Source organism: Vibrio hepatarius (genome assembly GCF_018860525.1).
Lineage (GTDB): Bacteria > Pseudomonadota > Gammaproteobacteria > Enterobacterales > Vibrionaceae > Vibrio > Vibrio hepatarius_B.
This window is the reverse complement of the sequence record NZ_JAHKPM010000011.1, coordinates 1-57671: the sequence shown is the minus strand read 5'-3', so window position 1 is coordinate 57671 and position 57671 is coordinate 1. Positions and strand designations below refer to the sequence as shown.

Genomic DNA, 57671 nt, shown 5'->3' with positions numbered 1-57671 from the left:
ACAAACAGCCCCCACCCCAGCATAAAGGCTAAACCGCCAAACGGGGTGATAGGCCCAAGCCATTTCACTCCAGTCAATGCTATAGCGTAAAGGCTGCCACTAAAACAAAAGATGCCGATGATAAAGCAATTTGCTGCAAGGGCGAAATACTTTTGTGATTTATCAGTTAGCCGTGTAGCTAACAGGGCTCCACAAACGATAATCGCTAAAGCATGGATAAATTGATATTGAACCCCAGTTTGGAACGTATTAAGCAGTTGGGGGGATAAAACTTTTTGTAAACCGTGAGCGGCAAATGCACCTAATGCAACTCCTAAACCCGCACACGTCCCACCCAAAACAAGCGTAACTTTAGCCTTCACCATATACCTCCAAAATAAAATCCGCTAGAGTTTGAGTAGCTAAAGCAATATTATCCGCCTCTGTTTGGCCAGAACTTTTCCTAGGTTTAAAGCTATGATCGCCATCTGGTATAAATTCAACTCTCACTTTATTTGAAAGCTCAAAGTCATGACATTCTTCACGCTTACCAAACGTATCCCTCTCTCCTTGTAAAATCAGACACTCTTTCTCAAGCGTAGCTAAATGCTCCCCTTTATAATTTTCAGGCTTCCCTGGTGGATGAAACGGAAAACCAAGACAAGCTATCCCTGCAACCTTACTGTCCTGTGATAGTAGGCTCGCCATTCGCCCTCCCATCGATTTTCCACCAATAATTATCCGCTTATCAGCAAATGTTTTGATTATATCCCGATACGAATCCAATAGCTTAGGAGCACGATCTGGTGGACGACGCTTACCATCTTGAGAGCGCTTTACCATGTAAGGAAAATTAAACCGTATGACCTGAATACCCCTTTCCGCTAATCCTTTAGCAATGGTGGCCATAAAGTCATGATTCATATCAGCGCCTGCGCCATGAGCAAAAATAAACAGTGGCTTACCTTTCTCACCATCAATCAAGACATCACTCATCCAACAGTTCCTCCTGTTCACTTTGTGCCTTAGCTAACATCCAATCTCTGAAGGTTGCGATTCTCGCCATATCTGCCTGTTTTTCATGACACACCACATAAAACGCATTCTTAGAGACCAAAACCTGATCCAAAGGTGCAATTAATCTACCTGCTTCCATTTCTGGTTGTGCAAGTACATTATTTCCTAATGCAATCCCCTGACCGTGAGCTGCAGCTTGAAGCACCATAGTAGAATGACTAAAAATAGGCCCATGATTGACATTGATATCCTCGATACCATGCTCTTTGACAAACAGCTTCCAGTCTTTACGGGAAGTATCATGTAACAATGTATGCAGTTTAAGGTCACTTAACCTTGATAATGGTTTATTGCTCAACAATAAAGAGGGAGAACAAAGAGGGATAAGAAATTCTTGATACAGTTTATCGGCGCGAAGGCCAGACCAATTACCACGTCCATAATAAATCGCAACATCCACATCATCGGTCAGAGATCCTTCATCCATATCAACCGCTTTGATACGCACATCAATATCTGGTTCTTGTTGATTAAAGTCAGCCAAACGTGGCACTAACCACTGAATGGCAAAGCTAGGAGGCAAACTAATCGTTAGCGCTCCCTTCTCACTGCGTTCAAGCACTTTATCTGTTGCTTCGGCAAGCGAAGTAAAGATATCTTTGATATCTAGAAAATAACCCTGCCCTTCCTCTGTAAGTAGCAAAGAGCGATTACGTCGCCTAAATAATTTTAGGCCTAAAAACTCTTCTAATGACTTAATTTGGTGGCTTACAGCTGCCTGAGTCACAAATAACTCTTCCGCTGCTCTAGTAAAGCTCAAGTGACGAGCTGCAGCCTCAAACACTTTAAGAGAGTTTAAGGGGGGCAATCTTCTCGACATGATAGTCGTCTCCGGGTAGGATTAGTTTTTTTAATCTGAAACATTATAAAATGTCCATTGCCTCACGGCCAGAGAAATTCTATATTTCTCCGTGCAGCAAGAGCTAGAACGGCTTTATTCCTCTCTGGAATGAATTGGCATATTGTTGCGATGTTGTGTTTGCAGACTCGTATTTCGAGTTAGGTAGATTTCTACCAAGTTTCGCCTCTCTGACTAGAGTCGAAACATATACTTCCTGTATTTATTTTTGACCTGTCTGTCAAATTGTTTAACACCGCCATAAGGCGGTGTTTTTTTATCTGGTCGCCGAGAAAATAATAATCAGCCAAGAAAGTGTATGAAGGGCTAAGTAAAAGCACTAATGCGATTAACCATCAGTGCTTTGAGCAAGAAATTAAGGGCGATATACCTTAACATTGGTAAAGCCTTGCTCTTGAAGATACAGGGCTTGTAATCGACTCATAACGCCGCGATCACAGTAGAGTAAATATGTTTTGCTTTGATCCATATCTCCAAACTGAGTGCTCAGCTTATAGAATGGCAAATGCAACACCTCTACCCCTTCGATCTCCAGTGGACTATTCTCTTCTTCTTCAGGACTACGAATATCAACGACTGTAGCATGTTGCTCCACAGCCTGAACTAGCTCTACCTCAGGTGCCGCCGCTAAAGTTTCTTTCGCTATATCACGAATATCCATCTGGCGAGCATCACGTATGACTGAATTTAAAATATCAAAATCAAATTTTTCTTCTTCTGCTTCCAACTTGGCTTTTATAGCTTTAACTGTCGGTTTCTTAGAAATAACCCCACAATATTCTGGCATTGTTTTAGCAAAATCTTCAGTACCGATATTACGAGCAAGATCAATAATATCTTCTTTATCCCAATTGATCAGTGGACGCAAAATGAGGGTATCAGTCACAGTGTCTATATGACGAAGATTGGTCAGTGTTTGGCTGGATACTTGACCAAGAGCCTCACCTGTTACTAACGCTTGAATATCAAACTTTTCAGCTATCATGCTTGCAGCACGCATGAACATGCGTTTGAGGATAACCCCCATTTGCCCGTCATCAACCTTCTCTAAGATTTCAGCTACAACAGGCTCAAAATCTACAGAAATAAAACGCACCTTGGCTGAGGAGCCGTATTTATTCCATAAGTAATGTGAGACTTGCTTGACCCCAATCTCATGTGCAGGTCCGCCCAAATTAAAAAAGCAATAATGAACCTTAGAGCCACGCTTAATATGAAGATAACTCGACACGCCAGAGTCAAACCCACCAGAAATTAGGCTCAATACATCTTCTTGTGTTCCTAAAGGAAAGCCACCCAAACCTTTATAGCGAGTAATCACCTGATTCAGCTTATCTCCAGAGACCTCAACTTTTATCGTAACATCGGGGTTACGAAGTTTAACACTCGCACTTTCAACCGCCTGATTCAGCCCACCACCAACATAACGCTCTAGCTCAATCGACGTAAAATCATGCTTACCTCGACGCTTAGCACGTACCACGAAAGTTTTACCTTCAATATTTGAACGATTCATTTCTAACACCTGCTCAAAGATGTTATGCAAATCACTAAAATCAGATTGTTTAACTTCTAGAACATGGTGGATACCTGGTGTATGAGTCAAAACTTCAACAGTTTCGTTATAAAAACGATCTGACTCTGCTGTCACTTCAATATGATCACGGCGATTCAATACCGCGACAGATTCAGTGCGACTCTTAATAATATTGCGAATATTACACTCAAGGATCTTTGTGAAGCGCTTACGCACCGATTCACTTTTGACAAAAATTTCAGGATGGGGCTTGACGATAAATTTCATAGTTCACTTCACAACTCAACAGTTTCGCAAATTGGAGTGTTTTCAGGTCGCTCCATAATTTTCTACGAACTCTGCACTCCAAGGGCGCAAGATTATACATGAACTGAAGACCATAAAAAAGGCGAGCCTTTAGCTCGCCATTCCATTTTAGTTAGAGCCAGGCAGAGAAGGCACCTCATCACTGTAAACAGGCTCTCCTTGCATGATGCTTATTTCGACACGGCGATTGCGTGAACGTTGAGCTTCTGTGTCATTCGGCCCTAGTGGTTTAGTATCAGCCATACCGCGTACTTGTAGACGTTGATGAGAAAAGCCGCGTACCTTGTCCATCTCTTGAGCAACTGATACCGCCCTTTGAGCCGAGAGATCCCAATTTGAACGATAAAGTTCAGAATCTAGAGGCTGATTATCTGTATGGCCAGAAACCCGTATAATACCCGGAACATCTTTAACTAAATCGGCTATCTGACGTACCAAGGGACGAAATTTAGGTTGAAGGAAAGCAGAACCTTGAGGGAAAGCACCTTTTTCTCTAATTCGAATATCAATCTGTTGGCCAAGGTTGTCTATCTCTATCGCGCCTTCATCAATTTCACGCTCCAAAGCTTTCTTTATGCTCTCCATCAGAGTTTCCAGTTCCTGCGACATCTCGGCAGATTGTTGCTGCTGGCTTTCCGATTCAGCATTCTGGCTCTCTTGGGTAGACGTATCCGGTGATTTGCCACCCGTCTGTTTGCCCTCATCTTTCTGAGTCCCCCCAGCTCTGTCTGACTCTCCTTCTTGAAACTCTAGAGTTTGCTGGGTAATGTCTATTGTCTGCTGCATGATGACATCAATAGGAGTCGGCTCAGGACGCCCAGGACGAAACTCTTGTGCAATAATGCTGGTACCTTTAGGAATATCTTTCACTTCAAGTCGGTTTTGCACACCGAAGGCAAATTTCATCGAACCCGCTATCTGCTTAAACTTCAATACGTCCATTTCTGAAAAGGACAACAAAAGTACGAAGAAGCACATAAGTAATGACATCAAGTCTGCAAACGTTCCCATCCAAAGCGGTAATCCTGGAGGGGGGCATTTGCACTCTTCTTCTTCCATAACGACTTCCTTTACTCAGCATCTACATCAAGGACGCGCTTACCTTCATTAAGATAATTTTTCAGATAGCCATCTATAACTCGTGGATTTTGCCCATCTTGAATAGCAAGTACACCATCCATGATCAAACGACGATTTAACTTTTCTTGCTCTCGACGTAGTGATAATTTATCGGCAATAGGGAAGAACACCATGTTGGAAAGTATCGCCCCATAGAGTGTGGTAAGAAGTGCAACGGCCATCGCGGGACCTATCGATTTAGGGTCATCCATGTTTGATAGCATGGCAACCAATCCCACCAAAGTACCTATCATGCCCATTGCTGGCGCTACATCACCAAATGCACGAAATACACTGGTGCCAAACTCATGGCGCTCGTCGGTCAGTACAATATCTTTTTGCAAAGCAGCACGCACCACGTCCGCATCATGACCATCAACGAGAAGGTCTATGCCTTTTTGCATAAAGTTGTTGGTAATTTCCATTTCTTCTAGTGCCAGAAAACCACCCTTACGTGCCGCATCTGCCATTTCAACAACCTTCGCAATCAAATCTTCAGGTTCATCAACCTTAAACATGAAAGCTTTACCTGCAATTTTAGCCGCACCAAAAAACTGCCCCATAGTGTACTTCATCAGCACAACGAAGGTAGAACCACCCACAACAATCAGAACTGAGATGACATCAACAAACATCATGATGCTTCCGCCTAAAATCATCGCCATGATGACAAAAGCAAAGCCTCCAATGAGCCCTATCAGCGTTGCTAAATCCACAAAGCACTCCTCATGCTATCTTTACAAGTCCCTGGTAAATTATATCGGCAACACCTTCAGATCTTTAGTCTTTTATTGGTATTACTCTCACACAACTATAGATCTTATCGTAACATAGTAAACCAGCCTCAACCCATGATGCGATCGTTTCAGCACAATATAGTCGCCCATACTCGCTTTTTCGATCAATTTTCCTCGGTTAAATTTGACCATTTTTACCTGCTAAGGTAAGTTTCGTGCATCTTTCAAAATGTAGATAATGTTATGGCGAGCAAGAAACCCGGAAACATGTCCTTTGAAGCCACTATTGAAGAACTTGATTCGATTGTTGAGCACCTCGAAAAAGGCGATTTGGCCCTTGAAGATGCTCTTAAAAAATTTGAACGTGGAATAACGCTTGCTCGTGAAGGACAAACCAAGTTAAATGACGCTGAGCAAAGAGTCAGCATCTTGCTTAACAATGACGATAATGCTCCTCTTACAGAGTTCACAACATCACAGCCAGAATAATCACCACAAAAGAGTTGCTCTTATGCATGAGGCGTTAACCTCTCTACAAAAAAGAAACAATCAGCAGCTAGAATATTGGTTAAGCCAATTGCCGAACCCTGAACAAAATCTGATTGAAGCAATGCACTATGGTTTGCTTTTGGGTGGCAAGCGGGTTCGCCCCTTTTTAGTTTATATTACTGGGCAGATGCTTGGATGTCAGCTTGAAGAGCTCGACACTCCAGCCTGCGCTGTTGAATGTATACACGCATACTCACTTATTCATGATGATTTACCGGCAATGGACAACGATGAGTTACGACGTGGGCAACCAACCTGTCACATTAAGTTTGATGAGTCTACCGCCATTTTAACCGGAGATGCGCTGCAAACGATGGCATTTACGATTCTTTGCGACGGTAAATTGAGCTCTAACGCTGAACATAACCGCATCAAAATGGTCAAGGTACTCGCACAAGCCTCTGGAGCTAATGGCATGTGCTTAGGACAAGCTTTAGACTTAGCGGCCGAAGGTCGACATGTATCATTAGAAGAACTAGAAACCATTCATCGCAATAAGACTGGTGCATTACTAAAATGTGCAATTAGATTGGGAGCTCTCGCTGCTGGTAGCAAAGGCAATGATATTTTACCTCAGTTAGACAAGTATGCCGATGCCATTGGCCTAGCGTTTCAAGTTCAAGACGATATTTTGGACATCATCAGTGATACCCAAACTCTCGGTAAGCCTCAAGGCTCAGATCAAGCTTTAGAAAAAAGCACCTATCCTGCTTTACTCGGTTTGGACGGTGCAGTTAATAAAGCTCACACTCTTTTGACAGAAGCCCTTCAAGCATTAGAAACAATACCCTACAATACAGTATTACTCGAAGAGTTCGCCCGATATGTCATCGAGCGCAAGAACTAAACGATAAGCGCCCTATATATGACTCTTGATATTTCCAAATATCCAACACTGGCATTGGCCAATACACCGGATGAATTGCGTAGCCTTCCTAAAGAAGCGCTACCTACACTATGTGACGAATTACGCACCTATTTACTTAACTCTGTTAGCCAATCAAGCGGCCACCTTGCTTCAGGGCTTGGCACCGTAGAATTGACCGTGGCACTTCATTATGTCTATAACACCCCATTTGACCAACTTGTCTGGGATGTTGGGCACCAAGCTTACCCACATAAAATTCTTACTGGCCGCAGAGACAAAATGCCCAGCATACGTCAAAAAGACGGCTTACATCCCTTTCCATGGCGCGATGAAAGCGAGTATGACACTCTATCAGTAGGCCACTCTTCGACTTCCATCAGTGCTGCACTGGGTATGGCAATTTGCGCGGAAAAAGAACAAAAAAATCGCAAAGTAGTGAGTGTTATTGGTGATGGAGCCATCACTGCGGGTATGGCCTTTGAAGCAATGAACCACGCTGGGGATGTACACTCAGACATGCTGGTGATACTCAACGATAATGAGATGTCAATCTCAGAAAATGTCGGCGCACTCAATAACCATTTAGCCCAATTGCTATCTGGTAGCTTGTATACCTCGATCCGAGAAGGTGGGAAAAAGGTACTCTCAGGGTTACCACCAATCAAAGAGCTTGTCCGCAGAACGGAAGAGCACCTTAAAGGTATGGTTGTACCTGGCACCTTATTTGAAGAACTTGGTTTTAACTATATCGGCCCTGTCGATGGGCATGATGTCTGCGAATTAGCTAAAACGTTAACCAATATGCGAGAGCTTAAAGGGCCGCAGTTCTTACATATCATGACCAAAAAAGGCAAAGGTTACGAACAAGCAGAGAAAGATCCTATTGGCTACCATGCGGTTCCAAAGTTTGATCCTAAACATACTTCCCTACCTAAAACTAAAGGTAGCCAGCCCACTTTCTCAAACATTTTTGGCGACTTTTTATGTGACATGGCTGCGCAAGATCCCAAGCTAATGGCGATTACCCCCGCAATGCGAGAGGGTTCAGGCATGGTACGCTTTTCTAAAGAGTTCCCAGAGCAGTATTTTGATGTTGCGATCGCCGAGCAGCATGCCGTGACTCTTGCAGCCGGAATGGCGATAAGCGGCAACCATCCAATAGTCGCTATATACTCGACATTCTTACAACGTGGCTACGATCAACTCATCCATGACGTCGCTATTATGAATCTGCCGGTTATGTTTGCCATTGACAGAGCAGGCTTAGTTGGTGCTGACGGTCAAACCCATCAAGGCGCTTTTGACTTGAGCTTTATGCGCTGTATACCCAATATGGTGATCATGACACCAAGTGATGAAAATGAATGCCGTCAAATGTTATATACCGGCCATCAACATCAGGGCCCAAGTGCAGTACGCTACCCTAGAGGATCTGGTGCTGGTATAGACGTTGAAAAAGAGTTTACCGCGCAAGACATAGGCAAAGGCCGAGAAATCCGAACGGGCGAGAAAGTCGCCATTCTTAACTTTGGTTCCTTACTAGGCAACGCCCAGCAAGCAGCAGACAACCTCAATGCGACACTTGCCGATATGCGTTTCGTCAAACCTTTAGACAAAGCGCTTATCAAAAAATTGGTCAAAGAACATGATGTTATAGTGACGCTAGAAGAAAATGCTCTCGCGGGTGGCGCCGGCGCTGGTGTGGTTGAATTTATGATGCAAGAAAAGCTGATAAAACCTGTTCTGAATTTAGGTTTGCCGGATAAGTTTATTGCACAAGGAACTCAGCAAGAATTGCACACCGAGCTAGGATTAGATGCACAAGGCATTGAGCAATCGATTCAAGCTTATGTTGAAAAATAGTAAACCCAGTTACGACAAAAGCCCTCTATCGAGGGCTTATCAAGCTATTCATTGGTTGCTATAAACCAACCAAATTCATCGCATATTCTCAACCAAGTTTTGTCTAACTTTGCGCTGATCGATACCTTTTCAGTTGTGTATGGGTGGATGAACTCTATGTTCGATGCATGCAAAAGTAATCGCTGAGAGTCATAGACCTGTCTGAATAATTTGTTATGTTTACCATCACCATGAGTGGTATCACCGACTATGGGGTGACGAAGGTGGGCCATATGTCTCCTCAATTGGTGTTTGCGACCTGTTAGTGGTTTTAACTCCATTAAACAGTATCTAGTAGTAGCAAACTTACCTGTTGAAAAAGGGAGCTCGGTTTGCGCTATCGGGCGATAATCGGTAATCGCTTGTTGCGCCTCTTTTTCTTTACTCGAGTGCTTATCTGCTATTTTGTCGAGTTCTACTTTCAAGTCATAATCTAACCGGCCCGACTCTTCTATCCAGCCACGTACGATCGCATGGTAAGTTTTATTCATCTCATGATTTGCAAACATTGGCATAACCTGAGAAGCAACCTCACCAGATAAAGCAAACATCAGTACACCTGAGGTTGGTCTATCCAAGCGGTGAAGCGGAAAAACATGCTGACCAATTTGGTCACGCAAGGTTTGCATAACAAATTGAGTTTCATGCTTATCAAGCCAGCTGCGGTGCACAAGCATTCCAGCAGGTTTATTGACGGCAACAAAATACTCGTCATGAAAAATAATCTCTAACATTAGACACAAGACTCATCTATGGCATTAATTAAACGAATTAAACAATGATATCCATTATACTCTTTCCAACACTCTTCAAAGTATGGTGTTAGACAAAAGCCTTTAGGTATAGGCATTTGTCCTGCGATTAAATCGTCCATTTTAGGGATAAATATCCACTGTAACCACTCTTGAGGCTCTAAAGTATCCACAGCGAATGGCTGGGTACTTTGTAGTAAGTGCTCACCAGGCCTATTCACCTGCCATAATTGCAACGTTTTTAATAACTGAGTCAATTGCTGCAAAAGTATCGTTAATTGTTGCTTATCTGCCATAAAACCTATGTGTTAACCTTGAAATTACGCCCAAGAATACCATCTATATAGGACATTAAGTTAGGACTATTCAGCGATGGACACCATTCACACTCTCAGCCAGCTTCTCATCAATAGTGATTGCCAATATAAGGTTTATGACCTTGGCCGTCGTATAAGTCGGATCGAAAATAAAATCTTTTCTAATGTCGAGCAAGGCCTTCAGCCCTATCCTTACCCATTGCAACGCAAAGCTCATCTCGCTATTTGTTACTGGAATGAAAGCAAACAGCCTTGGATTTGGTTCTTAAAGTTTGAGCTAGATGAACGAGGACTACTAAAGCAAGCTGATGTAGGTAACTTCCTCAAATACGTGATCGAAGCTATGGGAACACGTCTTAATAATGATATTACGCCAGAACAACAACAAAAATTAGCAAGTAATCCGTATACGTTTAAACCTGCTGAAGACAAAATGGCAGTGTTCCATAGCCAGATTCGAGCCCAACTTTCTCTTCCTTGTAGCCAGTATTACGAGCATGCACAACACTACTTTTCAGGTGGGTTAGGCTGGGATAAATGGCAAACGATAGGGCTGCAAGGTGTAACTGATATCTGTGCTCGTTTGACTAAAGAGCAAAACAGTAACCATTTACGTAAAGCGATAAAGCAATTACCAAACGAACCACTTTACGCACTTTTGGGAGCACTTGAGCATACTCATTTACCTGACAAACTCGCGGATCGACTGCAAGAATTCACTTTTGAAAAAATGGCTGATGACAACCCAGATATATTCCTGATTGGTGCATTAATTAGAGCACTTTCTGGCGCAGAGCATGAGTATTCAAATCCAGTGATTGAAAGAGCTTTAGCATCGCCACGTCTAAGCCATCAAGAAATTCTAATTGGGATTGCAGGACGAAATTGGCACCTACTGACCAATCCAGATCTGGCTGAGAATTTTTTACTCCGGTTAGCACAAACTGGCAATCAGTCTCTATTTAACCAATTATTTTCAGATCTCGTCATGCTACCTGAATTGAGATTGGTTTTACTGCCACGACTCCACTCTACACCATCTCAGGAGTTAGCAAAGGCACTCACTCAGCTCCAGCAAACAACAAAAGGTTAGACTATGATCGGCAATCTTTTGGCAATTTTAGCCTTGTGCTTCATAGCACTTGTATTTTGGCAACAGAGGCGTCAAGCCGAATTGGCAAAAACTATAGCAACCAATAAGTGCAAACAGCTTGAGTTACAGCTGCTCACTGTCGCTTTGAAAGGGCATAAAACTAAAATGCCTGATGGTAGCTGGTATTGGCACTCTATTTATCAATTTGAATTTTCTTCACTTGGAGACGATTGCTACCAAGGTGAAATCATAATGCGCGGCTTTCAATTGATTAAAGTGCAGCTCCCACCTCATAGGATGTAAACATATATTGTAGGCATGCTGGATTGGGATAAACACTATCACTTAGTCGCTCAAAACCAAGTTTCTCTACAATACGAATTGACGGTATATGGTTACAATCAACAGTTGTAACCAGCTGACGTAAATTGAGATCGAGCAAGGCTTTAGGTAGAAAGGCTTTTAAAACCTCACTACCTATTCCTTGACCCCAATATGCTTTATCAAATAAGAACCCCAATTCAGGGCTCTCACCTAAACGATAAATACATACATGACCAATGTAATCGCGTGAATGGTTATCTAGCACAGCTAAGGCATATATTGTAGGATCATGAAGAATACGTTGAAAAAGCGGCTTTGCTGAAGAAACCGTATGGTAATCATCCATTTGAATCCGATTCATAGTGCAATAGCTCAACATTAAGAATTCGGACTGTAATGACTCATTATAAGGGACAAGCAAAGTACGGTGAGTTGCAATAATCATAGCTTCCCCCTTTTTGATCGCGTGCCCCCTGTATACAGGGGGCACTTTCATTTCTCAGTAGAAAAATCTGAGGTTAATACCAACTAAATTATTTATTGTTATAGTATTTTATTTTTGACGCTGTTAGCTTCAATTATGTTTAAGTTAAAATGAACCTCTAGTACTCGCGCACCTTGATATTCACATACCTAATTTTCAGCCTAGCCACTATGCAGTACTTATTACCCAGATGTAAATTATTTTTTACTTTTAAGTATCAGTACCCTAGCGGCAGTTATACTTTATCGTAAACAGTAATCTAAACAATGTTAAAAATAACCTTTATGTTGATATTGTTTTTATCATAAAAAAAATAATCTTTATAATACAGATAGATACGATAGACATAAGTTTATACTAATGACAAAACTAAATTTTATCTTACAGGGACTATAAGAGATCTCTCACACGCTAAAACAGCAACTTCTATTCGCGTTCATCTAAAAGGATCAGTATTATTAGAGCTCATCACATTAAGGAGGTTATATGCTTACTCAGGATGTCAGTAACGAGCTAGAAAGAGTCTTACAGCAGCTAAGCTTTGAGGGTAAAGAGCCGACCGTTGCACTCGTGAAATCGCGCTTAAATACAGTCGTTCCCATACCAGTATTAATCACGGTAATTAAAAGTTGGAAGCATTCTAACCTTATTCCTAAAGTTGAAGTGGCTGCTAAAAATCATAGCGATAGAGATAAAATCGCGCAACTAGAGAAGCAAGTTACAAACTTAACGCAAAGAATAGAAAAATTAGAGCAGAAGATGAGTAATGTTTAGTATGGCTTATCAGAGTATATGGCCTAAATGGACAGGTATAAATTTCAAATAAAAAAGGCTTAGCAATATGCCAAGCCTTTCCATTATTTAATAGGTAGTATTACCAGCCCGTAACTTCACGTAAGCCTTTACCTATATCGGCTAGTGATTTTACAGTCTTAACACCAGCCGCTTCTAATGCAGCAAACTTATCTTCTGCGGTACCTTTACCACCAGAGATGATTGCACCAGCATGGCCCATACGCTTGCCTGGAGGAGCAGTAACACCGGCAATATATGAAACAACAGGCTTAGTGACATTTTCTTTAATAAACGCTGCTGCTTCTTCTTCTGCTGTACCACCGATCTCACCAATCATAACAATGGCTTCAGTTTCTGGGTCTTCTTGGAATAACTTAAGGATATCAATAAAGTTTGAACCTGGAATTGGGTCACCACCAATACCAACACATGTTGACTGACCAAAGCCTTCATCTGTGGTTTGTTTAACCGCTTCGTACGTTAAAGTACCAGAACGAGAAACTATACCTACTTTACCCTTCTTATGAATGTGACCTGGCATAATACCAATCTTACACTCATCAGGAGTAATAAGACCTGGGCAGTTAGGTCCAATCATACGAACGCCTGTTTCTTCTAACTTCACTTTTACGTCAATCATATCCGTTGTAGGGATACCTTCAGTAATGGTGACAATTAGTTCAATACCAGCATCAATTGCTTCTAGAATCGCATCTTTACAGAAAGGTGCAGGAACGTAAATAACGGTTGCTGTTGCACCAGTCGCTTCTACTGCTTCACGCACTGTATTAAATACAGGAAGATCAAGGTGAGTTTGACCACCTTTACCAGGAGAAACACCGCCAACCATTTGCGTACCGTATGCGATAGCTTGCTCTGAGTGGAATGTACCTTGGCCGCCAGTGAAACCCTGACAGATTACTTTAGTGTCTTTGTTAATTAATACAGACATTATTTAGCCTCCGCAGCAGCAACAACTTTCTGAGCAGCGTCTGTGAGAGACTCAGCTGCAATGATATCAACATCAGAATTCGCAAGAACTTTACGACCTAGATCTGCGTTAGTACCTTCTAAACGAACAACAACAGGTACACTTACACCGACCTCTTTCACTGCACCGATAATACCTTCTGCAATCATGTCACAACGAACAATACCGCCGAAAATGTTAACAAGAACAGCTTTCACATTGTCATCAGACAAAATGATTTTAAATGCTTCTGCAACACGTTCTTTAGTTGCGCCACCACCAACATCTAGGAAGTTAGCTGGCTTGCCACCGTGCAGATTTACAATATCCATCGTGCCCATCGCAAGGCCTGCACCGTTAACCATACAGCCAACGTTGCCATCTAGTGCTACGTAGTTCAGTTCCCACTGAGCTGCGTGCGCTTCACGCTCATCTTCCTGTGAAGGATCATGCATTTCACGAAGCTTTGGCTGACGATACATTGCGTTTGAGTCAATGTTGATCTTGCCGTCAAGACAAAGAAGATTGCCTTCACCAGTAATGACAAGCGGGTTGATTTCTAATAGAGCTAGATCGTACTGAGAGAACATTTCACCAAGACCCATAAAAATCTTAACGAACTGTTTGATTTGATCACCAACTAGACCTAGTTTAAATGCAAGCTCACGACCTTGGTAAGCTTGTGGACCAACAAGAGGGTCGATCGCTGATTGATGAATCAACTCTGGAGTTTCTTCAGCTATCTTCTCAATGTCCACACCACCTTCAGTTGATGCCATAAATACGATTTTTCGAGTTGCGCGGTCAACAACAGCACCTAGGTAAAGTTCGTTAGCAATGTTAGATGCTTCTTCAACAAGAATTTTAGTGACTGGCTGACCATTGGCGTCTGTTTGGTAAGTCACTAGGTTTTTACCTAGCCACTTTTGAGCAAACTCTTTAACGCCTTCTTTAGTGTCATGTAACTCAACGCCGCCCGCTTTACCGCGGCCACCAGCGTGAACCTGACATTTAACGACTTTCTTTTCTGTTGAGATACGACCGGCAGCATCAAATGCTTCTTGAGGTGTATCACAGGCGAAGCCTTCTGGTACAGGCAAACCGAATTCTGCGAACAGCTGTTTGGCTTGATATTCATGCAAATTCATTTTGTTATTCCGCTTATTTTCCCTTGAGGGGTTATTATGTCCATGACGTTTTAACATGATGGATAAAACGTCTGTAGGGTCTTCTCAAGTAAATCGCTAATTATTGTAGCGCTTCAAATGAAGGCGGAACCTTGAGTATGTTCCGCCTTAAACACTATTGTCACCTGATTAGTCGACTAATCAGGTGCAAAAGTCAATTACACGTCTAGAAGTAGGCGTGTAGGATCTTCCAGTAGCTCTTTGATTGTCACCAAAAAGCCAACAGACTCACGACCATCAATCAAGCGATGATCGTAAGAAAGTGCTAGGTACATCATAGGAAGGATTTCTACTTTTCCATTCACAGCCATTGGGCGGTCTTGGATTTTGTGCATACCCAGTATCGCAGATTGAGGTGGGTTGATAATAGGTGTAGACATTAATGAACCAAACACACCACCATTGGTAATGGTAAAGTTGCCACCTATTAAATCATCAACAGTCAATTTACCATCACGACCTTTGATAGCGAGATCTTTGATGCCTTTTTCAATATCAGAAAAGCCTAATGTGTCGCAATCTTTTAGAACTGGAGTCACCAAACCACGGGGGGTAGATACTGCCATACTGATATCAAAATAGTTGTGGTAAACAATATCTTCACCATCAATTGACGCGTTAACTTCAGGATACCGCTTTAGAGCTTCAGTCACAGCTTTTACATAGAAAGACATAAAGCCAAGACGAATACCATGACGCTCTTCAAATTGGTCTTTGTATTGCTTACGAAGATCCATAATCGGCTTCATATTCACTTCGTTAAAAGTGGTCAACATAGCTGTGCTGTTTTTCGCTTCAAGCAGACGATTTGCAACCGTCTTACGCAAACGCGTCATTGGTACACGCTTTTGGCTACGAGCCGCTGCAGGTGCTTCAACTGCAGGTGTTGAACCCGATTTAGGTGCCGACTTAGCGTTAGCAATATGGGCTTCTATATCTTCACGGGTAATACGCCCGCCAACACCTGTACCTTTAACTTGACTTGCATCTAAACTATGTTCTGCAAGTAAACGACGTACTGCTGGACTAAGGGCGTCATTGCTTTCCTCAGTAAGAGAAGCTGTATGGCGTTTATCTGGGGATGATTCTGCTTCCTCAGCCTTGTCTTGTGTAGGTTCGCCAGCAACTGCACCAGGGTTAAGCTTAGCTATTAGTTGCTTAGAAAGTACTGTCGCACCTTCTTCTTCTATTATCGCTTCTAGAACACCAGCTTCAGGAGCAGGCACTTCCAAAACAACTTTGTCCGTTTCGATATCAACCAGTATCTCATCACGCTCTATCGCATCGCCTGGTTTCTTGTGCCATGTTGCTACTGTCGCATCTGCAACAGATTCAGGTAAATCTGGAACCAGAATTTCAATTGTCATATCTGTTTCTTCCTTTCACTTCTAGTTCTTAGTTCGAAGTTGTTGTATTGACGGTAAGCGCAGCTTCAACAAGCGCTTTCTGTTGTTTTAAATGCACTGACATATAACCCACTGCTGGTGAAGCAGATGCCGGTCGGCCAGCGTACTTAAGGTCTGCTCCAGCAGGGATAGCAAGACGGAAGTTATGTTGACTACTATACCAAGCGCCCTGATTTTGAGGCTCTTCCTGGCACCAAACATAATCTTCCACGTTGGTATAATGCTCAATAGCTGCCTTAACCTCTTTTATTGGGAAAGGATAAAGCTGTTCAATACGCACGATAGCAACATCTTCCTGCTCATTACTGCGACGCTGTTCGAGTAAATCGAAGTAAACCTTGCCTGAACAGAATACAACTCGCTTCACTTTATTAGGCTCTAGTTTGTCTATCTCAGCAATTGCTGGCTGGAATGTCCCTTCTGCCAACTCATCTAAAGTTGATGTACACAGTGGGTGCCTAAGTAGCGATTTTGGCGACATGACAATAAGAGGCCTGCGCATAGGCCTTACAACTTGACGCCTAATCATGTGATATACCTGAGCAGGCGTTGATGGCACAACAACTTGCATGTTTTGTTCAGCACACAATTGCAGGTAACGCTCAAGGCGAGCTGACGAATGCTCTGGACCTTGTCCTTCGTAACCATGAGGAAGCAACATGGTTAAGCCACATAAACGTGCCCACTTTTGCTCTCCCGAAGAAATGAACTGATCAATAACCACTTGAGCACCGTTTGCAAAATCACCAAACTGAGCCTCCCAAATAGTCAAACCACTTGGTTCTGCCGTGGCGTAGCCATATTCAAACGCTAGGACGGCTTCTTCAGACAATACGGAATCGTAGACTTCAAAAGGCCCTTGCTTATCATGAATATTAGCCAATGGGATAAAGGTGCTGGCATCAGTCTGGTTATGAAGCACCGAGTGGCGGTGGAAGAAAGTACCACGCCCGGAATCCTGACCAGAAATACGAATACGTTTTCCATCATCGACTAAGGTCGCATAAGCCAAGGTTTCCGCCATACCCCAGTCAAATGCTTTTTCACCACTCATCATTGCCATACGATCGTTATAAAGCTTGTTAACTCGGCTTTGAAGTCTATGGCTTTCAGGGTAGTGGCAAATCCGATGCCCTAACTCAATAAGGCGCTCTTTGCTGTAAGTATTTTCCCACGCAACATCCCAATCATGACCAATGTATGGTTCCCAGTCGACAGAATGTAACGCCATAGGGCGCCATTCTTTGACAACTACCTCACCACGATCTAACGCATCACGATATTCATTGACCAACTGTGTTGCTGTATCAATGCCAAACTCTCCACGTTCTATCAATACATCAGCATAGAGTTTACGCGGCGTAGGGTGTTTCTTGATCTTTTGATACATTAACGGCTGAGTCGCATTTGGCTCATCCGCCTCATTGTGACCGTGGCGACGGTAACATACCAAGTCAATCACAACATCGCTCTTAAACTCATTACGGTAATCCAAAGCAATGCGTGTAACGAATGCAACTGCTTCTGGATCGTCGGCATTAACATGGAAAATAGGTGCTTGGACCATTTTCGCAATATCCGTACAATACATGGTTGAACGAGTATCATTTGGATTAGATGTAGTGAAACCAACTTGGTTATTCACCACAATGCGAACTGTGCCCCCAACACGAAAACCACGCGACTGAGACATATTGAATGTTTCTGCCACCACTCCTTGACCCGCAATCGCTGAGTCCCCATGAATTGTAATCGGAAGTACCGTACTACCATCAGTATCACCAAGCCTATCCTGACGAGCACGAACAGAACCAATGACAACTGGGTTAACAATTTCAAGGTGAGAAGGGTTAAATGCTAGCACTAAGTGCACATCACTGCCTGGGGTTGAAAAATCAGCAGAGAAACCTTGGTGGTATTTAACATCACCAGTACCCCAAGTTTCGTCATGCTTACCAGCAAATTCGTCAAACAAATCTTGTGGCTTTTTACCGAGAACATTTACTAGCATATTCAACCGGCCACGGTGCGCCATACCAATAACAACCTCACGCATGCTATTTTTACCTGCATGCCTGATGAGTTCTTTCATCATTGGAATAAGAGCATCGCCACCTTCAAGGGAGAATCGCTTAGCTCCAGGGAATTTGGCGCCTAGGTAACGCTCCAAACCTTCTGCTGCCGTTAATTCTTCCAAGAATTCTTGCTTCTCTTGTTTTGAGAAAGAAGGTTGACCAACCACTGATTCAAGTCGCTGTTGAATCCAGCGCTTTTGTTCAGTGTTTGTCATGTGCATGTATTCTGCACCTACGGAGCCACAATAGATTTTATTCAGCGCCGAGTGGATATCTTTTAGCAACATGGTCTCTTGACCTATTGCGAAAGAACCGACATTGAATGACTCTTCAAAGTCATCTTCAGTAAGATTGTGATATGTAGGGTCTAGCTCCACCACCGCAGGGCGTTGCCATAAACCGAGTGGGTCAAGCTCTGCTGCTTCATGACCGCGAAAGCGGTATGCGTTGATAAGCTGAAGAACTTTTACTTGTTTTGCGTCGACATCTGGGTCACTAACTTGGACATTGTAATGCTTTGTTTCTTGAGCGAGACGCCGGAAGTAATCACGAACACGCGAGTGAGGTTGTTCTTTAACCTCTTCAGATGGCTTAGGCAAGCCATCAAATACGCGTGTCCACTCCTCACTTACCAAATCGGGATCACTTAGATACAGTTCGTAGAGATCTTCTACATAAGTTGCATTGGCGCCAGCCAAGTGTGAAGACTCGAGCCACGCCTTCATCACGCCGTTGTGCATATTTTCCCTTAACCAGTAGTTTCACGTTTGTTTCGGTCTATGCCGAGCTATAGAGAGCCAGCTACCTAGGTAACTGGCAATTTTTGTTATTAATTTAAACCGAACGATTTACCAGCATGGTCTTGATATGACCAATCGCTTTCGTTGGGTTAAGCCCCTTAGGGCAAACACTTACACAATTCATGATGCTATGACAACGGAAAACGCTAAAAGCATCGTCAAGATTTGACAAGCGTTCATCGGTTGCTGTGTCGCGGCTATCAATTAACCAACGATACGCTGCTAACAAACCAGCAGGGCCAATAAATTTATCTGGATTCCACCAAAATGATGGACACGACGTTGTACAACACGCACACATGATACATTCATACAATCCATCTAGATGAGCACGCTCATCCGGAGACTGCAGATTTTCACGCGATGGGGGTAATACATCATCATCAATCAAGAAAGGTTTTACCTTGGCATAATTGTCATAAAATTGAGTCATGTCGACAATCAAATCACGAACTACCGGTAGCCCCGGTAAAGGACGAATGACAACGGTTTTCCCTGTCAGAGCAGATAATGGCGTAATACAGGCCAAGCCATTCTTACCGTTCATGTTTAGACCATCAGAGCCACAAACCCCTTCACGGCAAGAGCGTCGAAACGCAATTGTTGGATCTTGCTCTTTAAGCAGAATTAAAGCATCCAACACCATCATGTCAGAGCCTTCATCAACTTCAAGAACGTAATCTTTCATGTAAGGCTTTTTGTCTACATCTGGATTGTAGCGATACAAAGAGAAGTTCAGTTTCATAATTCAATCCTCCCTTAGTATGTACGAACTTTTGGTGGAAATGCATCACGATGAACTGGTGTCATATTGACGTCACGTCTAGCCATTGCTTCCGTTTCAGGATTGTAGATTGAATGGCACAACCAGTTTTCATCATCGCGTTCTGGGTAATCGAACCGTGCATGGGCTCCTCGGCTCTCGGTGCGGTAGTTTGCTGCAACTGCTGTTGAGAAAGCCGTTTCCATTAAGTTATCCAGTTCAAGGCACTCAATTCTTTGAGTGTTAAACTCTGAAGACTTATCCGCAAGGTGAGCATTTTTCAGTCGTTCACGAATTACTTTTAGCTCTTCTAAACCTGCTGCCATCGCATCACCTTCACGGAATACTGAGAAGCTATTTTGCATACATGTTTGTAAGTCTTTGCGGATTTGAACAGGATCTTCACCACCAGTGCTATTTTCCCAGCGCATTGTACGAGCTAGTGAGGCTTCAATATCAGACTCAGTCGCAGGACGAGCCTCAGATTGCGCCGCCAGAGTTTCACCTAGGTGAAGCCCTGTAGCTCGACCAAAGACAACTAAATCAAGCAAGGAATTACCACCAAGACGGTTAGCACCATGAACAGAAACCGATGCAATTTCACCACAAGCATATAAGCCTTGAACTTCAATATCACGGCCATCCGAAGATTGTTTGATTGCTTGGCCAGAAACCTGTGTAGGAACACCGCCCATCATATAATGACAGGTTGGTATGACAGGAATCGGTTCCTTAACTGGATCAACGTGTGCGAATGTACGCGACAATTCACAAATGCCTGGTAAACGAGATTCAAGTACATCTTGACCAAGGTGATCGAGCTTGAGTTTAAGATGTGGTCCCCATGGACCATCACAACCACGACCCTCACGGATTTCAATCATCATTGAGCGCGCAACAACATCTCGACCTGCCAAATCTTTCGCGTTAGGAGCATATCTCTCCATAAAGCGCTCACCATCTTTGTTCAAGAGGTAACCACCTTCACCACGACAGCCTTCAGTTACCAAAACACCAGCTCCGGCAATACCGGTTGGATGGAATTGCCACATTTCCATATCTTGCATTGGAACACCAGCACGCAACGCCATGCCAACACCATCACCAGTGTTGATGTAAGCATTGGTAGTAGAGGCATAGATTCGACCAGCCCCTCCGGTTGCAAGAATCGTTGCTTTAGACTTAAAGTAGCAAATTTCCCCACTTTCCATACAGATTGCAGTACAACCCATAACGGCGCCGTCTTGGTTCTTGACCAAATCTAACGCGTACCATTCAGAGAAAATAGTGGTTTTGTATTTAACATTTTGCTGGTAAAGAGTATGCAATAAAGCATGGCCAGTACGATCCGCTGCTGCGGCCGTTCGGGCGGCTTGTTCACCACCAAACTCTTTCGATTGTCCACCAAAAGGACGCTGATAAATTGTACCGTCATCAAACCGAGAAAATGGCAAACCCATTTTTTCTAATTCAATAACTGATTCAGGTCCATTTTTACACATATATTCAATCGCATTTTGGTCACCAATATAGTCCGAACCTTTAACGGTATCGTACATGTGCCACTGCCAATCATCTTTATGTGAGTTACCAAGCGCTACTGTAATTCCGCCTTGAGCAGAAACAGTATGAGAGCGAGTAGGAAATACTTTGGATAACAAGGCACAAGTTAAGCCTTGCTCTGAAATTTGTAGTGCAGCACGCATACCTGCACCACCAGCGCCGATCACTACGGCATCAAATTCACGAACTGGAATAGACACTTACGCACCCCACAAAATAAATAGACCAGAAAAAAAGTACCCAAATAAAACAGCGATGATACCTAGCTGTAGGAAACCACGAAGTTTTGCGCACTTAATGTAGTCTGTAAGAACTTGCCAAAGCCCTATCCAAGCGTGGATAAGAATTGAGACCAACGCAAGCATTGTGAACACTTTTGTTGTCGTTCCACCAAAGAACTGTGTCCAAGAGACGTAAGAAATATCTGCGAAAGCAAAAAAGCTGACCAGATAAATAGTGTAAAGAGTCATAATGATCGCAGATGCACGGATCAGCAAGAAATCATGTACACCATTACGACCAAAAGATGATATGTGTTTTACCATACTAAAATCCCCGCCAAAACGGACAGAACGGCTGTTGCTGCAAATGCAACCTTGGCACTCATTGCACCAGATTCCAGCTCTTCAAAATGGCCTAAATCCATTAGCAAATGACGAATGCCACCTGCTATATGGTAGGACAAAGCCGTCAAAATACCCCATAAAATAAATTTTACGACGAAACCATCGACAATATCGACAGCTTGTGCATAACCTATTGGGGAAGACAGGGAAATGGATAGTAACCAAAGAAGTATCCCGATCGCGACAAACGTAATTACTCCCGAAACTCGGTGTAAAATGGATGCGATTGCTGTGATCGGAAAGTTTATAGTCTGCAAATCTAAATTAACAGGTCTTGACTTTCTTTCTTTCACGGGCTTGCTCACTCAGCTCCATTGAAGCATTTATTGTTATGAACGAAATTTTAATGCAAACCTACAAAAGTTAACATTTATTCAACAGGTAGCATGCCCAAAAAATGGGATGAAGTTGTAGTAAAGTGCTAACAACAAAGTCTGGAACATCACCTCACATCTGTTCCAAACCTACATTTATAAGGTTTCAATCAAAATTTACGGCGCCAATATACGGCTGACCATATTTTAGCACAATTGACGTAACTATTTTTGCTACATAGAACAGATTTTTAACCTTATAGTTATAAAAAATCATAACAAGTGCACAAGTCAGAGCAGAATAATTGACTTTGATAACGAACACACGTACAAAAATATTACACAAACATCCTGGACGGATTAAATAATTAACAAAGGAGATTGTTATGGCGGATAAGAAAGCGACCCTTCATATTGAAGGTCAAGCGCCTATCGAACTTCCGATTATGGAAGGTGCTCTGGGCACCCCAGTAATCGACGTTCGTACACTTGGAGCAAATGGTTATTTTACGTTTGACCCGGGTTTTCTTGCCACTGCATCCTGTGAATCTCAAATCACCTACATTGACGGTGGCAAAGGTATTCTTTTGCACCGTGGTTACCCTATTGATCAGCTTGCCAATAATGCTGATTACCTAGAGGTATGTTACATTCTTCTTTATGGTGAAGCCCCGACACGCGAACAATACGAAAACTTTAAAGTCACCGTCACACGACATACTATGGTGCATGAGCAAATTGCGAGCTTTTTCCATGGATTCCGACGCGATGCTCACCCAATGGCGGTTATGTGTGGTGTAGTAGGTGCGTTAGCAGCCTTCTACCACGATTCGATGGATATTAATAACGATACTCACCGTGAGATTACGGCTTACCGTTTGCTGTCGAAAATGCCTACGCTTGCTGCCATGTGTTACAAATACTCAATCGGTCAACCTTTCATTTATCCGCGTAATGACCTGACCTACGCTGAAAACTACCTACACATGATGTTTGCAAACCCATGTGAGGAATATGACGTAAATCCTGTCGTTGCAAGAGCTATGGATAAAATATTCACTCTGCATGCAGATCATGAACAAAATGCCTCAACCTCTACTGTACGTTTAGCTGGCTCTTCCGGTGCAAATCCATTTGCGTGTATTGCCGCAGGTATCGCATCACTTTGGGGACCTGCTCATGGTGGAGCGAATGAAGCGTGCCTCAAGATGCTTGAAGAGATAGGCAGCGTAGACAAAATCCCTGAGTATATCGATCGTGCTAAGGATAAAGATGATCCTTTCCGACTTATGGGCTTTGGGCATCGTGTTTACAAAAACTACGATCCTCGAGCCACTGTCATGCGCGAAACTTGTCATGACGTCCTTAAAGAGCTGAACATTGATGATCCATTGCTTGATGTGGCGATGGAACTTGAGCGTATTGCATTGTCTGACGAGTACTTCGTCTCTAAAAAGCTATACCCAAATGTGGATTTCTACTCTGGTATTATTCTAAAAGCCATTGGCATCCCTGTTTCTATGTTCACAGTAATTTTTGCACTATCGAGAACAATAGGTTGGATTGCACACTGGAATGAAATGCATAGCGACCCTCTCAATCGTATTGGCCGCCCAAGACAATTATACACTGGCAAAACTCAGCGTAACTTCAAGCCTTTGCATGATAGAGACTAATTGATATAATATTTTAAAAAACAAAGGGCTGGCATAAATCAGCCCTTCTTAAATTTGATTTAGGGTTTACACTGGATTATCAATATCAACAAACTCTACATCCAAACCATGCTCGCTCGCTAACCACTCACCCAAAGCTTTAATCCCGTAACGTTCAGTCGCATGATGACCTGCCGCAAAATAGTGGATATTCATCTCTCTTGCTGTATAGGTCGTTCGCTCTGAAATCTCTCCAGAAATAAAAGCATCTAGACCATGTTGAACTGCCAACTCGATAAAATCTTGACCACCGCCAGTACACCACCCTACCGTTTCAATTATCTTATTGGTATTTTCCGGTACTATGTGAAGCGGTTTTCGGTTTAGTACTTTACTAATTTTTTCTGCAAACGCAGCTCCAGTTTCAGGCTTTTTCAAACGTCCAAACATAGCAACTGACTGAGAATGTCCTTCCAAGCCGCCTTCAACTTCAATATCAAGAAGTCTTGCCAACTCAGCGTTATTGCCCAATTTTGGGTGAATATCTAACGGTAAATGGTACCCATATAAGTTAATATCATTTTTTATCAAAGTACGGATTCGATTTCCTTTCATACCACGAATAGGTTCAGGCTCTCCTTTCCAAAAGTACCCATGATGTACAAGCAGAGCGTCTGCCTTTTTTTCTATCGCCTTTTCAATCAAAGCTTGAGAAGCTGTTACTCCTGTTACTATGGTTTGAATATTGAGTTTTCCCTCAACTTGCAACCCATTAGGTGCGTAGTCTTTTATCAGGTGCGGGGACAGTTTTTCGTTTATAATTCGCTCTAATTGAATATTTTCCATTGTAACTTCCAGAACTAGGCCTTTGCACACAGTGTATGGCAACAGCATTTAGGATGCTAGTTACAAACTATTCTGGTTGCGATACCAATAAACTTTGTTTTAAGGAACTAGATGCTAGATATGAGTAAACTGATGCTTTTTTACCATTGGATAGCTAATACTCCACCATTATTTAAATTAACTCCTCCTTTTGAATCTCTGCTGTCACTTTCTTCCAAAACTCCTGTAGATATTGCCTACGACGGTAACCCTAGGTTGGGTTTTTTATACCAGCACCTGTGCAGTAAAACTTTTGAAAACAGTGACCACTACACCATAGAGCTGGAGGAACTCCAGTTGAATGACAGTAATGGCCAAACCATAGGAGCGATTGATCTTATCCTAAAAAACAGCCAAACAAATAAACGAGAACACTGGGAAGTAGCGATTAAATTTTATTTGCTTCATCAGGGTACCTGGTTTGGTCCTAATGCACATGACCAATTGGACAAAAAGTTGGATAGGATGCTTTCTCATCAGTTAAAAATGAGCAACTCCAAAGAATTTTTAGTTCAACAGCCTGAAATGAATGATTTATCTAAACATCTACTACTGCAAGGGCGACTTTACACCAATCCCTTTTCCTCGGAGTTTACTCCAACACACTGTTTAGGTTACGAAATAGATCCATCTCAAATTTCAGGATATTGGTGTTATGAACACCAATGGGAACTGATTAATGAGCCTTTATTCGAATTAGATAAACAGTACTGGGCAACCGGCCTAGAGCAGTTCGAGCAACCACTAAAAAAAACCAGTGGACGCTTTATCCACGCTCAAACCCAGCAAAAGATATTTTGGTTTGTGGTCCCTGATAGCTGGCCATATGGATAATGTAAAAAACCTAACCTATGGCAAACAGCTTCAGAAAAGTTAAAAAAGGGCGGGCCATTTTTATGCCAGCCCTTATTTGGGATATGTTGACCTTTGAGATCACAACCCTGCGTTGACAAAAACCTGATTAACAATTTCTTGAGCTTCAGACTCAATTTGCTTTAAGTGCTCAGCCCCTTTAAAACTCTCGCAGTATATTTTATAAATATCTTCCGTACCCGAAGGACGAGCAGCAAACCAACCATTTTGTGTCGTCACTTTAAGTCCACCAATCGCAGCATCATTCCCAGAAGCATGAGTTAAACGAGCTGTAATTTTATCTCCAGCAAGATCTTGGGCAGTAACCATATCTGGTGATAGCTTTGCTAGTACTTCTTTTTGAGGGCCATTTGCCATGGCTTGAAGGCGGCTATAATGAGATGTACCATGTTTGACGGTAAGGTTTTGGTAATACTCTTGAGGGTCTATACCTGTCACTGCAGTAATTTCGGCTGCGAGCAAGCAAAGAATAATACCATCTTTATCTGTTGACCATGGCGTACCATCCATACGTAAGAATGAAGCACCCGCGCTTTCTTCTCCTCCAAAACCCAATTTACCCTGGTATAAGCCATCGACAAACCATTTAAAGCCAACGGGTACTTCACATAAATCACGGCCAAGATCAGCAACGACACGATCGATCAACGCACTAGACACTAATGTTTTACCAACAGCTACTGTCTTATCCCAACCTTGACGATGACGATAAAGGTAGTCAATACATACCGCAAGGAAGTGATTTGGGTTCATTAAACCATTCGGGGTAACAATTCCGTGACGGTCATAGTCTGGGTCATTACCAAATGCTAAGTCAAAACTATCTTTATGTTCCAGCAACCCAGCCATCGCGTAAGGAGAAGAGCAGTCCATTCTGATGACGCCATCTTTATCTAAACACATAAACTGAAAAGAAGGATCAACGGCTTCATTGACCAAGGTAAGATCTAATGAGTAATCAATCGCAATTTGGCGCCAGTATTCAATACCACTGCCTCCGAGAGGATCGACACCTATTTTTAGCTTGGCTTTCTGAATCGCTTCCATGTTAATAACATTTTTCAAGTCAGAGACATAAGGCATTACTAGATCACTTTCAATAAACAACTCTGATGCCTTCGCTTTTTCGATAGAGACTCGCTTAACACCGTTTAGTTTGCCCGAAATAAAAGCGTTTGCATGTTCTTCAATAATTTGTGTCAACTCCCCCTCCGCAGGCCCCCCATGCGATGGGTTGTATTTAATACCACCATCCTGCGGTGGGTTATGAGATGGGGTAATAACTATACCATCAGCTTTAGCAGAATTATTGAGGTTATGAGTTAAAATAGCATGCGAAATACTTGGCGTTGGAACATAGCCATTATCTTGCTGCACGATTACCTTGATATTATTTGCTACCAGAACTTCAACAACACTTAAAAAAGCAGGTACAGAAAGCGCATGTGTATCCTTACCGACAAACATGGGGCCAGTGGTACCATTCTTAGCTCGAACTTCAACTATCGCTTGTACGATAGCCAAAATGTGAGTTTCATTAAAAGTACATTTACCGGCGGTACCTCGATGACCAGAAGTACCAAACTGAACTTTATGATCAGAGTTGTTTGGTTCAGGTTGAAGAAGATAGTAGTCTGAGACAAGTTCAGGAATATTATGCAAATCTTGTTGCTGGGCTTTTCGTCCAGCGCGAGGGTGCATCGTCATTGTTGACATCCTTTATTAAAAACCTTGAAATAAAAAACCTCATAATACTCAAAGCAATGAATATTATGAGGTTAAAATCTGAATGATTAGATTGAATTCGTGACTTTCTCTATTAAGTCTGTAGGAAATTGCATTCTAGCCATCAACTGATCAACCATTTGACGCTTGCGGCTCGTATTGCTGTTAGTGATCACCCAAAAAGGTGATCCAGGGATTGCTTTAGGTTTCGTCGTATTGCCACTCTCTAGTAGAGTTTGTTCATTATTTGCAAAGTAAACACGCTTACGTCCTTTAACCAGAGTTGCTTCAGAAAACCTTTGAGGCTCAATACGATTCAATGTTGAAAGTACTAGCATAAATCGATCAATCGCCTTTTTAAGACCGGCAAACTCATCTGAAATAAGTAAAGATCGCATTGCTTTGACACTATCGATTTTCTCTTCTTTTACCGCATCTCGGCTTACCACAATGCCTTTCGCCTGCACCGCAGCTTTCATCGGTGTTGGTTGCTGATTCTTAGCATCAACATCCAAAAGGCGTCGCAAGATATCTGAAGCACTTTCACCAATGTGTTGGGTTTGACCTGCAATGTAACGGTATAGATCCTCATCAACCTCAATTGTTTTCATTCGCTTTTCACAATCTCTATGTTTAAACTCTGTTGGGATTATATACCCAACTACCCTCAAGATGCGAGTTTCAGTTCTGTTATACAAAGCAGATTAATGACCTAATGAGGTACTACGTTAAATCAATCACGAATATAAAAAAATGTCACAACTGCTTAACTATAAAATCGAAGGTAAAGGTCACACCATTGTCTTATTGCATGGTCTATTTGGTAATCTCGATAACCTGGGCTTGCTCAGCAGAGAGTTACGGCAAAATTATAAGATTGTCAGTCTAGACTTGCGTAATCATGGTACCTCCTTTCAGTCTTCCGAACACAGCTACCAACTTATGGCACAAGATGTATTTATTACTCTCGAACATCTTGAATTAAAGCGTTACACCTTGATCGGGCACTCTATGGGAGGGAAGGTTGCAATGAAACTAGCAGAACTTGTCCAGCATAAAGTAGACAAGTTAATTGTACTTGATATGGCACCAGTTAGTTACCCTGAGAGACGTCACGATAATGTCTTTAACGGGCTAAAAGCCGTCATCAAGCAAAAGCCGACATCTCGCCAGCAAGCTTTGCAAGTTTTAGCACAACATATAGAATTAGAGGGTGTCAGGCAGTTTTTAGGAAAATCCCTGTATAACAGTGGTCAATATTTTCAGTGGCGCTTTAACGTATCAAGCCTGTGGGACAACTACTGGGAAATTCTAGGTTGGACCCAAATTGAAAAAATCAGCACGCCAACTTTGTTTATAAAAGGTGGAAACTCAAACTATATTTCCACTGAATACCAAGCTGACATACAGGGACAGTTTTCAAACGCTAAAGCACATATTATTGCTAATACGGGTCATTGGCTCCATGCAGAAAAGCCACAAGAAGTATTGCGTGCAATTAATAAATTTATTCATTAAGTGCAGAATGGGGGACATCGTTGCCCCATACCCGTTAACTTTATTTTTTAACAATGGTATAGTTCTGCACAAGTAATCTGGCATAAAGGGACTCCATGCTTTACGACTATATGAACATCCTAGAGTCAATTGGACTCGATTTACTTTTTGCGTCTATCTTTTTCTTAATCGGTATGGCAATAAAAGATGTTCTCAAAGCTGGGAATGTCCCCCCCTTTGGTCGTCGTATTGTTTGGCTCGTGCTCTTTCTTGGTTGTGCCGGTTTTATTGCAAAAGGCCTCATTCAATTGAGCTGGGAAGGCACAGGGCTAGGTTGAGCCCCTCTGATTAAGCCACAACAAAAATGGTAAAGGTAACGAATCTATGGCAAGTGTAGGTATCTTCTTTGGTAGCGACACAGGTAACACTGAAGCTGTTGCAAAGATGATTCAAAAACAACTAGGTAAACAACTGGTTCACGTACAAGATATCGCAAAAAGTAGTAAAGAAGACATCAATAACTTCGATCTCCTTCTGTTAGGTATTCCAACTTGGTACTATGGTGAAGCGCAATGTGACTGGGATGACTTTTTCCCTGAACTTGAACAAATTGATTTCTCGACCAAGCTTGTTGCGATTTTTGGTTGTGGCGACCAAGAAGATTATGCAGAATACTTCTGTGATGCAATGGGTACTGTCCGTGACATTGTTGAAGCTAAAGGTGGAACTATTCTGGGGCATACTTCAGCTGAAAGCTATGAATTTGAAGCATCAAAGGGCCTTGTTGAAGGTGATGAAAACCTGTTTGTTGGCCTATGTGTCGATGAAGATCGTCAGCCAGAATTGACCAACGAGCGCGTGACAAATTGGTGCAAGCAGATCCATGAAGAAATGTGCTTAACGGAACTTGAGGGCTAAATTCTCAAGCAGGAAGACCTTCTGATACGGAGGTCTTTTATACTACTTTATTTTCAGCCGAAGTTTGCTTTCGATATGCTGGTTTCTTACGAACATACAACTTACGCTGTATTTCTGATACTACGTTTCCCTCACAGTCCTTCACATAAGTGATAAACTCTGGAAAACATTTATCGCCACTCACAGTTTCCCGCAAAATATTGTCTTGCATCTCTTGTGTAACGAAAAATTCAGCGTATAAGTCACTATGCCCTGGTTTAATAAAGTTGATACTCGCTTGTTTATCCCACACAAAATAACTATCTCCCAAAATCCCCATTAACATCAAGGAATAAATCGGATCCGTTAGCGAAAAAATACTCCCTCCATACTGAGTACGATTGGCATTTTTATTCCACCAACGGAGTTTAAGCTTTACTTTAACCTGGCGAAAATCTTCACTGATAGATAAAATTTGTATACCAGCTCCCCAGAATGGCGGCCACATATTCAAAGCAAATTTGACTAGCCTAGGCCTATAAAATTTAGCCACTGATTTATCCATATTCTACTTCTATTACATTCACGCCGATTAATTGTAACTGGTCTAATGAGCAATATCAGTGATGTCAAACTAGTTTATGAAAAGAATAATAGTAACCCTTTGAAGTTCGTGGTTTATTGTTAACAGCTACTGCCCTATAATGGTAACAATAGTGAACTCTGCTCATTGCAGCGGTTAATCAACGGGAAAATTTATGTCGGACAATAACCAAGCTCTAAAGGACGCTGGTCTTAAAGTTACCTTACCAAGACTGAAAATCTTGGAAGTACTACAGCAACCTGAATGCCAACACATCAGTGCCGAAGATTTGTACAAAAAGCTGATAGACATTGGTGAAGAGATTGGCTTGGCGACTGTTTATCGTGTTCTCAACCAGTTTGATGATGCGGGTATCGTAACTCGTCACCACTTCGAAGGTGGAAAATCAGTATTTGAGCTATCAACTCAGCATCACCATGATCATCTAGTTTGTCTAGACTGCGGTGAAGTGATTGAGTTTGCTGATGACATTATCGAAGAACGTCAAAAGCAAATTGCTTCTGAGTACAATGTTACTTTAACCAACCATAGTTTGTATTTGTACGGAAAGTGCAACACAGGCAATTGCAAAGACAACCCAAGCGCCCATAAAAAGAAGTAATCAGACTTTTCCACTAAAACATATCTAGAGATATAGAATTTTGTAGTTAGTTGAAACCAAACCACTTCAATTTAATCACGTACTAGTATTAAAAAGCCCACATTTAGTGGGCTCTATATTTAGTATTTAGCCTAATAGACTATTTAGCTTCAATTTTAGCCCAAGTATCCCGTAACCCGACAGTACGGTTGAACACTAAAGCACTCGGTTTCGAATCTTTTACATCAGCACAAAAGTAACCCATACGTTCAAATTGAATACCTTTTTCTGCTTCAGCATCAACTAAGCTGAGCTCAACATAACCATTCATCACAACCAGCGACTCAGGGTTGATAACCTCTGTAAAGTTATCAACAGCAGCAGGGTTATCGACGGTAAACAAACGATCATACAGACGAATTTCAGCCGGAGCACATTTATTGGCAGAAACCCAATGAATCACGCCTTTAACTTTACGGCCATCATCAGGGTTCTTGCCCAGAGTATCCGCATCATAAGAACAGAAAATTGTCGTGATGTTACCTTGTGCATCTTTTTCGATACGCTCAGCTTTAACCACGTATGAGCCTCGTAGACGCACTTCTTTACCTAAAACGAGACGCTTGTATTTCTTGTTAGCTTCTTCACGAAAGTCCTCTCGCTCAATCCACAACTCACGAGAAAATGGAACTTTACGCTCCCCCATCTCAGGTTTGTTTGGATGATTGGCAACCGTAAGTGATTCAACTTTCCCTTCCTCGAAGTTCTCGATAATCACTTTCACAGGATCAAGCACAGCCATTGCTCGCGGGGCATTTTCATTCAGATCATCACGAATACAAGATTCAAGTGAACCCATTTCGATCATGTTATCTTGCTTAGTTACTCCGATACGCTTACAAAACTCACGAATTGCACCTGGTGTAAAACCTCGACGGCGCAGACCAGAAATAGTCGGCATACGTGGGTCGTCCCAGCCATTAACCAGTTTTTCAGTGACTAGCTGATTAAGCTTACGCTTAGACATCACCGTATACTCTAAATTTAGACGGCTAAACTCATATTGATGGGGTTGGCTATCAATTGTGATATTATCTAATACCCAATCATACAGTCGGCGGTTATCTTGAAACTCCAGTGTACATAGGGAATGAGTAATACCTTCTAGGGCATCTGAAATACAATGCGTGAAATCGTACATTGGATAGATACACCACTTATCACCCGTTTGGTGATGCTTGGCAAAGCGAACACGATAAAGTACAGGATCTCTCAACACCATAAATGATGAAGCCATATCAATTTTGGCCCGTAAGCACGCTGAACCTTCCGCAAATTCCCCCGCACGCATTTTTTCAAATAGAGCGACGTTTTCTTCTATACTGCGATCTCGATATGGGCTGTGTTTACCTGCTTCTGTTAAGGTACCACGGTGCTCACGGATCTGTTCAGGACTTAGCTCTTCAACATACGCTAAGCCTTTCTCAATTAATTCAACTGCAAACCCATAAAGCTTATCGAAGTAGTTTGATGAATAACATATTTCATCATCCCACTCAAAGCCTAACCAGCTCACATCATTCTTAATAGAGTCAACATACTCAACGTCTTCTTTTTCGGGGTTAGTATCATCAAAGCGAAGATTACATTTACCTTGGTAGTCCTGAGCAATACCGAAGTTTAAGCAAATTGACTTAGCATGACCTATGTGCAGGTAACCATTCGGTTCCGGCGGAAAACGAGTATGCACACTAGTGTGTTTACCATCCGCTAAATCCTTATCTATAATTTGGCGGATAAAGTTCGATGGACGAGCCTCGGCTTCACTCATCTATAGTACCTCAATGGTTGTAGTATTGTTCAGAGAATAATCAGCTTGAAGCAGAATATATGCCCTAAGCGTATAACGTCTAATAATCCACAATTCTCGGCCATTACACAACTACAACCTACGGCTAATTAGCAAATATTGGTTCATTTTTACACCGATAGGACTTAAAACGACCTAATAGTTAGGTTGCTAATAAAAGCTGTAGGCTAAAAACAATAAAGCCTCCCATAGGAGGCTTTAGATTATGCACTGTTATTTAAGTCGGGATGACGACTCCAGAGAGATCTTCATCCTTAGGGATTTTCTTCATTTCACCAGCAACGATCTCAGCCAGTGGGCCCAAAATAACTTGAACATTATTAGAACCCAATTTAACAACGCCCATTGCACCAAGATTTTTTAGGGTCGATTCATTAATAACACTCGTATCTTTGATGGTTAAACGTAAGCGAGTGATACAAGCATCGATAGCTGTCAGGTTTTGATGACCTCCAAGTGCTTTAAGATACTGCTTCGCTAGGTCAGATGAACTGCCTGCGGCAACTTGCTCAGATAAATCTTCATCTTCACGGCCAGGGGTTTTAAGGTTGAACTTCACAATAACGGTCCGAAAAACAACATAGTAGATACCGAAAAATGCTAGACCTTGAACAATCAGCATGTACCAGTTGACCGCAAGTGGGTTACGTGAAGAAAGCACCATATCGACAAGTCCAGCCGAGAAACCAAAGCCAGCAATCCAATGCATTGATGCCGCAATATAAACCGAAATCCCCGTTAATACAGCATGAAGTACGTACAGCATAGGAGCTAGAAACATGAAAGAAAATTCCAGCGGCTCAGTCACACCAGTGAAAAAAGAAGCAAAGCCAGCAGCAATCATTATCGACGCTACTTTTTCTTTGTTCTTTGATTTTGATGTGTGGTAAATGGCAAGCGCAGCACCAGGCAAGCCAAACATCATGATGGGGAAGAAACCGGCTTGATACATGCCAGTGACACCCACAATACCAGTGCCTTCAGCAATGGATTTAGCGCCACCAAGGAAATTAGGAATATCGTTGATTCCTGCAACATCAAACCAGAAAACCGAATTCAACGCATGGTGAAGACCGACAGGAATCAAAAGTCTGTTAAAAAACGCATATATTCCAGCACCTAGCTCTCCCAATCCTTGAATCGACTCACCGAAGCTTACCAAGCCACCGTAAACCGTTGGCCAAATATACATCAAAATAAAGGCGATAAAGATACCCGCAAACGAAGTTAAAATCGGAATCAAACGTTTTCCAGAGAAAAACGCCAACGCTTTATGTAGTTCAACATGTGAAAAGCGGTTGTAGAGCTCTGCTGATACAATACCCACCAAAATACCGACAAACTGGTTATTGATCTTCCCAAAAGCGGCAGGCACAGCATTTAAGTCAATACCTTGAATTTGAGACACTGACCCGGGAGAAAGTAAAGTTGTAACTACAAGGAAACCAACAAAGCCAGCGAGTGCTGCCGCACCATCTTTATCTTTAGACATACCATACGCGACACCTATAGCAAAAAGCGCAGACATATTTTCAATAATGGCTGAACCCGCCTTAATACAAAAAGCCGCCACCGCACTATTCGCACCCCAACCCGTGGGATCTATCCAGTACCCTATGCCCATCAATATTGCTGCGGCTGGAAGCGTCGCGACAGGCACCATCAATGCCTTACCTACTTTTTGAAAATATCCAAGAACATTCACCGTCAGTTCCCCCTATAGGATCTCGTATTTCGTTTCAGACAACTTTTTTTAGTCGCTCAATTTAGTCTCTCCAGTTTATGCTTTTAAATTCGACCTGCAAATTTAAACCTTATCAATTGTGACAACTATCACCAGAATCATAGTCAAAGCAAGGTTTTTGCTAGCAAGATCATAAAACTTATTTTACAATTCAAAATATGATGATGGGAGTATCTATAAATTCACTTTTCAATGTATTTGAGATAACTATAGATACCAAGTAGAATGATTAATCTAGTTTTATCTAAAGGATTGATACAACATTAATAAAACTAGATTTTATATAAAAATAGACGTTCATCTGCTATTGGTTATAATCCCTAATTCATCATCTATTTCATCTAATTACAATGCAAAAATAAAGTAGCAAACTTATGCATATAGGCACAAATAATATGGTCCAATGCATAAAAACAAATTCATGAGGATTCGCTAGCTATGTATGCGCTAACTAATTGTAAAATATATACCGGTAACGATATTCTCATTGGTCACGCGGTAGTGATTAAAGATCATTTGATTAAGGCTGTTTGCCCAGTAGCCGAACTTCCTCAAGGCATAAAGACGATTGATCTTAATGGAGCTAACCTAAGCCCCGGTTTTATCGACCTTCAACTCAACGGTTGTGGTGGTGTGATGTTCAATGATTCTATCCATTTTGAAACGCTTGAAGTCATGCACCGTGCAAATTTAAAGTCAGGCTGCACTAGCTATCTGCCCACTCTAATCACATCGTCTGATCAAGATATGGCTGATGCGATTCAGGCAACTCGAGACTATCACGCTAAATATCAGAATCAATCCCTTGGGCTGCATCTTGAAGGTCCTTATCTTAATGCAGAAAAAAAAGGCATACATAACGTCGACTACATACGCCCTTCCGACGATAAGATGATTGATTTAATCTGTGCCAATGCCGATGTAATAACCAAAGTGACGCTCGCCCCAGAGCTTAATTCGTCCGGGCATATTCAACGTCTCAAGCAGGCAGGCATCACAGTATCAATTGGTCATTCAAATGCGACCTATTCACAAGCGCGCAAAGGCTTTGAATCTGGTATTAGTTTTGCTACCCACTTATTTAACGCCATGACATCTATGGAAGGGCGTGAACCTGGGGTGATAGGTGCCGTTTATGATACCCCTCAAGTATATGCTGGCATTATTGCTGACGGGTTTCATGTCGATTATGCAAACATTAGAATTGCTCATAAAATAAAAGGGGAAAAATTGGTATTAGTGACAGATGCCACAGCTCCTGCAGGTGCAAACATGGATTACTTTATTTTTGTTGGTAAGAAAGTATATTACCGCAATGGTAAGTGTGTTGATGAAAATGGCACACTCGGCGGCTCTGCATTAACCATGATTGAAGCAGTTCAAAATACAGTAGAGCATGTCGGTATCGCTTTGGACGAAGCACTACGCATGGCGACTTTATATCCTGCGAGAGCAATAGGTGTCGATGAGCAACTAGGCCTGATAAAACAGGCAATGGTTGCAAACTTGACCATTTTTGATCGTGACTTCAATGTTCAAGCGACTGTTGTTAACGGACAATATGAGCACAATTAAGTATGAATGGCGGACAAATAGGTAACGTAGACTTAGTAAAACAGCTAAATAGTGCAGCCGTTTATCGACTTATCGATCAACAAGGCCCAATATCGCGAATTCAAGTAGCTGATACCAGCCAGTTAGCACCAGCAAGTGTTACAAAAATCACCCGACAGCTATTAGAACGCGGGCTAATAAAAGAGGTCGCACAACAAGCTTCTACAGGTGGTCGGCGAGCTATTTCTCTAACCACAGAAGTCGCACCTTTTCATTCCATTGCCATTCGCTTGGGTCGAGATTACATCCAGTTCAGTCTCTATAACTTAGGCGGTGAGGAATTACTCTCTGAGTATCAAGAATTTTTTTATACCACTCAAACCGATTTAGTTGAAGGGCTAACGACATATCTCAAGTGTTTTATCCAATCTCATCAAGCCCTCATAAACCAACTTATCGCTATTGGCATCATACTCCCTGGTCTCGTCAATCCTGAAACGGGTGTGGTTGAGTACATGCCCAACATCACTATCGACAACCTAGCTCTAGCAGAACTTATAGAGCACAATTTCCATATCCAATGTTTCGTTGGTAATGATGTTAGGGGTATGGCTTTAGCCGAACACTATTTTGGAGCTAGTCAAGATTGTCAAGATTCAATATTAGTGAGCGTTCATCGTGGCACGGGCTCAGGGATCATTGTTAACGGACAGGTTTTTCTTGGCTTCAATCGCAATGTCGGTGAAATTGGACACATTCAAATTGATCCTCTAGGTGAACAATGCCAATGCGGTAACTTTGGTTGTCTAGAAACCGTTGCTGCCAACCCTGCCATTCTTGAACGTGTGAAAAAACTCATCAAACAAGGCTATGAATCGACCTTAAGTGGCATAGAGGGTTTAACAATACAAGATATTTGTGAACACGCAAATATGGGCGATGAGCTTGCTAAACAAAGTTTAATCCGAGTTGGCAATCAGCTAGGAAAAGCTATTGCTATAACCATTAACCTTTTTAACCCTCAAAAAATCGTCATCGCTGGCGACATAACACGTTGTGAAGATATTATTTTCCCCGCAATTAGACGCAATGTTCAAAACCAATCTCTGACAACCTTCCATAAAAACCTACCGATAGTGGCATCTGAAATTGATAAAAAACCAACATTGGGTGCTTTTTCGATGATAAAACGAGCCATGCTCAATGGTGCTTTACTGCAAAAATTGCTAGAAGATTGAGCGCCATATCATTCATGATCGGTTAAACTTACGGGTTACATAGGTAGCCCGTTTTTAATCACACAAGAGTCAGATTATATGGAACTCATTTTACTTTCAGCTGTTTTTCTCGCTGGTTTTATTAGCCTTAAGTGCCATTTACCACCATTGGTTGGTTTTCTTCTGACTGGTTTTGCTCTGCATGGATTCGGGTTTGAAAGCAATGAAACCATAGTAACGTTCGCTGATCTTGGGGTCACCATATTGCTCTTTACCATAGGTCTGAAACTAGACGTCAAGACCCTTTTATCAAAAGAAATTTGGGCTGGTGCTACCCTCCATAACTTAATTTCCACAGTAGTTTTTTGCGCGGCTCTAATGTGTTTGAAATTTTTGGGAATAAGCTCGTTGGCCAGCATGTCATTAGAGCAGCTTCTGTTGCTAAGTTTTGCTCTCTCTTTTTCCAGCACTGTTTTTGCAGTCAAAACATTACAAGAGAAAGGTGAGATGAACTCAACCTATGGCACCATCGCCATCGGCATTCTTGTCATGCAAGATATTTTTGCGGTTATCTTTCTTACTGTCTCTACAGGAAAAATTCCTCATTGGTACGCGATTATTTTGTTTGCTCTACCATTGATGCGTCCATTGTTCTACAAAGTGCTAGATTGGGTTGGGCATGGAGAGATGCTGGTATTATTTGGGATTTTCTTCTCGTTGGTCGTTGGCGCAGGCCTATTCAAATTAGTCGGCATGAAGCCAGATCTTGGAGCCCTAATATTGGGCATGCTGCTGGCAGGTCATAGCAAAGCTTCAGAATTATCCAAAGCGCTATTTAACTTGAAAGAACTCTTGTTAGTATGCTTTTTTCTCAATATAGGATTATCCGTCCAGCCAACAATGACAGGATTAGCATTAGCCTTGCTATTTTTACTCTTATTGCCGCTCAAAGGCTTGTTATATTTTACTATTCTTAATGCCTTTAAGTTTAGAGTTCGAACTTCATTACTTGCCTCACTCAGTTTATTTAACTTTAGCGAATTTGGGCTAATTGTTAGTGGGCTTGCATTTAAACTTGGCTGGCTTAGTAGTGATCTGTTAGTCGCTTTAGCCCTTGCTGTATCTATCTCTTTTATTATTGCATCACCGCTCAATCGTAAAGGTCATGAGCTATATCGACGTTCAGAACATTGGCTAAAAGAACATGCAGCAGAGAGGCTTAATAACCGTGATAAACTTATTAATCCAGGTAATGCTCAAGTCCTAATACTCGGAATGGGTAGAATTGGAACTGGAGCCTATGACGAATTAGTTAGCCGTTATGGCAAAATAAGTTTAGGTGTTGAAGTAAGGGAAGAAGCAGCAGCTGAACATCAATTAGAAGGACGTAATGTCATTGATGGTGATGCTACAGACCCTGACTTTTGGGAAAGGATTTTAGATACTGCCAATGTCAAATTAGTATTACTTGCAATGCCTCATCACCAGGGTAATCAAATAGCTCTAGAACAATTGCAACAAAGAAACTTTAGCGGTCAAATAGCCGCCATCGCAGCTCACCCAGATCAAACCGATAGCTTAATAGAAGAAGGCGTTGATGCTGCATATAATATTTATAATGAGGCGGGTACAGGTTTCGCTCGCCACGTTTGCGAGCAACTAAAACCCCAATTTACACCACTGTAGAGCCCTCTCTCTTATGGCAGCAGTCAATTCGCTGCCTTTCACCTTGTTAGTATGACTTTTGTTTGCAAATCATACTGACATTAAAAAAAAAACACCAAAACAGCATTTAAAATGAATGAAATCTAATGACAACCCATTTATATTATTTTTTTAGCTAAATTTTATTGATTTTTTTAATCAAGATGGCAGATTTTAGTTAACAGATTAAAAAAGGTTTATAAAGGAAGTCATATGTGCTCTATCTTCGGTATACTCGACATAAAAAGCGATGCTCATACACTGCGTCCAATCGCACTTGAAATGTCTAAAAAGCTCCGCCATCGCGGCCCAGATTGGTCTGGTATTTATTCATCAGACAAGGCTATTCTTGCGCATGAGCGCCTGGCTATTGTTGGTTTGAATAGTGGTGCGCAACCATTGTACAGTTCAGATAAAAAACACATTTTGGCGGTCAATGGTGAGATCTACAACCATAAAGAATTGCGAGCTCGTTACCAAGGAAAATATGATTTTCAAACCGATTCAGACTGTGAAGTCATCTTAGCGCTATACCAAGATATGGGCGAGGCCCTACTCGAAGAATTAAACGGCATTTTTGCATTCGTACTCTATGACGAAGAGAAAGATCAATATCTAGTTGGCCGTGACCACATTGGCATCATTCCCCTTTATCAAGGTCATGACGAACATGGCAACTACTATATAGCATCTGAAATGAAAGCACTGACTCCTGTGTGTAAAACCATCAGTGAGTTCCCTCCTGGCTGTTACTACAGCTCCAAAGATTCAGAGCCACAACGTTACTATATTCGTGATTGGAATGAATATGCCGCAGTTCAAGGTAACTCAACCAGCAAAAAAGACCTGACGGCAGCCCTTGAAGCAGCGATAAAACGTCAACTAATGACGGATGTACCATATGGTGTATTGCTCTCTGGTGGACTTGACTCTTCTATTACCTCTGCGGTGGCTAAACGTTTTGCAGCGATGCGAATTGAAGATGATGAACAATCTGAAGCTTGGTGGCCTCAACTTCATTCATTCGCAGTGGGCTTAGAAGGCGCCCCTGACCTAAAAGCAGCGAGAGAAGTCGCTGAAAAAATTGGTACAGTACACCATGAAATGACCTACACCATCCAAGAAGGCCTTGATGCCATCCGTGATGTCATCTATCACATCGAGACTTATGATGTAACAACCATTCGCGCTTCAACTCCCATGTTCCTTATGGGACGCAAAATAAAAGCAATGGGCATCAAGATGGTCCTGTCTGGTGAAGGTGCAGATGAAATTTTTGGCGGCTACCTTTACTTTCACAAAGCCCCTAATTCAAGAGAGTTTCATGAAGAGACAGTACGTAAGCTTCTAGCACTCAATATGTTTGACTGTGCCAGAGCTAACAAGTCTTTAGCAGCTTGGGGAGTCGAAGGTAGAGTTCCGTTCCTTGATAAAGAGTTTATTGACGTAGCAATGCGCCTAAATCCAGAAGATAAGATGTGTGGTAACGGAAAAATGGAAAAGCACATATTACGTGAATGCTTTGAGCACTATTTACCAAACTCGATCGCATGGCGACAAAAAGAACAATTCTCTGATGGTGTAGGCTACGGTTGGATCGATGCTCTAAAAGAAGTAGCAGAAAGCAAAATTACTGACCAACAGATGGAAACCGCTAGTTTCCGCTTCCCCTATAATACGCCAACCACAAAAGAAGGTTATGTTTACCGTGAAATATTTGAAGAACTCTTCCCTCTTCCTTCTGCAGCACAATGTGTACCTGGAGGGCCTTCCGTCGCTTGCTCCTCAGCCAAAGCGATTGAATGGGATGAATCTTTCCAGAACTGCGTAGACCCGTCAGGGCGAGCAGTTCAAGCGGTACATAATGATTCTTACTAAAATTGGATTGTTATTAGAACTTGTTGAGCCTTTATAAGGCTCAACTTCTTTTTACTTGCCGCCCCATTAACGTAGCGTCAAGAAGCACAAACAAGCCACTGAGTCATAGATTAATATAAATTATTTAGCAAAAAAACACCCAACACATGACAGCTAAGTGTCAAAATACACTCGCCAGTTTTGAAAACTTAGTTCTATAAAAAAAACTTCCTTATTATCAAACTTCTTTACACCTATTTATCAAAAGGTTATAGCAAAACCATAAATCAAGCTGATAAATGACTATATTGCAGACATTTTAACTAATTAATATATGTACTAGCATATTAAATTCTTTAATGGACTAGATTAGTAAAATTTATGGCAAATCATCGACAGATCCTCGGCCATCCGCGAGGCTTATTTCTATTATTTGGTACCGAGCTTTGGGAACGTTTCTCTTACTATGGTATGCGCGCTATTTTGGTTTTATACCTTACTGACAAAACAATAAATGGCGGTTTGGGCTGGTCAACCAAAGACGCGCTAGATTTATATGGTATCTATACCGGTCTTTTCTATATTACTCCTTTAATTGGTGGCTGGCTTGCAGATAACTACTTAGGACAACGTAGGTCGATACTAATAGGCGGCGCCCTGATGGCTGCCGGCCAATTTACACTTGCACTACCCGCTGACATGGTAGGTATGAGCACTTTACACAGTTTCTATCTCGGTCTCGCTCTATTGATTGCAGGTAATGGCCTATTTAAACCAAACATCTCAACCATGGTGGGCGATCTCTACCAAGAAGGTGATAACCGCCGCGATGGCGCCTTTACTATTTTCTATATGGGCATCAATATAGGAGCATTACTAGCAGGTATTATTGTAGGCTCTGTAACTGGCGAATTTGGCTGGAAGTCAGGCTTTGTTGTTGCCGGTATCGGTATGGTGATTAGCCTGGTAATGCAAATCAGCTTAGCCCAATCTTGGCTTGGCGATATAGGCCGAGAACCATCAGCAATACGAGAGCTAACTCGTCAAAAAACTTACAGAAAAGAAGCTCTCACAAAAGAAGAGTTTGATCGCATCAAAGTCATTTTGGTCATGAGTGTCTTCACTATTGTCTTTTGGGCTGGCTTTGAGCAAGCTGGTGGCTTGATGAATATTTACACTCAGCAATATACAGACCGTATGATAGGTGGCTTTGAAGTCCCAGCAGCATGGTTTCAATCCCTCAACCCATTTTTCATCATAACCCTAGCACCATTACTCGCTATTTTATGGGTTAAATTAGGTAAAAGAGAGCCGAATTCTCCGGTTAAATTTGCGCTTGCCATGTTCTTTTTAGCTTTAGGTTTTCTGTGCATGATTGGCGCAGTTATGCAGCAAGATGGCGATACTAGCGTCAAAACGTCAATGCTTTGGCTAGTGGGTGCTTTCTTCTTTCATACTTTAGGTGAACTTTGCCTGTCACCAATTGGTCTGTCATTAGTGACTAAGCTAGCACCACTGCGTTTAGCTTCGTTGATGATGGGGGCATGGTTTGGCTGTACTGCAATTGCTAACTATGTGGCTGGTTACGTAGGCTCCCATGTAGGTGAACTTGGCGCAATGGCAATCTTCAGTGGCATTGCTGTAACGGCCATTATATCAGGTGTTATCCTGTTACTATTTTCCAATACTTTAGTTCGCTGGATGCATGGAGCGGAAGCGCCAACTAGTAACGCAGAACAAGTTGAAGAGCAGCAAAGCCTAGCGGTGTAATTCTTAGTCAAAAACGCCCGATAAATCGGGCGTTTTTCATTTTAGTTAGAGTTTACTTTAGTAATTCGACTTGATTTCTTTCCACTGGCTGAAACAGAACGAATATAGACCTCTCCTTGCACTTCAGGTCGAGCATTTTCTTGATAAACCTGCCAGTTTTCTCCATCTAATGAGTACTGTAAATCTACTCCAGGAAAAGAAGTATTCATCATTAGCGTACCTGTCTCAATTTTTCCACCTGGTATAGGAAGGCGATACTCAATCCCTGACTTTTCTAGTTTCGCCAATTCGCGCTGACCTAGAATATTGGCAAAGCGATTATAATCTTTATTTAACTGCCTTTTATTGACTAGATTTGTGCCTTGGGAGTACTCGACGCCAACTTTGACTTCATTTTCCCAAGTACCTTGATGCCAAGCTCGCTCGGCCGCAGCCAAAACTCGCGGAAACACCATGTACTCATATTGTTCATCGCTACGAACCGTTTCAGACCAGAGCTGGGCAGATAATCCATAAAATGGTCCAGCGGCAATATCAGTGCTTCCAGAAAAACCTTTGCCATCTCGATCCAGTGAAGTTTCGGCATTCTGCGGCATGTTTTCTGGAGCAAAACTGAACATTTTCTTCGTATCAGTCGCTCGAGTTGCCCAGTAATATCCACGCTCTTTAGGATCGACTTCATATGGCATATCCATATAGACATAATCAGGACTTGAGACAATGACATCGTAGCCTTTGCTCGCCCACTCATACACAGACTTGGTTCCTCCCCAGTAAAGCACATCCCAGAAATTCACACGAGTATTGGCAGTGGCAAAGGATGCTGGACCCTCGCTATATTTAAGGCCATCTTGCCATGCTTGAAAAGTGGTTATTTGTTTGTCTTTGACGATTTTAGAAACCTGTTCGGCGAAGTAACTTGGTAAGTGTGCATAATCACTCACTACGCCACTAGCCACTAAATCCTGACACTGCGGAGACTTTGCAAAGGGCTTATCTTGTTTGGAAATATCTATGTTTCCTTTCCAAGCTACTTTCTCTGCGGCATCGATATCTTGAAACCCTGCTCCCAGTTTAATATTTTTCGCTTCATCACCACCAAAGTGCCATGTTGTTAGTGGTGCACCTGCATCTTTGTACATCGCCGCTACTTCAGACATAACCTTATCAACAAAGCGAGTAGATGAAGGCAAGCAGGGGTTAATAAAGCTCTGCTTATCGTAGAACTGAACTGTGGTAACATTTGAAGTATCTTCAGGATCAATCAAGCGATACTCGTTCGCCTCCTCGGCTTTATTCGCTTGCATCAAACGCTGGTACCTCGCCTCCATTGACACTACCGCCGCTCGAGCATGCGCTGGCATATCAATTTCAGGAATCACCTCGATATGACGAGCATTGGCGTATTTCAAGATCTCTACAAAGTCAGCACGGCTAAAATAGCCGCTACCAAAGTTATTTGCCTCTGGTCCCGAGCCTAATTGAGGTATTAGACAGCTCTGTTCTTTCTCATCAAAACAGCGCTGACCGCCAATATCAGTTAGCTCTGGTAAGCCGGGAATTTCTATGCGCCACCCTTCATCATCGGTCAGGTGAAGATGTAGCTTATTCATTTTATACGCTGACATTTGTTCAAGAGTGGCAAGGACAGCTTGCTTTGAATGAAAATTACGCGCAACGTCGACCATCACACCTCGATATTCAAAGCGAGGCGCATCCTTGATTGAGACAGCAGGCAATGAATCAGGATTTTGACCATCAATAAGTGCAAAAATGGATTGAACAGCATAGAAAGCACCAGCTTGATCAAAAGCATTAATCTTGATGCCGCTTGTAGTGATTTGCAGTTGATAAGCGCCGGATTTAATAAAATCTCCAGAGAACAAATTTGGATCAATAACCAAATTAACCGTTAGACGACCCTCAAGGCTTACTCCAAGCAAATCACCACGTGTCTCAAGTGCCTGATACTGCTCGGGTGAAAACGCTTCAGACGGCAAGGCAATTCCCTGAGTAATATCAAGCTCACCTTGACCTTGTTCAATATGCATGGGGGTTGGAATCAAGGCTGCTGATACATCTTGTTTGGCTAAATCCTGATTTTTCTCAAACCGCGAAGTCGCATTAGCAAAAACATTTTCATCATCAGGCGTACGTTTTAAATTATTCCCTGCTAGGCCTGATACAAAAGAACCTGTATTTTCAGTATCAAGAGATGCAATAACTCTAGGTTCGGCACCAGGAGAGGTAACAAATGCTCGTGGCATAAAGTCAGTTTCAAATAACTGCCAATATTCACCAATTAAAGGGAGAACCACTTCTTCACCTGCTGAGAAACCATCAAATTTGTCGGTAGGCTCTAATTTATGTAGATCGCCCGTGACATGAGAAACTCTAAATTGCTCACTATCCACATCAAGAATTAGGCGAATACTGTGAAAATAAATTGACCAATTTTTTAAATCAATAGCTTGTCCTTTGTTAACCACAGTCATGTTGACTTGATTACAGGAGGCCCATTCGGCGCCCAGCTCTTGACATGTTAACCCTTGGCTTACTCCATGATTGGTGATTACTTGATAATCAATATCAAGGTTTTCCGCTAATGAATTCACTGCACTTTGCTGTGGTGATTGCAAAGTACTGCATCCTACTAATGTCGCAATGATCGATGTTGCCAGAAGAGCTTTTTTAACCATCTTAATACTACCCCTAATTAACCGCTTTTTTCAGCATATTCCGAGATGTTTCTCAGGGTAAAATCATCAAGTCATGAAAGTGATCTTGCTCGAAAATTAGTTTCACTAATGACAAAATTATCTTTTTAAACAACGAATTAAATCAAACGTTAAATTTGTCACTAATGGATTAACAAATATTTACATGAAATGAATCACACTATTTTCCACCTTAGCCTTTAGAACTAGGTATATGATCACAAGACGAGCAGCATAAGATTAAGCTAAGCTATATAACAAAGTATAGAAATGTGATTTTATACTCAAATTGCTATCGTTAAATCACGTTAAAAGTAGCTCATTTCAACAATTTTTCCGTAAGGTACGGCTAAATGCAAAAAGTATGGTTGTCGATTTTTCTCATCACTTTCCCGCTATTATCCATTGCTGAACCGCTATTTTGGCAAGTTGAGAAAGGAAATTTTCGCTACATTATCTTTGGCTCGGTGCATGTCGGAGACAAAAGTATGTATCCCCTGCCGAAGGCCATCATAGAGGCATTGAGTTCAAGTTCTGGGCTGATTGTAGAAGCTGATATCAGAAAAATGCAGGATGTCATTTATCCTAAAATGACAGTAGCGACTAAACATGTTCTCGATACTAAGCAGCAAGAAACACTGCGCGGCCTAGCCAGTCTTTTTAATATTGATGCTAACCAACTGCTAGAAAGCCCCCCATGGGCAACGGCTCTGACACTTCAAATGAAGCAATTTGAATACCTTGGCTATCAAGCATCTCACGGAATAGATACTCACCTAATGTACAAAGCGACAGCCCAAAATACCCCAATTTTTAGCCTTGAATCTCTTCAATTTCAAATCGATTTACTGACTGGTCAAAAAGACTCAGGCAAAGAATTATTGTTAAGTGCTCTAGACGAATTTGATCGCTCAGAGGACCTAACCAAATGTTTAATCGCAAGCTGGAAAGCGGGTGACTTACAAAAGCTCAATCAATTTTCAAAGTTAACTGAAATGTCACCTGAGTTAGAGAACGCGTTCATTAGCCAAAGAAACCTAAACTGGGCAGAGAAGCTTGCCAAGACAGATTGGTCTAAAAAAAGTAAAGCAAGTTACCTAGTGGTGGTTGGCACCTTACACCTCATTGGTGAAAATAATCTGCTTACATTACTTAAGGCAAAAGGGTTTAAAGTAACTCAAATTTCAAAAAGTCATGCGGCCAATTGTGAGTTTGAATACTAACCAATCGCTGACCGCTTCCATCGGTATTTTCCATTATAAATAAACCTTTATATAACCAGCAACTTACGCAACTAATTCAGTATCATTGATCCAGATCAGTACCTTGGTTGTCATTCTATCTTATCGTATTGCCTGTCATCACTACTTCAATGTTGGAGGCAACATGGATTTATGGCTAAATCTCCTGTTTGGTAATGCAGTTGGACTATCTTCAATGTTAGTCATCTTCGGAGCTTTAGGCTTGATGCTGTTCTATGCTGGATACTTCGTTTACAAAGTAATGCATGACAAATCTCCTCACTAAAGTCGCCTAGCCCTATTTTAAAATAGGTTGTTGCTATGCACCGAAGTAGACTCACTTTCTGCTTCGGTTTTTTATTTATTGTGCTGTAAAAATGGTCAAAAACGCAGTTTAAACCGTAATGTTTATTGGTATTTTTATTTTATTTTATTTGGACGTCACAATAACTCTTATTGCAAACTCTGATGTGGCATTACTTCGCTTAAATAAAGCAGCTTTTACTCCTATTAAGTAATAGTGTTAGAATACCCTAAATAAGCATAAAGACGATTTTAAATCCCTAAAGTGCCGTTGTGAAACGTTAAGAGAGAACTATGATGCTATCAGATCCGAAACGCCTAAATAAATTTATCAGTGAAACCGGGTTTTGCTCTCGCAGAGAGGCTGACCGCCTGATAGAACAAGGTCGGGTGACCATTAACGGGCAGATACCGGAAATGGGAACAAAAGTACTGCAGGGTGATGATGTTTGCGTCGACGGAAAACCCATTAGTGCCGCCACAGAACGCCCCGTCTACATCGCTTTAAATAAGCCTACTGGGATAACCTGTACAACCGAGAGAAACATTGCCGGTAATATTGTCGATTTTATTGGTCACAAAAAGCGTATATTTCCTATCGGGCGCTTGGATAAGCCCTCAGATGGCTTGATCTTTTTGACCAATGATGGCGATATCGTCAATAAAATACTTCGTGCTGGTAATAATCACGAGAAAGAATATGTCGTTCGAGTGAATAAACCCATAACAGAACAGTTTATAAAAAAAATGAGTTCTGGCGTTGATATCCTTGATACTACTACCTTACCTTGCCAAGTCACCAAAGAGACAAAATTCTCCTTTCGTATTGTCTTAACACAGGGGCTAAACCGTCAGATACGTCGAATGTGCGAAGCACTAGACTATGAAGTATTCAAACTGCGCCGTGTACGCATCATGAATATTAGTCTCGATGGCATTCCGAACGGCCAATGGCGCTACCTAACCGACGGTGAAGTCAAAGAAATTTTGGCCATGTGCGAACACTCTAGTGGCACAGAAGACGCGTCAAAAACCGATACACAAGGAAAAAAAATACGCAGGGCAACCGATGCCAAACTGTTTGATAGTCGCAACGAAAATAAGGATTCAAAAGCAAGACGCAATCAAAAAACGCGCACTTTTAAAGGCAAAGACGCCGATCAGTTTCGACGAGGACCAAATACCAAAAAGTCACGCTCTGAATCCGCTGATACTAGGCCAAAACGTGACAATCCCAAAGCTACATTAGGCCCAAAAACACAGCCTAGAAAACAAGGGACATTGAGCTTAAAAAAAAGCCATTCCTGAATCTTTTATAGAATCAGTACCACCGTAATCACTTTTCGATTTCAGGGCACACTTTGCACCCAACGATATACGGTGGTATGGCACACTTTCATATCACATTTTTTATTGTTTCATTTCATTATGATGGATGAAACCACAATCATAGTACCAATGACACCCTTTGAAGCCTGATATGGCAGAGCACAATGTTGGCATTTCTATTTATTGCACCAAGCCCGCATATTTATAAACAAGCCTTTCTTGCTTGGGCTATCTTTTGCACTAACTGATTCTTTACCTCTGCTGCGGTCATAGCAAAGTCGCCGAACTCATGATAAGTCGATTGATTACCATTTCTTATATAGCAGCCATCGGGTTGTATGCCTGTCATACTAATATCGTCTTCTGGCGTACGTTTTAGTGCGGTTAACAATATTTTCATTGCATCAACATGGTCTTTATTCATATGCTCAGCCATAGCAATTTCAGCTTGTGCATTCCACTCTGGTTCAGGTAATAACCAATCTTTTTTGTCTATCCAATAGGCTTGCGCAAATCCCCCAATATAACGAATCATTTTCGGCTCTATTTGCCAAAGATGAAAGCCATGGTCGATTGGATAGTCTTGATATTGGGGATACTGCTGTAAAAAACGTTGCTGGATAGGCTGACTCGCCCCTCGTTCCAGTTGATGAATATCACCCATAATAGTCACACGTGCATTTTGGTTTTGGTCATCAGCCAATTCAGAATTGCCAAAAAAGGTCAAGCTGACTTTATTGTTACTTTTGATATTTTTGGTGTGCTGAGCAATATCACTAATATAAACAATAGGTTTCCCTTCATAGCTTGAAATAAAGGGAGTTACTGAGCCAAATGGATAATCCGCCAACTTTTTCGATACCGTTGAAATAACGCATTGACGCGACTGGCGCATATAGTGCCTTGCCTGATTAACAACTTTCTTATTCATAATGGTTCCCTTAAATGATCATCTAACCTGACACGGTTTAAAAGGTGTAACGTGCACTGAGCTTAAAGTTACGTCCTGGCTGGGCTAATGTCTGTGGAGCTGGAACATAATATTGGTTAGTAAGGTTGTCGACACCAAACCTTAAAGTCAACGGTTTGGCTCCAAACGCATGATTCCAAGAAGAATAAATATCGGTAATAGTGTAGTCGCTGTAATGCGTACTACCTTCTGTCGTCGATGCAGTATAAATCACTTTTGCTCCCACATTGATTGTATTATCCATAAAACCTTGATCGATATGAGCAACCCATTTATCCGCTGGTATCAAGCCGATAGCACTACCATCATTGCTCTTAGCCTTTACCTGCCCATAGTTTAGGCCAACGCTGGTATCATAGATTTTGTAGTCAACATCTACTGAATATCCTGTAAGTTTAGCGTTACCTACATTTTGTTGAGTCGTGGAACCACCGCTAAAATCAACGATGCTGTTGATGAAATCATCGACATCGTTACGGAATACAGAAGCTTTTATCGTTAGTTCGTCATCACCAAGCAAATCACCAAATGCCATATTGGCATCAATCTCTTTATTCTTGGATTTTTCTGGCTCTAGATTTGGGTTAGGCACAAATTCATTGCCAGGAAAATGATATCCCCCCGTGTACAACTCCCCCGCTGTTGGTGCCCGAAATGCTTGATCGTAACGAGCCGTCAACTGAAGCCAGCGGGTCGTCTGCCAACTGAGTGCAGCACTCGGTGACAATGCTGAATCACTGCGGCGAGCAGAAGCGGCTTGCTGACTACTATCGGTATAATCAGCTTGTGTACGCCAGTAATCATAGCGAAGCGCTGGTTGCAGCGTCCAGTCCTGCGCAAAGTTCCAGCGCATACGAGAAAATACCCCTAGCGTTCGAGTCGTGGCATCGGGAATGATTGGTCGAAATGATGAAGATGTTGTATCAAGAGTACCATTAGAGTCCTCTTGATAACCATCTGTGCCAACAGAGATATCTAGATTTTCAAATGTAGAGTGATTAATAACACTTAAGCCTAAAGTATGATTATGAGTTGTGTCGTTTTGGGTTGTCGTAGTGCGTGAACTATCCACTTTTACATCGTTATAGTAAAGCGTACCCTGTGTATTGATAAGATTATTATCTTTGGGATCCAGCTTATAGTTAACTATCGCATTGAATGCATCGGTTTTCATACCTACTATATAGTTACTATTTGCGTTTTCCGCAGAACTGGGATCAATGGGTGTATCCTGATCGACACGAGCATATCGAGTTGATAGTTCAATACGCTGAGAAGGCGTAAGCTGGATTCCTGTTTTGGCTAAGAAACCTTTATTTTCATCTGACGAGTTTTGTAGCTCTGTACCATTACCATCTTTTACATCATCAGAGTCACTGTAATAACCATTGAATAACCAATCATAGCTATCTTGCTTACCATAAGCAGCACCATTAGTTAACCAACGTTGATTTACCGACTGATAACTTTGTTCTATGTAACCACCTAGATCTTGGCCTTTTTCCAACAATTCTTCGGGTGACTTAGTCGTAATTGCAACCACACCACCAACTGCACCACTTCCCCAAATTGCACTTCCCGGACCTTTAAGTACTTCTATCGAGTTCAGTAAAGTAGGGTCAATCAAATACGTTCCCGTATGACCAGAGTTATAAGTTTGGCGTGCGCCATCAACCACTTGTAGAACTCGGTTATCGGAGAGGCCTCGAATTACTGGTTCCTGAGAAGAAGATCTGGGTCCGCCATAAAAGCTCAAGTTCGGCTGATACTTCAATGCTTCAGCCACAGATTGAGGCTGAATTTGTTCAAGCTGCTTTTGATTTATTTTATCTACTGGGTACAGGTGCTCGCTATCTGTAGCATCTTCGCGTGTAGCTGACACCTCAATAACATCAAAAACAACAGTATTATTTGGCTGCATAGAAGGCGAATTAGTCGTTGCATAACTAAATTGTGTCAGTTCAGTAGATGAAAGCAGTACGAGGGCTGATACCTGAGTTATTTTCCTTCGGTTCATGAAAAGACCTTATTTTAACAATCATAGATTCAAGTTGATCCATTGCATTACCAATGGGGCGGTGTATAATATCAACACCATAAATGCTAATGCAAATGATAATTATTTTTATTCGTGTTATGAGTAATGTTATTAATAAAAGAAGTTTGGTAATTATGCTGTTTGCATCGTTGTCAGCACACTTACTTGTTCTACCTGAACAACAAGCACATTTTGTTCATGGGGGAAAAGTTGGTATTCCATTAGAACTAACGTTATCCAATTTTTCTTCAGTGCAAGTCACGCCTTCTGCCACACCACAAAGTGTCATTCATCCAAAGCCAGACTCTACACACGTCACAAAGCCTACTAAACCCGCTCGCCCCGAAGTAAGGAGACAAGGCCGAGATATCGTACCTAAGCGAGGTCAGGCATTAGCTCCCAAAGCACTGCAAACAGCTCAGCATCAGATTAATAAACCTGATTCAGTTAAGAAAACTGCCCTATCAAAAGAGAAAGAAATTAAGCCTTCTTCATCTAAAATCATCGAAAAACCAACCAAAAAAAATACTCTATCTACAACTCAAAGTGGCCAGCTAGGTACTAAAAGTAACCCTGTAGTAAATACAGCCCCTAAGTTTAAATCCCGCCCCGTAGCTCCTATTTACCCTGATTCTGCTAAGCGTTTTGGCCGAGAAGGAGAAGTAATTGTGTCGATTGAACTTGATGATAAAGGGAACAAAACTCGTATTTCCATTATTCATTCTTCCGGCTATCACAGCCTTGACCGTGCTGCGTTAGCGGCAGTAGATAAATGGCAATTTGTGGCTTATAAAAAAAATGACCGCCCTGTGGCTTCTCAGGTAACCATTCCAATTCGGTTCTCTTTAGGAAATTAGCTTTATGTTGATAATATTAAATACTATTGAACAGTCCGCCATAATGCGATCTGTTAGCGATGCGATAGCTCAGCTTGGCCCAATGAAATGGCCATTGCTTATCTGTTCGATTCTAGCGTTAGCGCTATTAATGGATCGTTTATTTCATTTGATTTGTACTCGCACATACATTTCAAACCAACGAATTTCCCAAGGCCTACGACAATTTAAAAATAAAAACCAAACAGCGAATGAATTATCCATATGGGGTACGAAGAAAAGCCTTAGTCGACAACTTGCAGCGCTACTTCACAGTCACCGCAATATTCCACGGGAACAACGCGAAGATCTGGCCACCATTTGGATTGACAAGCATGAACGTCGTTTAGGCACAGGCCTTAATATCCTCGCCTTAATTTCGGTTGTAACCCCTCTCTTGGGCCTACTGGGAACAGTATTGGGTCTAATGGAAATGTTCAGCAAGATTGCATCTACCAACCAAGCCATTAATCCTTCTATGCTGGCGCAAGGACTTGGCATGGCATTGATGACTACCATAGTGGGTCTATTTATAGCAATACCTGCCCTAGTTGGTTTCCATACCTTAAAAATGTGGAGCAATCACAAAATCGCTTTCATCATTATGCTAGCTAATCAGATCAACCTAGTCATTGATGGTGTTGTCAATTCAACAATATCTGACAGCGAAAGTAATTCTGAACAACGCACTCCTATTGAACTCGCCTACTCAGCATCAGCAGGTGTTCGACGTGATTAAATACTCATCCCACACCAACGAAAGCGATAATTTATTGCCTGATTTAATGCCTTTATTGGATGTGATATTTATTGTTTTGGTGTTTTTATTACTCACTGCAAATTCACCATTACAAACGTTAAAAGTGCAAGTTCCAAAAGTAAATCAAGAATATATATTGCAGCCCGCGGATGGACGAAATTCTATTTCTCTCAGCTTAAGCCCCCAATTTCCACACTGGAAGTTGAACGAGCAAACCTTTGATTCTTGGCAAGAACTAGAACCGATATTGCTCCAAGAGGTTAGTAAGAACCCAAATAAACCACTGATAATTTCAGGCGATAGAAAAGCAACATTACAGCGTTTTTTTAAGCTGATTGCCTTTCTTCAAACCCATCATATTCAACACAGTAAAATTGTTTTGGAGTCCGAACATCATGAATAACAAACACCTTAAGTTTTGGCTGGTATTACTCACTGGCTATTGGTTTACTCTTCCTGCTTTTGCGTATACAAAAGTTACCCCTTCTTCAGATCGAATAGTGAGTATTGGCTCTGCCGTCACCGATCTCGTTGTTACGCTCGGCGGAACATCCCAATTGGTTGCCGTCGATAGCACCAGTAACGTGCCGCCATCGGCCCACGTTAAAATGCTCGGTTATCAGAGGCAACTATCAGCAGAGGGCATTTTATCTGTGAAACCTAGCGTCGTTGTCGGTAGTGATGAAATGGGACCACCAGAGGTGCTTCAACTTTTACAACAAGCAAAAATTCCTTTGATCACGCTATCTTCTGCCCCAACGTTGTCGGCCTTACAAGATAACATTCGTAAAATCGCCACACTTCTTGGCACCCCCAAACGTGCTGATTTACTCATTAAGGAAATTGACAACAAAGTTAGCACCTTAACTCAGCGACAAAAGACTCAGAAGCACATAGATTCAACGATATTTTTACTTATCTTAGGTAGCGGTAGTCCACAAGTAGCTGGCAAAGGTACTGTGGCTAATCGTATGATCGAATTAGCCGGAGGAGAAAACACAGCAGCACAAACGGTTAACGGTTATAAGCCAATTTCACAAGAATCCTTATTGGAGATGAAGCCGCAAACTTTGTTGGTGCCCCAGCGTATTCTTAACAACTTAGGCGGAACTTCTGGCCTGATTAAACACTACCCTATTTTAGCCGCTACACCTGCTGGGGAAAATGGTCAAATTTATGGTGTAGATCAGCACGCACTTATTGGCGGGTTCAGCTTGATTACGCTAAATGAAGCACAGCGATTAGCTTCTATTATCTCCCCACCTAATAGCAGTAAAAAGGTAATGTAGTGGAACAGCCTAGCTATCAAAATCGTCCACTCGATACCTGCGTACCGCTAAAACAGTACGCCACAATAGCGAGCCTAGTATTGATCGTAACAGCCATTGCTTCGATTGCACTAGGGCCAATTTCTATCTCGCTCAACCAAGTATTTATCTCATTATTAAACCTCTTTGGCTGGCAACATATAAGCTTGGCAGAAACAAGCAGCTACCTAAATGTAGTCATCGGTCAAATTCGCCTGCCTAGAACCTTATTGTGTATTGCCGTTGGCAGCATATTAGCCATTTGTGGCGCTGTTATGCAGGGACTATTTCGCAACCCATTAGCCGATCCAAGCATATTGGGAGTCTCAAGTGGTGCATCGGTAGGAGCGGCCTTATCGATTGTGGCTATCGGCGTACTCAAACATTATTTGAGTTGGCTGCCTCCTTCTACCGTATCTTTGTGGTTAACTCCTATGATGGCATTTTGGGGCGCACTGGCAGCAACGATACTGGTCTATAAGCTAGGAACAATTTCAGGACGGACGTCCGTTAATCTAATGCTACTGGGCGGGATTGCAGTGTCTTCAATTGCTGGAGCAATAATTGGCTTACTCTCCTATATTGCTGATGACCAACAACTTCGCGCATTGAGTTTTTGGCAAATGGGTTCATTAGAGGGTGCTACATGGCCACAAATCAGCTTATGTTGGGCGAGCTTAATTGGCTTAGTGGTCTATTTCCAACGTCAAGCGAATGCCTTAAACGCCTTACTACTAGGCGAAGCAGAGGCTGGTCACCTTGGCATCAATGTTAACAGACTAAAATTAGAGTTGATCGCTTTCACCGCTTTTGGAGTCAGTATAGCAGTATCGGTATCTGGTATTATCGGTTTCGTAGGTTTGGTTGTGCCGCATTTAATTCGTTTAGTGCTCGGACCTAGCCACTGTCACCTTCTACCGCTTAGCGCCTTACTTGGTGCAATTTTGCTTCTATTTTCCGATATCATCTCACGTACTCTCATCACACCAGCCCAGTTACCAGTTGGTATTGTGACAGCGGCCATTGGCGCACCATTTTTTATCTTTTTACTGATGCAACAACGCCAAAGATTTGGAGGATAACCATGCTATCATGTCGCAATTTAACCGCCAATTATAGAAAAGTATTGCGCACCAATAACAACCAATTAGCCACAAAACCAGCTCTTAATGTAGCTTATTTATCAATAGATGAAGGCACGCATACTGGCATTTTAGGTGCCAATGGAGCCGGAAAAAGCACTTTACTCAAAAGCCTATCTGGAGACGTTGAGTATCAAGGGGATATCCATATCATGGGAAAAGAGCGCAAAAGCTGGTCCCCGCATGTACTCGCCACACATCTCGCCGTGCTGCCACAAAGTACCCAACTGATGTTCTCATTTACGGTAGTTGAAGTCGTACGCCTTGGATTACTCAATTCATCCTTAAATCTAATACAAAAATCTGAAATGATTAGGCATATAATGCAGCGAAGTGATGTTTTGGATTTAGCACAGCGCAACTTCCTCACTCTCTCAGGCGGTCAGCAGCAGCGAGTGCTATTTGCCAAAGCGCTATGCCAAATTTCCTCACTCCAAGAAAGTACACAACAATATAAAAATAAGTTGTTATTCCTTGATGAACCTATTGCAGCACTGGATGTTTATCATCAACATCACCTACTACAAGGCGTTAAGGAGATAGCCGCCAAATTGGGTACTGTTATTAGTGTCCTACACGACTTAAACCTAGCTGCTCGTTATTGCGACCGATTAATACTAATGCATCAGGGTGAGATCATCGCCGATGGCCCACAAGACAAAGTGCTCACTGAAGACAATATCCAGCACGCATACGGTTATAAAAGCTCAATTATTCGCCATCCAAGTGAAGGCTATCTTATGATCAGTTAACTCATCGAATGCATCAGTATCGGTGGATAATAATTGTAACACACCTCATGATAACCAATCACAACCTAATAGTTCAGGACTTCTGGTTCCTGAATTACTATTGATAAAATGTATTGATAATAGAACTGTGATTTCTCCAATGTGATTATGAGTAACAGGCTTAATAGACAGCCCATATGACTAATTTAGGACACACACTAAAAGGATTCCGTAGTCATGGTTAAATGGCTAATAAACATCACTTTTTTAGTTGCTACAATATTGGTTGTTAATGATGTTGCGTCTTTGGGGGATCCTCTTCAGTTTATCGATTTAACCAGTCTGCTTATTGTTATGGTACCAACTTTATTTGCTACGGGTGTAGGTTATCAAAAGTCACGTGCCACAGCACTGAGTTGCGCTTTATTTACGGCTATTGTTAGTAGTATTTTGGGTGTAGTTATTGGCGTGATCCAAACTTTAGGGAGTGCTGATTCAGAGGCAATATTTGTAGGGTTGAGCGTTGCACTATTACCTCTATTTTATGGCCTTGTCATTACGTTATTAGTTCTGCCTTTTCACTTGAGTTGTGAAAAGAGCAAGACTTGACCTATTGATCCCTCTGGGGCACTTTCAAGGTGGAAAGTGCCGACTGTAACAGCTCTGGACAGAAATATTTCAGTGCCTTTGCTAAATTAGCAAATCATGGATTACTACAGATATTGAAAACTTTGCTAGAAACAAACTAGGCTTGGTCCTATGATTTTCGAGCGACTAAATAATCCCAACTAACTTAGCAAATACAACAAAAACGATTGTACCTACCCAACTCCACATGCCCAATGCATTAACCCACATAAAAAATCTAAATTTTTTAGAGTGTGTCGTTGAACGTTTACGGATAAACGGGTACATCATCCAGTAGTCAAAGCAGCGACTGCCAACAGCCCACGTCATCTGATACTGAGGGCGCATATGACCATTATGGTCATAATATTTGTTCAAATCTTTTGCTAACTCTCTATCTATAAAAATAATATGTTTCAAACTACCAAAAGATACGATTGACCCCATTACTACGCCTGGTACTGACCAAATGAGAGCGAACGATCCGAAAGCAACTACAGGGATACCAATAAACCAAAATTCCCACCAAGTCGAAATCCCCATTAGAAGTTATCCTCAATAAAATCGCCGACCGCCTCGTAAACCACATAGGCTCCATCGCTCACACTTTTACCTGCTGTAGAGCCAGCGATACCCCCTGCGGCACCACCAATTATCACACCTCCAACAGCGGCTACCGCCAATATTGGGGCCGAAGCCGTAACGCCTATAATCAGAGCTATACCCTCAACAGCAGCAACAGCAGCCCCTACTCCTAAGGTTCCACCTTTGGCTCCGCCATATACGCCACCAATAAA

54 protein-coding genes and 1 pseudogene (1 of these 55 running past the window's edge) are annotated in these 57671 nt (G+C 41.9%); 27 read left to right on the top strand and 28 right to left on the bottom strand.

Going from position 1 to position 57671, the window contains the following annotated elements; genetic code table 11:
* The 6 genes from KO511_RS03610 to pomA form a co-directional block, all read right to left on the bottom strand.
* Positions 1-365: the 5' portion of a DUF423 domain-containing protein gene (locus tag KO511_RS03610; RefSeq protein ID WP_252724231.1), read on the bottom strand. It extends 37 nt beyond the left edge of the window; the window shows 365 of its 402 coding nt (coding positions 1-365); the start codon lies at positions 363-365; its stop codon lies beyond the left edge, outside the window.
* Positions 352-975 carry an alpha/beta fold hydrolase gene (locus KO511_RS03605; protein WP_215986102.1) on the bottom strand — a complete coding sequence of 208 codons (624 nt, stop codon included), beginning with the start codon at positions 973-975 and terminating at the stop codon, positions 352-354. Before KO511_RS03605 ends, KO511_RS03610 begins: the two co-directional genes overlap by 14 nt.
* Positions 968-1876: a transcriptional regulator GcvA gene (locus tag KO511_RS03600; protein ID WP_215986101.1), complete on the bottom strand. Its 909-nt coding sequence runs from the start codon at positions 1874-1876 to the stop codon at positions 968-970. The genes KO511_RS03605 and KO511_RS03600 overlap by 8 nt, the downstream gene beginning before the upstream one ends.
* Positions 1877-2270: 394 nt before the next feature.
* Entirely contained in the window at positions 2271-3719 is a 1449-nt protein-coding gene (gene thiI / locus KO511_RS03595; protein WP_215986100.1) for a tRNA uracil 4-sulfurtransferase ThiI, read from the bottom strand.
* Between the two features lie 147 nt (positions 3720-3866).
* The gene (locus KO511_RS03590; RefSeq protein ID WP_125322183.1) at positions 3867-4817 is read right to left on the bottom strand and encodes a flagellar motor protein MotB; all 951 of its coding nucleotides are present in this window, start codon (positions 4815-4817) and stop codon (positions 3867-3869) included.
* Positions 4818-4828: 11 nt separating this feature from the next.
* Positions 4829-5593, bottom strand: a complete 765-nt coding sequence (pomA, locus tag KO511_RS03585; protein WP_125322184.1) for a flagellar motor protein PomA — start codon at positions 5591-5593, stop codon at positions 4829-4831.
* A 264-nt stretch (positions 5594-5857) separates the two neighbouring features.
* On the opposite strand from pomA, the gene xseB reads away from it, so the two are divergent.
* The 3 genes from xseB to dxs are packed head-to-tail and all read left to right on the top strand — an operon-like array spanning position 5858 to position 8894.
* Complete coding sequence (gene xseB, locus KO511_RS03580) at positions 5858-6103, top strand: exodeoxyribonuclease VII small subunit (protein ID WP_215986099.1); 246 nt, start codon at positions 5858-5860, stop codon at positions 6101-6103.
* A 22-nt stretch (positions 6104-6125) separates the two neighbouring features.
* Positions 6126-7010 (top strand): (2E,6E)-farnesyl diphosphate synthase, encoded by an 885-nt coding sequence (gene ispA, locus KO511_RS03575; protein WP_215986098.1) that lies wholly within the window; start codon positions 6126-6128, stop codon positions 7008-7010.
* 18 nt (positions 7011-7028) lie between these two features.
* Positions 7029-8894 (top strand): 1-deoxy-D-xylulose-5-phosphate synthase, encoded by a 1866-nt coding sequence (gene dxs / locus KO511_RS03570; protein WP_171360037.1) that lies wholly within the window; start codon positions 7029-7031, stop codon positions 8892-8894.
* Positions 8895-8938: 44 nt separating this feature from the next.
* Here dxs and truC read toward each other — a convergent pair whose 3' ends face one another.
* Positions 8939-9667, bottom strand: coding sequence for a tRNA pseudouridine(65) synthase TruC (gene truC / locus KO511_RS03565; protein WP_215986097.1), 729 nt, complete (start codon positions 9665-9667; stop codon positions 8939-8941).
* Positions 9667-9981: a YqcC family protein gene (locus KO511_RS03560; protein ID WP_215986096.1), complete on the bottom strand. Its 315-nt coding sequence runs from the start codon at positions 9979-9981 to the stop codon at positions 9667-9669. The genes truC and KO511_RS03560 overlap by 1 nt, the downstream gene beginning before the upstream one ends.
* Before the next feature lie 76 nt (positions 9982-10057).
* Between KO511_RS03560 and KO511_RS03555 the strand changes: the two genes are divergently transcribed.
* The gene (locus KO511_RS03555; RefSeq protein WP_215986095.1) at positions 10058-11095 is read left to right on the top strand and encodes a DUF3549 family protein; all 1038 of its coding nucleotides are present in this window, start codon (positions 10058-10060) and stop codon (positions 11093-11095) included.
* A gap of 3 nt (positions 11096-11098) precedes the next feature.
* Positions 11099-11398, top strand: a complete 300-nt coding sequence (locus tag KO511_RS03550; protein WP_215986094.1) for a DUF3301 domain-containing protein — start codon at positions 11099-11101, stop codon at positions 11396-11398.
* On the opposite strand, the gene KO511_RS03545 is transcribed toward KO511_RS03550, so the two are convergent.
* A complete protein-coding gene (locus tag KO511_RS03545; RefSeq protein WP_215986093.1) occupies positions 11367-11864 on the bottom strand; it encodes a GNAT family N-acetyltransferase in 498 nt (165 codons plus the stop codon). The genes KO511_RS03550 and KO511_RS03545 overlap by 32 nt on opposite strands.
* A gap of 525 nt (positions 11865-12389) precedes the next feature.
* On the opposite strand from KO511_RS03545, the gene KO511_RS03540 reads away from it, so the two are divergent.
* Positions 12390-12677 carry a hypothetical protein gene (locus KO511_RS03540; RefSeq protein ID WP_215986092.1) on the top strand — a complete coding sequence of 96 codons (288 nt, stop codon included), beginning with the start codon at positions 12390-12392 and terminating at the stop codon, positions 12675-12677.
* 100 nt (positions 12678-12777) lie between these two features.
* Here the strand turns inward: KO511_RS03540 and sucD are convergent, their stop codons facing one another.
* The 8 genes from sucD to sdhC form a co-directional block, all read right to left on the bottom strand.
* Positions 12778-13650, bottom strand: coding sequence for a succinate--CoA ligase subunit alpha (gene sucD / locus KO511_RS03535; protein WP_171360044.1), 873 nt, complete (start codon positions 13648-13650; stop codon positions 12778-12780).
* Positions 13650-14816 (bottom strand): ADP-forming succinate--CoA ligase subunit beta, encoded by a 1167-nt coding sequence (sucC, locus tag KO511_RS03530; protein WP_125320693.1) that lies wholly within the window; start codon positions 14814-14816, stop codon positions 13650-13652. Before sucC ends, sucD begins: the two co-directional genes overlap by 1 nt.
* A gap of 197 nt (positions 14817-15013) precedes the next feature.
* Positions 15014-16222, bottom strand: a complete 1209-nt coding sequence (odhB, locus tag KO511_RS03525) for a 2-oxoglutarate dehydrogenase complex dihydrolipoyllysine-residue succinyltransferase (RefSeq protein ID WP_215986091.1) — start codon at positions 16220-16222, stop codon at positions 15014-15016.
* Between the two features lie 28 nt (positions 16223-16250).
* Positions 16251-19076, bottom strand: coding sequence for a 2-oxoglutarate dehydrogenase E1 component (gene sucA, locus KO511_RS03520; RefSeq protein WP_215986090.1), 2826 nt, complete (start codon positions 19074-19076; stop codon positions 16251-16253).
* Between the two features lie 94 nt (positions 19077-19170).
* Entirely contained in the window at positions 19171-19881 is a 711-nt protein-coding gene (locus tag KO511_RS03515; RefSeq protein WP_215986089.1) for a succinate dehydrogenase iron-sulfur subunit, read from the bottom strand.
* Between the two features lie 14 nt (positions 19882-19895).
* Positions 19896-21662, bottom strand: a complete 1767-nt coding sequence (gene sdhA / locus KO511_RS03510) for a succinate dehydrogenase flavoprotein subunit (protein WP_215986088.1) — start codon at positions 21660-21662, stop codon at positions 19896-19898.
* Complete coding sequence (gene sdhD, locus KO511_RS03505; protein WP_215986087.1) at positions 21663-22007, bottom strand: succinate dehydrogenase, hydrophobic membrane anchor protein; 345 nt, start codon at positions 22005-22007, stop codon at positions 21663-21665.
* The gene (gene sdhC / locus KO511_RS03500) at positions 22001-22393 is read right to left on the bottom strand and encodes a succinate dehydrogenase cytochrome b556 subunit (RefSeq protein WP_215986086.1); all 393 of its coding nucleotides are present in this window, start codon (positions 22391-22393) and stop codon (positions 22001-22003) included. The genes sdhD and sdhC overlap by 7 nt, the downstream gene beginning before the upstream one ends.
* Before the next feature lie 395 nt (positions 22394-22788).
* Between sdhC and KO511_RS03495 the strand changes: the two genes are divergently transcribed.
* Positions 22789-24078 carry a citrate synthase gene (locus KO511_RS03495; RefSeq protein ID WP_215986085.1) on the top strand — a complete coding sequence of 430 codons (1290 nt, stop codon included), beginning with the start codon at positions 22789-22791 and terminating at the stop codon, positions 24076-24078.
* Between the two features lie 66 nt (positions 24079-24144).
* Here the strand turns inward: KO511_RS03495 and KO511_RS03490 are convergent, their stop codons facing one another.
* Positions 24145-24903: a Nif3-like dinuclear metal center hexameric protein gene (locus KO511_RS03490; protein ID WP_215986084.1), complete on the bottom strand. Its 759-nt coding sequence runs from the start codon at positions 24901-24903 to the stop codon at positions 24145-24147.
* A gap of 120 nt (positions 24904-25023) precedes the next feature.
* Here KO511_RS03490 and KO511_RS03485 point away from each other — a divergent pair, with 120 nt between their 5' ends.
* On the top strand, positions 25024-25776 hold the full coding sequence (locus KO511_RS03485; RefSeq protein ID WP_215986108.1) for a DUF1853 family protein: 753 nt from the start codon (positions 25024-25026) through the stop codon (positions 25774-25776).
* A 99-nt stretch (positions 25777-25875) separates the two neighbouring features.
* Here KO511_RS03485 and pgm read toward each other — a convergent pair whose 3' ends face one another.
* Both pgm and seqA read right to left on the bottom strand, forming a co-directional pair.
* A complete protein-coding gene (pgm, locus tag KO511_RS03480) occupies positions 25876-27522 on the bottom strand; it encodes a phosphoglucomutase (alpha-D-glucose-1,6-bisphosphate-dependent) (RefSeq protein ID WP_215986083.1) in 1647 nt (548 codons plus the stop codon).
* An 86-nt stretch (positions 27523-27608) separates the two neighbouring features.
* Positions 27609-28151: a replication initiation negative regulator SeqA gene (gene seqA, locus KO511_RS03475; protein WP_215986082.1), complete on the bottom strand. Its 543-nt coding sequence runs from the start codon at positions 28149-28151 to the stop codon at positions 27609-27611.
* Between the two features lie 142 nt (positions 28152-28293).
* On the opposite strand from seqA, the gene KO511_RS03470 reads away from it, so the two are divergent.
* From KO511_RS03470 to fldA, 3 genes are all read left to right on the top strand, one after another.
* Positions 28294-29058, top strand: coding sequence for an alpha/beta fold hydrolase (locus KO511_RS03470; protein ID WP_215986081.1), 765 nt, complete (start codon positions 28294-28296; stop codon positions 29056-29058).
* Between the two features lie 95 nt (positions 29059-29153).
* Complete coding sequence (locus tag KO511_RS03465; protein ID WP_114786627.1) at positions 29154-29375, top strand: DUF2788 domain-containing protein; 222 nt, start codon at positions 29154-29156, stop codon at positions 29373-29375.
* A gap of 46 nt (positions 29376-29421) precedes the next feature.
* Positions 29422-29955 carry a flavodoxin FldA gene (gene fldA, locus KO511_RS03460; protein WP_215986080.1) on the top strand — a complete coding sequence of 178 codons (534 nt, stop codon included), beginning with the start codon at positions 29422-29424 and terminating at the stop codon, positions 29953-29955.
* 37 nt (positions 29956-29992) lie between these two features.
* On the opposite strand, the gene KO511_RS03455 is transcribed toward fldA, so the two are convergent.
* A complete protein-coding gene (locus KO511_RS03455) occupies positions 29993-30499 on the bottom strand; it encodes a DUF4442 domain-containing protein (protein WP_215986079.1) in 507 nt (168 codons plus the stop codon).
* 193 nt (positions 30500-30692) lie between these two features.
* On the opposite strand from KO511_RS03455, the gene fcrX reads away from it, so the two are divergent.
* A complete protein-coding gene (fcrX, locus tag KO511_RS03450) occupies positions 30693-31139 on the top strand; it encodes a ferric iron uptake transcriptional regulator FcrX (RefSeq protein ID WP_215986078.1) in 447 nt (148 codons plus the stop codon).
* Positions 31140-31278: 139 nt separating this feature from the next.
* Here fcrX and glnS read toward each other — a convergent pair whose 3' ends face one another.
* Together glnS and nagE are read right to left on the bottom strand one after the other, a co-directional pair.
* Positions 31279-32949 carry a glutamine--tRNA ligase gene (gene glnS, locus KO511_RS03445; RefSeq protein WP_215986077.1) on the bottom strand — a complete coding sequence of 557 codons (1671 nt, stop codon included), beginning with the start codon at positions 32947-32949 and terminating at the stop codon, positions 31279-31281.
* A 256-nt stretch (positions 32950-33205) separates the two neighbouring features.
* Positions 33206-34693: an N-acetylglucosamine-specific PTS transporter subunit IIBC gene (gene nagE / locus KO511_RS03440; protein ID WP_215986076.1), complete on the bottom strand. Its 1488-nt coding sequence runs from the start codon at positions 34691-34693 to the stop codon at positions 33206-33208.
* Positions 34694-35170: 477 nt separating this feature from the next.
* Between nagE and nagA the strand changes: the two genes are divergently transcribed.
* From nagA to KO511_RS03415, 5 genes are all read left to right on the top strand, one after another.
* Entirely contained in the window at positions 35171-36307 is a 1137-nt protein-coding gene (gene nagA / locus KO511_RS03435; RefSeq protein WP_215986075.1) for an N-acetylglucosamine-6-phosphate deacetylase, read from the top strand.
* Positions 36308-36309: 2 nt separating this feature from the next.
* Entirely contained in the window at positions 36310-37524 is a 1215-nt protein-coding gene (gene nagC / locus KO511_RS03430) for a DNA-binding transcriptional regulator NagC (protein WP_215986074.1), read from the top strand.
* A 78-nt stretch (positions 37525-37602) separates the two neighbouring features.
* The gene (locus KO511_RS03425) at positions 37603-39189 is read left to right on the top strand and encodes a cation:proton antiporter family protein (protein WP_215986073.1); all 1587 of its coding nucleotides are present in this window, start codon (positions 37603-37605) and stop codon (positions 39187-39189) included.
* A 231-nt stretch (positions 39190-39420) separates the two neighbouring features.
* Complete coding sequence (asnB, locus tag KO511_RS03420) at positions 39421-41085, top strand: asparagine synthase B (RefSeq protein WP_215986072.1); 1665 nt, start codon at positions 39421-39423, stop codon at positions 41083-41085.
* A gap of 360 nt (positions 41086-41445) precedes the next feature.
* Positions 41446-42834, top strand: coding sequence for a peptide MFS transporter (locus KO511_RS03415; RefSeq protein ID WP_215986071.1), 1389 nt, complete (start codon positions 41446-41448; stop codon positions 42832-42834).
* 41 nt (positions 42835-42875) lie between these two features.
* Here KO511_RS03415 and KO511_RS03410 read toward each other — a convergent pair whose 3' ends face one another.
* Positions 42876-45533 (bottom strand): family 20 glycosylhydrolase, encoded by a 2658-nt coding sequence (locus KO511_RS03410; RefSeq protein WP_215986070.1) that lies wholly within the window; start codon positions 45531-45533, stop codon positions 42876-42878.
* Positions 45534-45904: 371 nt separating this feature from the next.
* On the opposite strand from KO511_RS03410, the gene KO511_RS03405 reads away from it, so the two are divergent.
* From KO511_RS03405 to rluF, 3 genes are all read left to right on the top strand, one after another.
* A complete protein-coding gene (locus tag KO511_RS03405) occupies positions 45905-46774 on the top strand; it encodes a TraB/GumN family protein (RefSeq protein WP_215986069.1) in 870 nt (289 codons plus the stop codon).
* 163 nt (positions 46775-46937) lie between these two features.
* Positions 46938-47078 carry a DUF3149 domain-containing protein gene (locus KO511_RS03400; RefSeq protein WP_125320668.1) on the top strand — a complete coding sequence of 47 codons (141 nt, stop codon included), beginning with the start codon at positions 46938-46940 and terminating at the stop codon, positions 47076-47078.
* A 311-nt stretch (positions 47079-47389) separates the two neighbouring features.
* Positions 47390-48403, top strand: coding sequence for a 23S rRNA pseudouridine(2604) synthase RluF (gene rluF / locus KO511_RS03395; protein WP_436840205.1), 1014 nt, complete (start codon positions 47390-47392; stop codon positions 48401-48403).
* 223 nt (positions 48404-48626) lie between these two features.
* On the opposite strand, the gene KO511_RS03390 is transcribed toward rluF, so the two are convergent.
* A complete protein-coding gene (locus KO511_RS03390; protein ID WP_215986068.1) occupies positions 48627-49355 on the bottom strand; it encodes a HugZ family protein in 729 nt (242 codons plus the stop codon).
* A 37-nt stretch (positions 49356-49392) separates the two neighbouring features.
* The gene (locus KO511_RS03385; protein WP_215986067.1) at positions 49393-51411 is read right to left on the bottom strand and encodes a TonB-dependent hemoglobin/transferrin/lactoferrin family receptor; all 2019 of its coding nucleotides are present in this window, start codon (positions 51409-51411) and stop codon (positions 49393-49395) included.
* 155 nt (positions 51412-51566) lie between these two features.
* On the opposite strand from KO511_RS03385, the gene KO511_RS03380 reads away from it, so the two are divergent.
* From KO511_RS03380 to KO511_RS03350, 7 genes are all read left to right on the top strand, one after another.
* The gene (locus KO511_RS03380; protein ID WP_215986066.1) at positions 51567-52289 is read left to right on the top strand and encodes an energy transducer TonB; all 723 of its coding nucleotides are present in this window, start codon (positions 51567-51569) and stop codon (positions 52287-52289) included.
* A gap of 4 nt (positions 52290-52293) precedes the next feature.
* A complete protein-coding gene (locus tag KO511_RS03375) occupies positions 52294-53046 on the top strand; it encodes a MotA/TolQ/ExbB proton channel family protein (RefSeq protein WP_215986065.1) in 753 nt (250 codons plus the stop codon).
* Positions 53039-53470 carry an ExbD/TolR family protein gene (locus tag KO511_RS03370; protein ID WP_215986064.1) on the top strand — a complete coding sequence of 144 codons (432 nt, stop codon included), beginning with the start codon at positions 53039-53041 and terminating at the stop codon, positions 53468-53470. Before KO511_RS03375 ends, KO511_RS03370 begins: the two co-directional genes overlap by 8 nt.
* A complete protein-coding gene (locus KO511_RS03365; protein ID WP_215986063.1) occupies positions 53463-54356 on the top strand; it encodes a heme/hemin ABC transporter substrate-binding protein in 894 nt (297 codons plus the stop codon). The genes KO511_RS03370 and KO511_RS03365 overlap by 8 nt, the downstream gene beginning before the upstream one ends.
* On the top strand, positions 54356-55456 hold the full coding sequence (locus KO511_RS03360; protein WP_436840204.1) for a FecCD family ABC transporter permease: 1101 nt from the start codon (positions 54356-54358) through the stop codon (positions 55454-55456). Before KO511_RS03365 ends, KO511_RS03360 begins: the two co-directional genes overlap by 1 nt.
* A gap of 2 nt (positions 55457-55458) precedes the next feature.
* Positions 55459-56268 carry a heme ABC transporter ATP-binding protein gene (locus KO511_RS03355; RefSeq protein ID WP_215986062.1) on the top strand — a complete coding sequence of 270 codons (810 nt, stop codon included), beginning with the start codon at positions 55459-55461 and terminating at the stop codon, positions 56266-56268.
* 216 nt (positions 56269-56484) lie between these two features.
* Entirely contained in the window at positions 56485-56856 is a 372-nt protein-coding gene (locus tag KO511_RS03350; RefSeq protein WP_215986061.1) for a MotA/TolQ/ExbB proton channel family protein, read from the top strand.
* Between the two features lie 165 nt (positions 56857-57021).
* Here the strand turns inward: KO511_RS03350 and KO511_RS03345 are convergent, their stop codons facing one another.
* Complete coding sequence (locus KO511_RS03345) at positions 57022-57417, bottom strand: hypothetical protein (protein ID WP_171361658.1); 396 nt, start codon at positions 57415-57417, stop codon at positions 57022-57024.
* Positions 57417-57671, bottom strand: a pseudogene (locus KO511_RS03340) (hypothetical protein); the annotation flags it as partial. The pseudogene KO511_RS03340 and the gene KO511_RS03345, both read right to left, overlap by 1 nt.

What these genes read in the sequence shown, in the direction of transcription:
- KO511_RS03605 (WP_215986102.1), bottom strand. Translation starts at nt 975, where the DNA reads ATGAGTGATGTCTTGATTGATGGTGAGAAAGGTAAGCCACTGTTTATT.
- KO511_RS03600 (WP_215986101.1), bottom strand. Translation starts at nt 1,876, where the DNA reads ATGTCGAGAAGATTGCCCCCCTTAAACTCTCTTAAAGTGTTTGAGGCT.
- thiI (WP_215986100.1), bottom strand. Translation starts at nt 3,719, where the DNA reads ATGAAATTTATCGTCAAGCCCCATCCTGAAATTTTTGTCAAAAGTGAA.
- KO511_RS03590 (WP_125322183.1), bottom strand. Translation starts at nt 4,817, where the DNA reads ATGGAAGAAGAAGAGTGCAAATGCCCCCCTCCAGGATTACCGCTTTGG.
- xseB (WP_215986099.1), top strand. Translation starts at nt 5,858, where the DNA reads ATGGCGAGCAAGAAACCCGGAAACATGTCCTTTGAAGCCACTATTGAA.
- ispA (WP_215986098.1), top strand. Translation starts at nt 6,126, where the DNA reads ATGCATGAGGCGTTAACCTCTCTACAAAAAAGAAACAATCAGCAGCTA.
- dxs (WP_171360037.1), top strand. Translation starts at nt 7,029, where the DNA reads ATGACTCTTGATATTTCCAAATATCCAACACTGGCATTGGCCAATACA.
- truC (WP_215986097.1), bottom strand. Translation starts at nt 9,667, where the DNA reads ATGTTAGAGATTATTTTTCATGACGAGTATTTTGTTGCCGTCAATAAA.
- KO511_RS03560 (WP_215986096.1), bottom strand. Translation starts at nt 9,981, where the DNA reads ATGGCAGATAAGCAACAATTAACGATACTTTTGCAGCAATTGACTCAG.
- KO511_RS03555 (WP_215986095.1), top strand. Translation starts at nt 10,058, where the DNA reads ATGGACACCATTCACACTCTCAGCCAGCTTCTCATCAATAGTGATTGC.
- KO511_RS03550 (WP_215986094.1), top strand. Translation starts at nt 11,099, where the DNA reads ATGATCGGCAATCTTTTGGCAATTTTAGCCTTGTGCTTCATAGCACTT.
- KO511_RS03545 (WP_215986093.1), bottom strand. Translation starts at nt 11,864, where the DNA reads ATGATTATTGCAACTCACCGTACTTTGCTTGTCCCTTATAATGAGTCA.
- KO511_RS03540 (WP_215986092.1), top strand. Translation starts at nt 12,390, where the DNA reads ATGCTTACTCAGGATGTCAGTAACGAGCTAGAAAGAGTCTTACAGCAG.
- sucD (WP_171360044.1), bottom strand. Translation starts at nt 13,650, where the DNA reads ATGTCTGTATTAATTAACAAAGACACTAAAGTAATCTGTCAGGGTTTC.
- sucC (WP_125320693.1), bottom strand. Translation starts at nt 14,816, where the DNA reads ATGAATTTGCATGAATATCAAGCCAAACAGCTGTTCGCAGAATTCGGT.
- odhB (WP_215986091.1), bottom strand. Translation starts at nt 16,222, where the DNA reads ATGACAATTGAAATTCTGGTTCCAGATTTACCTGAATCTGTTGCAGAT.
- sucA (WP_215986090.1), bottom strand. Translation starts at nt 19,076, where the DNA reads ATGCACAACGGCGTGATGAAGGCGTGGCTCGAGTCTTCACACTTGGCT.
- KO511_RS03515 (WP_215986089.1), bottom strand. Translation starts at nt 19,881, where the DNA reads ATGAAACTGAACTTCTCTTTGTATCGCTACAATCCAGATGTAGACAAA.
- sdhD (WP_215986087.1), bottom strand. Translation starts at nt 22,007, where the DNA reads ATGGTAAAACACATATCATCTTTTGGTCGTAATGGTGTACATGATTTC.
- KO511_RS03495 (WP_215986085.1), top strand. Translation starts at nt 22,789, where the DNA reads ATGGCGGATAAGAAAGCGACCCTTCATATTGAAGGTCAAGCGCCTATC.
- KO511_RS03490 (WP_215986084.1), bottom strand. Translation starts at nt 24,903, where the DNA reads ATGGAAAATATTCAATTAGAGCGAATTATAAACGAAAAACTGTCCCCG.
- KO511_RS03485 (WP_215986108.1), top strand. Translation starts at nt 25,024, where the DNA reads ATGAGTAAACTGATGCTTTTTTACCATTGGATAGCTAATACTCCACCA.
- pgm (WP_215986083.1), bottom strand. Translation starts at nt 27,522, where the DNA reads ATGACGATGCACCCTCGCGCTGGACGAAAAGCCCAGCAACAAGATTTG.
- seqA (WP_215986082.1), bottom strand. Translation starts at nt 28,151, where the DNA reads ATGAAAACAATTGAGGTTGATGAGGATCTATACCGTTACATTGCAGGT.
- KO511_RS03470 (WP_215986081.1), top strand. Translation starts at nt 28,294, where the DNA reads ATGTCACAACTGCTTAACTATAAAATCGAAGGTAAAGGTCACACCATT.
- KO511_RS03465 (WP_114786627.1), top strand. Translation starts at nt 29,154, where the DNA reads ATGCTTTACGACTATATGAACATCCTAGAGTCAATTGGACTCGATTTA.
- fldA (WP_215986080.1), top strand. Translation starts at nt 29,422, where the DNA reads ATGGCAAGTGTAGGTATCTTCTTTGGTAGCGACACAGGTAACACTGAA.
- KO511_RS03455 (WP_215986079.1), bottom strand. Translation starts at nt 30,499, where the DNA reads ATGGATAAATCAGTGGCTAAATTTTATAGGCCTAGGCTAGTCAAATTT.
- fcrX (WP_215986078.1), top strand. Translation starts at nt 30,693, where the DNA reads ATGTCGGACAATAACCAAGCTCTAAAGGACGCTGGTCTTAAAGTTACC.
- glnS (WP_215986077.1), bottom strand. Translation starts at nt 32,949, where the DNA reads ATGAGTGAAGCCGAGGCTCGTCCATCGAACTTTATCCGCCAAATTATA.
- nagA (WP_215986075.1), top strand. Translation starts at nt 35,171, where the DNA reads ATGTATGCGCTAACTAATTGTAAAATATATACCGGTAACGATATTCTC.
- nagC (WP_215986074.1), top strand. Translation starts at nt 36,310, where the DNA reads ATGAATGGCGGACAAATAGGTAACGTAGACTTAGTAAAACAGCTAAAT.
- KO511_RS03425 (WP_215986073.1), top strand. Translation starts at nt 37,603, where the DNA reads ATGGAACTCATTTTACTTTCAGCTGTTTTTCTCGCTGGTTTTATTAGC.
- asnB (WP_215986072.1), top strand. Translation starts at nt 39,421, where the DNA reads ATGTGCTCTATCTTCGGTATACTCGACATAAAAAGCGATGCTCATACA.
- KO511_RS03415 (WP_215986071.1), top strand. Translation starts at nt 41,446, where the DNA reads ATGGCAAATCATCGACAGATCCTCGGCCATCCGCGAGGCTTATTTCTA.
- KO511_RS03410 (WP_215986070.1), bottom strand. Translation starts at nt 45,533, where the DNA reads ATGGTTAAAAAAGCTCTTCTGGCAACATCGATCATTGCGACATTAGTA.
- KO511_RS03405 (WP_215986069.1), top strand. Translation starts at nt 45,905, where the DNA reads ATGCAAAAAGTATGGTTGTCGATTTTTCTCATCACTTTCCCGCTATTA.
- KO511_RS03400 (WP_125320668.1), top strand. Translation starts at nt 46,938, where the DNA reads ATGGATTTATGGCTAAATCTCCTGTTTGGTAATGCAGTTGGACTATCT.
- rluF (WP_436840205.1), top strand. Translation starts at nt 47,390, where the DNA reads ATGATGCTATCAGATCCGAAACGCCTAAATAAATTTATCAGTGAAACC.
- KO511_RS03390 (WP_215986068.1), bottom strand. Translation starts at nt 49,355, where the DNA reads ATGAATAAGAAAGTTGTTAATCAGGCAAGGCACTATATGCGCCAGTCG.
- KO511_RS03385 (WP_215986067.1), bottom strand. Translation starts at nt 51,411, where the DNA reads ATGAACCGAAGGAAAATAACTCAGGTATCAGCCCTCGTACTGCTTTCA.
- KO511_RS03380 (WP_215986066.1), top strand. Translation starts at nt 51,567, where the DNA reads ATGCTGTTTGCATCGTTGTCAGCACACTTACTTGTTCTACCTGAACAA.
- KO511_RS03375 (WP_215986065.1), top strand. Translation starts at nt 52,294, where the DNA reads ATGTTGATAATATTAAATACTATTGAACAGTCCGCCATAATGCGATCT.
- KO511_RS03365 (WP_215986063.1), top strand. Translation starts at nt 53,463, where the DNA reads ATGAATAACAAACACCTTAAGTTTTGGCTGGTATTACTCACTGGCTAT.
- KO511_RS03355 (WP_215986062.1), top strand. Translation starts at nt 55,459, where the DNA reads ATGCTATCATGTCGCAATTTAACCGCCAATTATAGAAAAGTATTGCGC.
- KO511_RS03350 (WP_215986061.1), top strand. Translation starts at nt 56,485, where the DNA reads ATGGTTAAATGGCTAATAAACATCACTTTTTTAGTTGCTACAATATTG.
- KO511_RS03345 (WP_171361658.1), bottom strand. Translation starts at nt 57,417, where the DNA reads ATGGGGATTTCGACTTGGTGGGAATTTTGGTTTATTGGTATCCCTGTA.